The 57,671-nt window shown below is 56.2% G+C and carries 48 protein-coding genes and 1 pseudogene (1 of these 49 running past the window's edge); 22 read left to right on the forward strand and 27 right to left on the reverse strand.

Features of this window, described 5'->3' with window-relative positions; translation table 11 throughout:
* Positions 1-280 precede the first annotated feature (280 nt).
* The 6 genes from ABD890_RS00735 to ABD890_RS00760 all read right to left on the reverse strand — a co-directional run bounded on the left by ABD890_RS00735 (position 281) and on the right by ABD890_RS00760 (position 5,792).
* Positions 281-640 (reverse strand): TubC N-terminal docking domain-related protein, encoded by a 360-nt coding sequence (locus ABD890_RS00735; protein ID WP_345084468.1) that lies wholly within the window; start codon positions 638-640, stop codon positions 281-283.
* Entirely contained in the window at positions 637-2,970 is a 2,334-nt protein-coding gene (locus tag ABD890_RS00740; RefSeq protein ID WP_345084471.1) for a DUF3987 domain-containing protein, read from the reverse strand. Before ABD890_RS00740 ends, ABD890_RS00735 begins: the two co-directional genes overlap by 4 nt.
* Positions 2,967-3,179, reverse strand: a complete 213-nt coding sequence (locus ABD890_RS00745; protein ID WP_345084474.1) for a helix-turn-helix domain-containing protein — start codon at positions 3,177-3,179, stop codon at positions 2,967-2,969. The genes ABD890_RS00740 and ABD890_RS00745 overlap by 4 nt, the downstream gene beginning before the upstream one ends.
* A gap of 490 nt (positions 3,180-3,669) precedes the next feature.
* Positions 3,670-4,008, reverse strand: a complete 339-nt coding sequence (locus tag ABD890_RS00750) for a hypothetical protein (RefSeq protein ID WP_345084477.1) — start codon at positions 4,006-4,008, stop codon at positions 3,670-3,672.
* Between the two features lie 286 nt (positions 4,009-4,294).
* A complete protein-coding gene (locus tag ABD890_RS00755; RefSeq protein WP_345084480.1) occupies positions 4,295-4,909 on the reverse strand; it encodes a hypothetical protein in 615 nt (204 codons plus the stop codon).
* 19 nt (positions 4,910-4,928) lie between these two features.
* Complete coding sequence (locus tag ABD890_RS00760) at positions 4,929-5,792, reverse strand: GIY-YIG nuclease family protein (RefSeq protein WP_345084484.1); 864 nt, start codon at positions 5,790-5,792, stop codon at positions 4,929-4,931.
* A 176-nt stretch (positions 5,793-5,968) separates the two neighbouring features.
* Here ABD890_RS00760 and ABD890_RS25480 point away from each other — a divergent pair.
* Together ABD890_RS25480 and ABD890_RS00765 are read left to right on the forward strand one after the other, a co-directional pair.
* A pseudogene (locus ABD890_RS25480) lies at positions 5,969-6,235 on the forward strand (hypothetical protein); the annotation flags it as partial.
* A gap of 142 nt (positions 6,236-6,377) precedes the next feature.
* The gene (locus tag ABD890_RS00765; RefSeq protein ID WP_345084487.1) at positions 6,378-7,025 is read left to right on the forward strand and encodes a GIY-YIG nuclease family protein; all 648 of its coding nucleotides are present in this window, start codon (positions 6,378-6,380) and stop codon (positions 7,023-7,025) included.
* A gap of 50 nt (positions 7,026-7,075) precedes the next feature.
* On the opposite strand, the gene ABD890_RS00770 is transcribed toward ABD890_RS00765, so the two are convergent.
* The 4 genes from ABD890_RS00770 to ABD890_RS00785 form a co-directional block, all read right to left on the reverse strand.
* A complete protein-coding gene (locus ABD890_RS00770; RefSeq protein ID WP_345084490.1) occupies positions 7,076-8,128 on the reverse strand; it encodes a 30S ribosomal protein S1 in 1,053 nt (350 codons plus the stop codon).
* A 192-nt stretch (positions 8,129-8,320) separates the two neighbouring features.
* On the reverse strand, positions 8,321-10,135 hold the full coding sequence (locus ABD890_RS00775) for a ComEC/Rec2 family competence protein (RefSeq protein WP_345084495.1): 1,815 nt from the start codon (positions 10,133-10,135) through the stop codon (positions 8,321-8,323).
* Positions 10,135-12,456, reverse strand: coding sequence for a gluzincin family metallopeptidase (locus tag ABD890_RS00780; protein ID WP_345084498.1), 2,322 nt, complete (start codon positions 12,454-12,456; stop codon positions 10,135-10,137). The genes ABD890_RS00775 and ABD890_RS00780 overlap by 1 nt, the downstream gene beginning before the upstream one ends.
* Before the next feature lie 57 nt (positions 12,457-12,513).
* Entirely contained in the window at positions 12,514-13,719 is a 1,206-nt protein-coding gene (locus ABD890_RS00785; RefSeq protein ID WP_345084501.1) for a patatin-like phospholipase family protein, read from the reverse strand.
* A 277-nt stretch (positions 13,720-13,996) separates the two neighbouring features.
* On the opposite strand from ABD890_RS00785, the gene ABD890_RS00790 reads away from it, so the two are divergent.
* Positions 13,997-17,443 carry a hypothetical protein gene (locus ABD890_RS00790; protein ID WP_345084504.1) on the forward strand — a complete coding sequence of 1,149 codons (3,447 nt, stop codon included), beginning with the start codon at positions 13,997-13,999 and terminating at the stop codon, positions 17,441-17,443.
* Between the two features lie 78 nt (positions 17,444-17,521).
* On the opposite strand, the gene ABD890_RS00795 is transcribed toward ABD890_RS00790, so the two are convergent.
* Positions 17,522-20,209: an MBL fold metallo-hydrolase gene (locus ABD890_RS00795; protein ID WP_345084507.1), complete on the reverse strand. Its 2,688-nt coding sequence runs from the start codon at positions 20,207-20,209 to the stop codon at positions 17,522-17,524.
* 796 nt (positions 20,210-21,005) lie between these two features.
* On the opposite strand from ABD890_RS00795, the gene ABD890_RS00800 reads away from it, so the two are divergent.
* On the forward strand, positions 21,006-21,923 hold the full coding sequence (locus ABD890_RS00800) for an exonuclease/endonuclease/phosphatase family protein (protein ID WP_345084510.1): 918 nt from the start codon (positions 21,006-21,008) through the stop codon (positions 21,921-21,923).
* Positions 21,924-22,030: 107 nt separating this feature from the next.
* Here ABD890_RS00800 and ABD890_RS00805 read toward each other — a convergent pair whose 3' ends face one another.
* The 3 genes from ABD890_RS00805 to ABD890_RS00815 all read right to left on the reverse strand — a co-directional run bounded on the left by ABD890_RS00805 (position 22,031) and on the right by ABD890_RS00815 (position 25,521).
* Positions 22,031-22,444 carry a hypothetical protein gene (locus ABD890_RS00805; RefSeq protein WP_345084513.1) on the reverse strand — a complete coding sequence of 138 codons (414 nt, stop codon included), beginning with the start codon at positions 22,442-22,444 and terminating at the stop codon, positions 22,031-22,033.
* 96 nt (positions 22,445-22,540) lie between these two features.
* Positions 22,541-23,500 (reverse strand): DUF1559 domain-containing protein, encoded by a 960-nt coding sequence (locus tag ABD890_RS00810; protein ID WP_345084516.1) that lies wholly within the window; start codon positions 23,498-23,500, stop codon positions 22,541-22,543.
* A 728-nt stretch (positions 23,501-24,228) separates the two neighbouring features.
* Positions 24,229-25,521 carry an aminopeptidase P family protein gene (locus ABD890_RS00815; protein WP_345084520.1) on the reverse strand — a complete coding sequence of 431 codons (1,293 nt, stop codon included), beginning with the start codon at positions 25,519-25,521 and terminating at the stop codon, positions 24,229-24,231.
* A 319-nt stretch (positions 25,522-25,840) separates the two neighbouring features.
* Between ABD890_RS00815 and ABD890_RS00820 the strand changes: the two genes are divergently transcribed.
* From ABD890_RS00820 to ABD890_RS00860, 9 genes are all read left to right on the forward strand, one after another.
* Entirely contained in the window at positions 25,841-26,803 is a 963-nt protein-coding gene (locus ABD890_RS00820) for an AraC family transcriptional regulator (protein WP_345084523.1), read from the forward strand.
* 467 nt (positions 26,804-27,270) lie between these two features.
* Complete coding sequence (locus ABD890_RS00825; protein WP_345084526.1) at positions 27,271-28,212, forward strand: DUF1559 family PulG-like putative transporter; 942 nt, start codon at positions 27,271-27,273, stop codon at positions 28,210-28,212.
* Positions 28,212-28,694: a hypothetical protein gene (locus ABD890_RS00830; protein WP_345084528.1), complete on the forward strand. Its 483-nt coding sequence runs from the start codon at positions 28,212-28,214 to the stop codon at positions 28,692-28,694. The genes ABD890_RS00825 and ABD890_RS00830 overlap by 1 nt, the downstream gene beginning before the upstream one ends.
* Positions 28,695-28,760: 66 nt before the next feature.
* Positions 28,761-29,864: a thioredoxin fold domain-containing protein gene (locus tag ABD890_RS00835; protein ID WP_345084531.1), complete on the forward strand. Its 1,104-nt coding sequence runs from the start codon at positions 28,761-28,763 to the stop codon at positions 29,862-29,864.
* 854 nt (positions 29,865-30,718) lie between these two features.
* A complete protein-coding gene (locus tag ABD890_RS00840; protein WP_345084533.1) occupies positions 30,719-31,687 on the forward strand; it encodes a DUF1559 family PulG-like putative transporter in 969 nt (322 codons plus the stop codon).
* 39 nt (positions 31,688-31,726) lie between these two features.
* Positions 31,727-32,674, forward strand: a complete 948-nt coding sequence (locus ABD890_RS00845; protein WP_345084536.1) for a DUF1559 family PulG-like putative transporter — start codon at positions 31,727-31,729, stop codon at positions 32,672-32,674.
* Between the two features lie 30 nt (positions 32,675-32,704).
* Positions 32,705-34,228, forward strand: coding sequence for a DUF1549 domain-containing protein (locus ABD890_RS00850; protein WP_345084538.1), 1,524 nt, complete (start codon positions 32,705-32,707; stop codon positions 34,226-34,228).
* Positions 34,229-34,238: 10 nt separating this feature from the next.
* Complete coding sequence (locus ABD890_RS00855) at positions 34,239-35,525, forward strand: DUF1501 domain-containing protein (RefSeq protein ID WP_345084540.1); 1,287 nt, start codon at positions 34,239-34,241, stop codon at positions 35,523-35,525.
* Entirely contained in the window at positions 35,525-36,937 is a 1,413-nt protein-coding gene (locus ABD890_RS00860) for a hypothetical protein (RefSeq protein WP_345084543.1), read from the forward strand. Before ABD890_RS00855 ends, ABD890_RS00860 begins: the two co-directional genes overlap by 1 nt.
* An 83-nt stretch (positions 36,938-37,020) precedes the next feature.
* On the opposite strand, the gene ABD890_RS00865 is transcribed toward ABD890_RS00860, so the two are convergent.
* Complete coding sequence (locus ABD890_RS00865) at positions 37,021-37,491, reverse strand: bacterioferritin (protein ID WP_345084546.1); 471 nt, start codon at positions 37,489-37,491, stop codon at positions 37,021-37,023.
* A 277-nt stretch (positions 37,492-37,768) separates the two neighbouring features.
* Positions 37,769-38,134, reverse strand: coding sequence for a sulfotransferase domain-containing protein (locus ABD890_RS00870; protein WP_345084549.1), 366 nt, complete (start codon positions 38,132-38,134; stop codon positions 37,769-37,771).
* A 142-nt stretch (positions 38,135-38,276) separates the two neighbouring features.
* On the opposite strand from ABD890_RS00870, the gene ABD890_RS00875 reads away from it, so the two are divergent.
* Positions 38,277-38,459, forward strand: coding sequence for a hypothetical protein (locus tag ABD890_RS00875; RefSeq protein ID WP_345084552.1), 183 nt, complete (start codon positions 38,277-38,279; stop codon positions 38,457-38,459).
* A 71-nt stretch (positions 38,460-38,530) separates the two neighbouring features.
* Positions 38,531-38,656, forward strand: a complete 126-nt coding sequence (locus ABD890_RS00880) for an AraC family transcriptional regulator (RefSeq protein ID WP_345084555.1) — start codon at positions 38,531-38,533, stop codon at positions 38,654-38,656.
* Here ABD890_RS00880 and ABD890_RS00885 read toward each other — a convergent pair.
* The 3 genes from ABD890_RS00885 to ABD890_RS00895 all read right to left on the reverse strand — a co-directional run bounded on the left by ABD890_RS00885 (position 38,653) and on the right by ABD890_RS00895 (position 41,765).
* Entirely contained in the window at positions 38,653-40,002 is a 1,350-nt protein-coding gene (locus ABD890_RS00885) for a Gfo/Idh/MocA family protein (protein ID WP_345084559.1), read from the reverse strand. The genes ABD890_RS00880 and ABD890_RS00885 overlap by 4 nt on opposite strands.
* 344 nt (positions 40,003-40,346) lie before the next feature.
* On the reverse strand, positions 40,347-40,643 hold the full coding sequence (locus ABD890_RS00890; protein WP_345084562.1) for a hypothetical protein: 297 nt from the start codon (positions 40,641-40,643) through the stop codon (positions 40,347-40,349).
* A 186-nt stretch (positions 40,644-40,829) separates the two neighbouring features.
* Entirely contained in the window at positions 40,830-41,765 is a 936-nt protein-coding gene (locus ABD890_RS00895; RefSeq protein WP_345084565.1) for a malate dehydrogenase, read from the reverse strand.
* 260 nt (positions 41,766-42,025) lie between these two features.
* On the opposite strand from ABD890_RS00895, the gene ABD890_RS00900 reads away from it, so the two are divergent.
* A complete protein-coding gene (locus ABD890_RS00900) occupies positions 42,026-42,475 on the forward strand; it encodes a Fur family transcriptional regulator (protein WP_345084568.1) in 450 nt (149 codons plus the stop codon).
* Here the strand turns inward: ABD890_RS00900 and ABD890_RS00905 are convergent.
* Together ABD890_RS00905 and ABD890_RS00910 are read right to left on the reverse strand one after the other, a co-directional pair.
* Entirely contained in the window at positions 42,472-42,906 is a 435-nt protein-coding gene (locus ABD890_RS00905; RefSeq protein ID WP_345084571.1) for a hypothetical protein, read from the reverse strand. The two genes, ABD890_RS00900 and ABD890_RS00905, sit on opposite strands and share 4 nt — an antisense overlap.
* 67 nt (positions 42,907-42,973) lie before the next feature.
* A complete protein-coding gene (locus ABD890_RS00910; protein ID WP_345084574.1) occupies positions 42,974-44,089 on the reverse strand; it encodes a DUF1559 family PulG-like putative transporter in 1,116 nt (371 codons plus the stop codon).
* 400 nt (positions 44,090-44,489) lie between these two features.
* Here ABD890_RS00910 and ABD890_RS00915 point away from each other — a divergent pair, with 400 nt between their 5' ends.
* The 4 genes from ABD890_RS00915 (at position 44,490) to ABD890_RS00930 (ending at position 48,912) form a co-directional block, all read left to right on the forward strand.
* On the forward strand, positions 44,490-45,644 hold the full coding sequence (locus tag ABD890_RS00915) for an AraC family transcriptional regulator (RefSeq protein WP_345084577.1): 1,155 nt from the start codon (positions 44,490-44,492) through the stop codon (positions 45,642-45,644).
* Positions 45,641-47,053 carry a DUF5690 family protein gene (locus ABD890_RS00920; RefSeq protein ID WP_345084580.1) on the forward strand — a complete coding sequence of 471 codons (1,413 nt, stop codon included), beginning with the start codon at positions 45,641-45,643 and terminating at the stop codon, positions 47,051-47,053. Before ABD890_RS00915 ends, ABD890_RS00920 begins: the two co-directional genes overlap by 4 nt.
* Positions 47,054-47,092: 39 nt before the next feature.
* The gene (locus ABD890_RS00925) at positions 47,093-47,938 is read left to right on the forward strand and encodes a polyphosphate kinase 2 family protein (protein ID WP_345084583.1); all 846 of its coding nucleotides are present in this window, start codon (positions 47,093-47,095) and stop codon (positions 47,936-47,938) included.
* A 110-nt stretch (positions 47,939-48,048) separates the two neighbouring features.
* Positions 48,049-48,912, forward strand: a complete 864-nt coding sequence (locus ABD890_RS00930) for a sugar phosphate isomerase/epimerase family protein (RefSeq protein WP_345084586.1) — start codon at positions 48,049-48,051, stop codon at positions 48,910-48,912.
* Between the two features lie 17 nt (positions 48,913-48,929).
* Here the strand turns inward: ABD890_RS00930 and ABD890_RS00935 are convergent, their stop codons facing one another.
* The 6 genes from ABD890_RS00935 to ABD890_RS00960 all read right to left on the reverse strand — a co-directional run bounded on the left by ABD890_RS00935 (position 48,930) and on the right by ABD890_RS00960 (position 54,892).
* Positions 48,930-50,015, reverse strand: coding sequence for a Gfo/Idh/MocA family protein (locus ABD890_RS00935; RefSeq protein WP_345084589.1), 1,086 nt, complete (start codon positions 50,013-50,015; stop codon positions 48,930-48,932).
* 113 nt (positions 50,016-50,128) lie between these two features.
* Positions 50,129-51,187, reverse strand: a complete 1,059-nt coding sequence (locus tag ABD890_RS00940; protein WP_345084592.1) for a CPBP family intramembrane glutamic endopeptidase — start codon at positions 51,185-51,187, stop codon at positions 50,129-50,131.
* A gap of 13 nt (positions 51,188-51,200) precedes the next feature.
* A complete protein-coding gene (gene pgsA / locus ABD890_RS00945; protein ID WP_345084594.1) occupies positions 51,201-51,860 on the reverse strand; it encodes a CDP-diacylglycerol--glycerol-3-phosphate 3-phosphatidyltransferase in 660 nt (219 codons plus the stop codon).
* 39 nt (positions 51,861-51,899) lie between these two features.
* Positions 51,900-53,318 carry a 30S ribosomal protein S12 methylthiotransferase RimO gene (gene rimO, locus ABD890_RS00950; protein WP_345084597.1) on the reverse strand — a complete coding sequence of 473 codons (1,419 nt, stop codon included), beginning with the start codon at positions 53,316-53,318 and terminating at the stop codon, positions 51,900-51,902.
* 74 nt (positions 53,319-53,392) lie between these two features.
* Positions 53,393-54,190: a hypothetical protein gene (locus ABD890_RS00955; RefSeq protein ID WP_345084600.1), complete on the reverse strand. Its 798-nt coding sequence runs from the start codon at positions 54,188-54,190 to the stop codon at positions 53,393-53,395.
* Positions 54,191-54,892, reverse strand: a complete 702-nt coding sequence (locus ABD890_RS00960) for a PTS sugar transporter subunit IIA (protein ID WP_345084603.1) — start codon at positions 54,890-54,892, stop codon at positions 54,191-54,193.
* Positions 54,893-55,183: 291 nt separating this feature from the next.
* On the opposite strand from ABD890_RS00960, the gene ABD890_RS00965 reads away from it, so the two are divergent.
* Entirely contained in the window at positions 55,184-56,704 is a 1,521-nt protein-coding gene (locus tag ABD890_RS00965; protein WP_345084606.1) for a Mur ligase family protein, read from the forward strand.
* Positions 56,705-56,892: 188 nt separating this feature from the next.
* A protein-coding gene (locus ABD890_RS00970) for a GNAT family N-acetyltransferase (RefSeq protein WP_345084609.1) crosses the window boundary here: on the forward strand, positions 56,893-57,671 show its 5' portion. 175 nt of this gene lie beyond the right edge of the window; only the first 779 of its 954 coding nucleotides appear in the window; the start codon lies at positions 56,893-56,895; the stop codon falls past the right edge of the window.

The raw sequence follows: 57,671 nt of genomic DNA on the forward strand, positions 1-57,671 counted from the left end.
GGCGAATGGTCTTCCGCTTGCCATCGGGGGCGATGAATAGAATGCGTCGTCGTCCGTTGGGCTCTTTTGAAATCGATGCCATGGTCTTGGAACTCCGTTGTTTGCTGGTAGATGCGATTGTATGCCGCTTCGTGCGGGCTAGCTAGTGAAAATTTGGATATGAAAGTTGGAATCAAAAGCGGACATGGAAATGGAAGTAGCCGGTCAGGTGTGACCGAAAGTTGCCATAGCTAAGCCGCAATCGCCCCTCGGGGCCAGGGAAGGACCCAAGGTAAAACCGTCAGGTGGGACGCTGCCGGCAGTGCTTCGCCGCGAACTTTCGCCAGCGGGTTGGAGGATCACAGCGTAGACAACGCCAATTGCCGACCAGGGTTTCCCATAGTTCGAGGGTTCCGCACTTGGGGCATGGTTCCAGGGCGTGGCCATCGATGGTTTCGGGCCAAGCTTCCTGATCGGGAATGTCTTGCCGTACAGTCTTTAAAATTTGCAGCAAGCTTGCCTTCTGAGTTTTAAGCCGCTCGATCAATTCCGGCGTGAGGGCTGCTTGTGGGGCATCGATCTTCAATTGATCTGGTCCCGTAGGAATCAGACGGACGCCGGCTGTATCGCAATCGGCCAGTAGCTGGGCCAGTTGGTTCATAGGGTTACCTGAATCCTTTCTGGCGTTTGTGGCTGTTGAAATCGGTACTCAGAATCCTCAAATTGCGGTGGTGGTGCCGGTGGGATGATGTTCTGAGGATTCTGAGGACGGTCTAATGGTGGTTCGCTTTTCCAGAGGGCCGGGTTCACTTCGTACCTTGGTGAAGGCTTTCGGCCTGGTGTGGTTTCCGCTTCGGTCACCTTCAAGCGGACATAACCCCGGCGGATCAGTTCACCGATTGGGGCGTCGATGTCTTCCACCTTTTTGAACTTCCGTCGGCCATGTTGGTGGGCATCGCGGCGGCTAAATTCTTCCAGACAGGTTTCATCCAGCCAGCGAACCAGATACCGTGCGCCATCGGTCGTAGGGTCTTCCAGAGCGGTCATCACGTCGAAGACAGCTTCGGCGTGGGGGATGAGGTATCGCGAAACTGCGATGGCAGCTTCTACGCTCGAACGTTCGACCGGTTGGTCAAGGGAGCCGGCTACGCAATGCAGGATGCCAGCCAGGCGAAGTGTCGCCCCATGCAGTTTCGCCCCCCAGTCTCGCATGGCCTCCAGTTCGCCCCCTTCGGCCAGCATCGATTCCGCTTCGACTTCCCAGCTTTGGAATGCCTGGGCGGCTTCGCTGGTCAGTTGAAGTACATGGAGACCCTCCGTCGAAAAAAGCCGGCGGACTAAATGGTCGTAGGCGGCCTTAACCATCTCGGGGACCGGTGGGCAAGCTACCAGCCGGCGACCGATCCAACTTTGCGGCATGGCATACAGAAATCGTCCCAACAATCCCCGACCGCGAAAAGCTTTGGTTTCGTTCAGGGATTCAATCACGCTCTTTTGAACCGTGTAGCCGCAGGTTAGCGCGGGGCTGGCCACTTGAACCGTTTCGCGTCCTACTCGGTCGGTCGTCAAGTCGTCGCCATTGTGCCCCTTCAGATAGACATCCATCTGAGGCAAACCGCTTTTTGAATACTGCCCTGCCATCAGGTCGAAGACGGTTCCTTCGGGCGAAAAACTAGCAAGCCGGCCTCCCTGGTCGGAAAGCATCATGCCTAGTTTTTCCCCAGTGGCATCGTCGACAATCAAGCGAGGTAAAACGGCAGGCGGTTGCAAGTCAAGTTCAGCAGCCAGGTCGATGGCAGCCTGTCTGGCGTCGGGATCGTCGCCCCCTTTCTTTTCCAAGTTTGCCAACCGTTTTTCGTCTTGCCGGCGTTGAGAAGCCATCCTGGCAACCGTTGGTCGGGCCTCTTCAATCGGTTCCCGCTCGATGTCTTTCAAAGGGCGGGTTACATCGCCGAAGACAGCTGATTTGCGGTTGCCTGGGTCGAGGATGGCACAAACAAAAAGGTTGGTCGGTTCGCTGAAGCCTGGTCGGGCTTCGATTCGAACCCGCTTGGCTAGTGCTGCACCACAAACCGCCAGGCATAGCATTGCCGTCATGTCAGGCGGGGTTTGCGTGAAATGGGATTCCGCTTCGACGAAAGTCTGCAAGATCGGGGGTAAGACTTCCGTGGGGAAAGCGGGCAGGTCGCGACTATCGATTGAATCAATTTCTGGCCAAGGCTCTTGCCCTGGCTCCCACAGCGCCGTTTCGAGAGCGAGTTGTTTTAGCTGTTCTTTGGTCCCGCCGGTTGCCAGCCAATCGCTAACGTCGCCTTTCTCTGGCAGACCGGGAAGCGTAACCACCTTCACCGCAAGGGCGATACCTTGCAGCGACATGGCGACCGATTGGGCATGTTGCCGGCCTGGCTCGTCGTTGTCAGGCAGAATCACGACCGTGCGGTCTTTCAGAAAAGCAGAATGGTCGGCAGTCCACTTCAGCGCCCCGCCGGCATTGCAGGTTGCCAGGCAGCCGATACGTTCCAAGGCTTCGACATCCTTCTCACCTTCCACAATGAAGACTACCCGGCCAGAATCTGCCAGCAGGCGCGGAAGTCGAAAGGGTACGACGCGAATCCCCTTCACATTGAAATGCCAACCACCTTTTTCATCGGGCCGACGTTGGCGAAATGTCTTGGGCTGCATTCGCACGACCTGAAACTGCAAGTTGCCGGTTTCGTCCTGGTAGTCGTACCTAGCAACAACCTTTGGTGTGGGGCTTGGTGCTGGCAATGGAGGACCAGCCATCAAGTCGGCCAGTGTTAGCCCCGCAGCGGTGCAAACCGCTTCGACCTGGCAGCCGGCAAAGCACTTTAGCAGCACGTTGCCGTTATCGGCTCGGGAAATGCTTAGGCTTGGGTTCTGGTCGTCGTGGGCCGGGCAGCAGGCCATCCAGCCTGCCCCCTGCTTACGAACGTTAGAGAGCCGCGAGAGTACATTCTCAACGGGATTCATCGCTGGCCCCCTTTCAGCATCGCTTCGATATGAGCCTGCAGGCCGGCGACCGGGTAACGAACCAGCCGGCCCATTTTCACGTGGGGCAGCGCGGGATCGTCTTCAAAGGTCATCGCCCACAGCTTACGGGGCGAGACGGAAAGAAGCTTGGCGGCCTCTTTCGGGCCGACCAGGATGGGGGCGGGATCGTCTTGGTTTCGTTCGTGCATTTCGGCACCTCAACTTGAGTTAGCATCCAAGCCACGGCATGTGGCCTGCGATGGAAATCAAGTTAAGGGCAGTTCGGACAGAATGAATTTGTCCGAACTATTTGTCCGAGCGATTCGCAGTCAGCGGTCCCTTGTTGCCTGGGAATGCAAGAGCAAGAAAATTTGCTCGGACGAAAGAAATCATTGTCCGAAAGACTCTTCCGAACGCGATTTTCGCTTGGAAACTCGCTCAATCAGACGGTTGAGTTCTGCTTCCGGCATACCCTGATCGCTCGCAAACTGAGCCTTGGAAGCGCCACTATCGCGCGCACGCTTCCAGGCATCAAAAATTCGGTTCTCTTTTTCCTGGGTTGCGTAGTCCGCCTTCTTGCGGCCTCTTGGCCTTCCGGGCTTCTACGCCTTGCCGAAGGGGAAGACTTACCTTCAATTTTACCGATTTGGCGATACGACTGCGAATACGTTCGCGATCAACACATGCAAACGCTCTTTCCTAGATTTCATTCGGGAATATTCTCTCGATTTCTGATTCGGGAATTTCCACAATTCTTGCGAGGTGAATCCAGTCTGTTACGTTTCGAATACGTGGAAGGTCCTTTGCGTCCATTTCTGCGTCAAACTTTCGTTGAGCGGCCTCGATTTCTGCTGCCAGTGCTTCCCGCGTGAACCGTTGCCAGAAGGTAGAAGATATCTGCCCGAGAATCTGGGCGATTCTAGAGTCTTGGGTGATTATTGAAATTGAGTCACCAACAGACGTAAGAAGACGACTGTCAGCAGATTTCTCAAACTCGTCAATAAGACGAATCTTGGCCGCGGAAACCGGTTCCTTCATCGCTTTTCGTACCCTCCATGTGAGTCTCTAGCAGGCGTCAGCTAGGTTTCGTGTCTCTTCGCATCGAGCAGCATAGGAAAGCAAATAGCCGAGTTTCAAGATCACCCCCAAGTTCCCAGGGCGAAGAGCTCTGCAGAATAGAGGGCTCGTAAAATAAACTCTCCCACAAGACGCGACCTTTCCCACTGCAGTCGCATGAATGGTTGAGAAAGTAGTACCTACGCGTGTTCGCAGGAGGCCGGCGGGCAACTACTGCTGAAAAGGAAGCTGGCACTGCTTGTCGTTCTCACTTCTTATTCGGAATCGCCTGCAGGTCGTGCTTGTAGATGCAAAGGCAATCCTCCATTTGCTGGGCGGTCAACTGTTGGAAAGGCTTCGGCAGTTCTGCTGGCTCCAGCCACTTTCGCGACTTTTCGAATCCCAATGCAGCCGCGCCTACCCGTACGCCGGCATGCAGATAGACTTTCTCCGGAGGACGCTTTAAATAAGCTCCGAGCCGATGGGCCGTGTCGTAAACCATCAACTCGCCAATGCCGTTGATGTCGCCGATTGCTTCTTCGGCCATCTCAAACAACTCGTGAAATGTCGCACAGTCCGCCAGGTTGCGGCGTTTCAGTCGGTCGTGAACTTTCTTGAGGTTTGATTTCTTCAAGCGATACTGATGTGGGTTCCGTTTGCCGTTGGCCGTTTCGGCATAGGCGGCCCGTCTCAACGCTTCGTCCAGGGTTGGCAGTTGGGTATAGAACTGCAGGTTCGAGTCAGCACTCGGCTGGTAGTGCTTGCGGTAATGCCGCACGATCGCCCCATACGTTTTCAGTTGGCGATCTTCGCCCGAGCAGAACTTGCCAGTGCCCTTGCCACCGCAGCCGATTGTGGAAGGATTGGTCTTACGGCGTGACATGGCACTTCCTCAGCTCGTTTTAGGAATCCTCATTCGTGTCGCGATGAATCTCGCTCAGCGTGCTTCCCTTCTTATCCTTCCACTCGACCCAGCCGTTGGCACTGGCGCCCAGCACTACCTGGGCAGCAGCGCTGGGGGAAGGAAAGAGGTAATCTTGCAGAAAGATGTACATGCCAACTCGTTCTTCGATCACGCTAGAATCGAGCAGACGCTGGCGGTTCGATGTGACAGACTCCGGCGCCGACGGCGTGAGTTCGATGCGGCACTTGCTCCCGTCGCGGACGACAAACCCGTCTTCCACCAACTCGCCGGTCGCGTCGCAACCTCGGGTATTGATGTAGAATAGCGAACGCTTGTCGTTGCTTCGCGAGACAGGTTCAAACACCGGATACCCCAGTGTCGAAACCAACGTGCTGATCGTCTCGAAGACGTCCAGCAGTTCCGCTTCCATTGGCTCTGGCACGTAGGTCGAGTTCTCTGGTACCTGGCCGTTGTCCAGGGCGTAACGGTTCACCGTTTTGACCTGATGCATGCAGAACCATTCCAGGTATCGTATGTGGGCCTGGGTGAAGTTCTGGGTCTTCGAGATGCAAAAGACGGCCGTCTTCCAAAACGTCTTTTTGCGGTTGTGATCGTCGAAGCGTTTCGGCGCGTCTTCGGTCTGGCCGACGTAAACAATCGGCTTGGCCCCTTCCTCGTCTTCGCCAAACAGGAAATAGATGCCTGGGAAAGCCAATTCTCTTCGCAGCTTGCCGAGTGTCAGGTCGCTACGCGGAATGAGTACGGCCTGGACAATTCGTGTGGTGATCTCGGCAATGCGGATGCCTCGTGGTTCGCCGGTCGGCAGGTAGATCTGAATGGTCTTGGCGGTGGGGCTGGTCATCGGGTGTTTCATCATCTGCGCCGGTAGCAATGGCCGGCATTCTCGACTTAGTCCATCAACTTCATCGATCATTGCGGATCAATGTTAAGGCTCGCTAAAATAGCACGGTTTCCCCACTCTCGCTACCGTCTGCAGGGTCCCGCCACAGGATGGTTTCCTGAACCGTTAAATCGCAAGCCGACAAGATGCGGAACTCCATTTGGTCAGGCGGAATCTCCAATGGGCTGACCGTCATTGAGCAGGTCACCTACCTGCTTTTTGCTCGGCGATTGAACGAGATGCACACCGCCAAGGAAGCCCAGGGCAATCTGCTGGGGCAGCCGATCGAGGATCCGATCTTCTCTCCACGGAAGAGCGATTGCGAAGTCTTGCATGAGAGACGTGGGATTGAAGAAATCAGGGGACTCGAAAGGCGATTTAACACGTCACTGTCTGACACTTGAGTTTCAGGCTTAAGCACGGCCAGAATCTGGATACAACATGAACCGTCTCATTGAAATTGGTTTTCAACCTACCGGGCACTGGCGAACCGAAGGAGATCTTCTCAGGTTCGAACTACTTCAGAATGCCCAACAGAAGAACGTTTTGTATGCCTTCGTTTGCGATGGCGAAATCATGTACATCGGGAAGACCGTTCAGAAGTTAAAGACGCGAATGGCCGGCTATGCCAAGCCGGGTGCAGGGCAATCGACCAACATTCGTAACCATCACCTGATCCGAGAGCTTTTGAGTGAGGATAAGGCAGTTGAGATTTTGGTGCTGCCTGATTCGGGCCTGATGCACTACGGGCAGTTTCACCTTAATCTTGCAGCTGGCCTCGAGGATTCGCTAATCGAGGTAATCGGCCCTCTGTGGAATGGTGGAAGGATTCGAGACCTGAAAGTCGAGCAAGAATTAGAGTACGTCGTCGAAGAGCCGGAAAAGCTGATCGGGCGATTCCCAATCACTCTACATCCCACCTACATGCGGTCTGGCTTCTTCAACGTTGGCGTCGACCATCAAATGCTGTTGGGCCAAGACGGCGAGACGATTGAGTTTTTCCTGGGAGATGCTGAGGCCCCAATCATGGGAACGATCAACCGCTCGGCAAACTCGAACCACACCCCAAGGCTTATGGGCGGTGCCGGTTTGCGGGATTGGTTCCAGGCGGAGTTCGCCGTGGGTGAGGAGATGGTGGTTGAAGCCTTATCTCCAAGGTCGGTTAGACTTAGGAAGCTCCTATCGGCCAGATGATGGTGAAGATCGCGAAACCGGGAAGGCTCGATCTTGAGTCTAGAGCTTCTTCACTCCCCTGCCTTTCCCGACACCAGCTTCAACAACATCTTCCGCCCGGTTTTATCGATGCTGATGACCTCTACTGTCACCTGGGTGTTGAGATCGAGATCGGCGATGGGCAGTGCTTCGTTGCTGGGGCCCTCGTTGGGGACCAGGCCGATGATGGACGGGGCAAGCTCGATGAATGTTCCGTACGTCATTTGTTGATAGACCGTTCCTGTAGCCGTTGAGCCGATGGGGAAACGGTCTTCAATGTTCTCCCACGGATCCGGTGAAAGTTGCTTGAGGCCGACCGAGATTTGGTTGGTCGCCTGATCGATTCGAAGGATGACGACCTCAACTTCATCGCCGATTGAAACGAGGTCGCTCGGGTGCCGAATCCGGTCCCAACTCATATTGGTGATTAACAGCAGGCCGTTGAGCCCGCCCAGGTCGACGAACGCTCCGTAATTGGTGATCCGGCGAATGATGCCGCGGCGGACCTGGCCCTCGGCAAGCTCTTGCAGCAAAGACTCGTTGGGGGCTGCCGGCTGTTGCTGAAGTAGCTGGCGGCGGCTGAGCACGAGGATACGGCGATCGTGATCGATCTGCAGGATCTCACATTCCAGATCGCGGCCGATGAAATTATCGAGCTCAGGCGATGGCTCTGTGTCGAGTTCCGTTTCCGGCAGAAACGCGTTCGCACCAATATCGACGATCAGGCCACCTTGGATTCGACGCACGACGGTTCCCTGAACGATCTGCCCGATCGAGAATGTCTCGACAACTTCTTCCCAGGTAACCGTCTTGGGGGTCGACCGTTTCGACAAAAGCAACGGCTCTAAACGAACCTGGTCGCCATCGACCTGTTCCACCACCACGATCACGGTCTGCCCGACCTGCGGCGCGTCGTCCTCCCAAGCCGCACGCGGAAGAGACCCTTCAGACTTGGCCCCGACGTCGACAAACACCACCTCACCCTCAACTCGAACGACCTGCCCTTCGACAATCTGATTCACGTCGACCGAGTTGGCCGCGCCGAGCAGGTCTCGTTGCCAGTTATTGTCGGGATGATTCGGCATGGATCCGAGGGTTTACGTCCTTTGCGAGCCGAGGAGAAGTGGGGAAGGCAGGAAGCGTCCGAAGGATTGCTGAGGTCACATTACCCGATGACACCTGAACCGAGTTGACGTGCGTTATCTAACTCCCATTCTATTCGGGGAAATTGGAAGCAAGCAAAGGCAAGCGGGGGAATGTTCAGTTGGTAGCCGTTCTCAGCGTGGCGGAATGATAACCTCGTAGTAAAGTGGGTCGCTCGTTTCGCCTGTTTGCATTGGATTGAAATCCGATTTTGAACGTTTCCAGGTCCATCCTTCGAATACCCTGTGGGGAGAGGTGTCGGGGATCCGGCTGGCTCTTGATGAATTGGGTCGGCAATCGTCGAGTTCGTTGTTGCTAAGCGGGGTAATTTGACAATCCGAACGCAAAATGCGTAGTCGTGATTTCTCACGCAGACGCTCGTAAAGCGGACGATGCGGCATTTTCCATTCGACAGGCCATTCTTTAACAACGGCATAGTAGCTGACAGGAATCATGGCAATGATGTCATCCATCAACTCCAAGCCATAAGGCGCATCATTGTCGCGGGTCTCATCCTTATGATAGTACCGCTTGGCGGTCGCATTGTGGCTGCCGTGATGTCCGACTTTGTAGAGGCGTGTCCGCTTAAAAAGATCTTGGGTGGTGACCGTCGTGCCCTCGACATCAAATTCCAGACCGTACCACGACATCCAGTTGCCTACCTGGGCGTCCCCGACAAAGAATAGCACATCTCCTTTTCCTGGTGGCCCAATTTCCAGGGCGAACGCGAGCGATGTATTGTTTGTGTCGCTGTCGAGGTTCAAGGCAACACTGCTTGCCGCACCCAACCAATCACCATCGATTCTTCGCCAAGATTCTTTAAGGTAGGCATTCTCGAGAAAGGTCTGGTCTCGTTCCGGGAGGGGTGCATCTGGACAGACCGAAGGTTCGGAGTCGGCGGGCTGTGAAGGATAATAGCTATCTTTGATCGTTCGAATATCGTAACCCTTCTCCCCGAACGGAAGACGCACCGATTGGGGAAGTTCTGTCTCGTCGTTATGAAGAGCCGGGCTAAACCCGAAACCATTGAGATTCGAGGCGGGCGTCAGATAAGTCTCGTGATAAATCGCGTGGCCATGTTCGTCTTTTTCGCCGCGAACCTTGGAAGGAAGATCTTTCTTCAAGAGATACTCGTCGCGCGGCGGACCGAGGATATACGCCCTCACTTCCGGTTCGTCCGATATGGGGATTACCTGACCCGGTTCGCAGTACGATGTATCACTCGCCAGCAGACGAAGAAGGTTAATTGCTTGCTCGCAGGTTGATGGCTTGGTACGGTCGGCCGCCGCCAGCTCACCAGAGAAGCCAGTCGTGCCTTGTCGAATGACACGATCTCTTTCGAGTTCCCGGATAACATCCGGCTTCGCCTTGCTCAATTCTTTAATCACTTTATCAAAGTTTAAATCACGGTCGATTTCATCAAATGTTGAAAACTCCATCGCTGCTTTCAAATGAAGTTTGCCGTTGTTGAGGGTGTCTTTCAGGCCCCGGTCATGGAGGTAGTCGTAGTGTTCGAGAGCCTTTTGGATGATCCGCTGGGCAGTGCCATGCTTTTGACGCAGCGTATCAGCTTGCTGATTACCGATTTTTTCGGTCCAACCTAGCCAGAGTTGTTGAATCGCGAACCGATTGGCCTGTTTGGCATTTAGGAAGGGAGTTCCGGACAAGACGAATCCTGACAGGTGGTCCACATGTTCGTGCGTCGCGGCCACGATGTCGAGTTCTCCTGCCGTCGATCGATGAAGATCATTCATCACCTCTCGGAGTCGATCGTTACCGTTATCTTGTCGCCGATGGACACCGCAGTCGATCAACATATAAAACGGCTTGCTGTTGCGTTTCTTGCCGATCGCAATCAGGAAACAATCCCCGAGACCTTGGCGATACATTCGAACGACGATCTGCCCAGGCCTAGGCTTCAGCACGGAAGCGGTCGATGTCTTAGCCATTAGTATCCCCTCGAGTGATCTTCAACACAGTGGACGCCCACCAACGATTCATGTTTCCGACGACGCTTTTGTGCCTGAGCTGTTAAGCCGTAATGTTCGACTGCCTTAGGGCCTGCCATCGCCACCGCTTGCCGGAAGAAGTTCATGGCTCTTTCCAACCGACGTTTACTTAGGATGTTTTTAGTAATGCTGTATTTAATCTTGGCAGATTCCGGATCGACGATCAGTGTGCATCCTCCACGATGATAAAATGAAAGTGTTCGATCCTGGGACTTGGGGTTGGGCTCGTCGCAGTCGTTTCGTATCGGTTCGCCGTGTTCGTCGGTTAGCGTAACTTTCACTCGCTGCGTGATCGTGATTAGTAGCTCGGTTTTTGTTCTCCCATCTTCTCGCAAACGAACGGTAGGCTTGATTGCGAACACTTCAATTGGTGGGAATTGCGAACTCGTAGTGATTGGTGCGTTGACTGCCGTGACATCGTAACGTGATTTTAAATAACTGCGGACATCGATCCCGAAGGTACTCGCGATCCAGTGGACAGCTTCTGCCACGGAAGCGGGATCTTCTGGCAATTGCCAGGTGCGGAACCGCTCTTGGATCCAGTTATGGAGAAAGCGTTTGAATAGCCGTTCCGAGATATAGGTAGCGCGACGAATATCCCGAATAGAAGACGAAGACGCGGTGAAATCGGACAGTGCGGTGGTCGTTGTTGTCGACATGTTGTCTGGTTGTCCAATCCAGATGGTTTCTAATAACTTGTTGACGGCGGCATCGGCGTTACCAATCCTGAAATTGTTGAGGATTTCATCGGCGACCGACTGCATTTCCTTATGTCTACTCGTCATTGCGAGAGTTCGGGGTGTTTCTGCTTTATCGTCTTCCTCATCGGTATCCGGGACAAGAAGGTCAGCTAACTCGCCTAAGCCCGAGTCCGTCTGGAAGATATCCGCCATCGATCGCAACAGTTTCGAAGGAGGTGTGAAATAGGTGAGTGGTGAGCTATCGGAAATTGGCCGCTTGAAGTTCGACCAGCAAAGGGAGTCCTCAGAGAGTGAGTAGACATCCAGTGGATAGATTCCGCGGGAGCGAAACGCTTCGATAAAGGCGACGCGATAACCGCCTGAGTCGTTGGGATAGAGGTCTTTATCGGCTGTGACCAGGGCCCGGAAGTAGTCGCCGAAAGTCAAATCGACGGGGGGAACATAGTCGATCGCTCGAACACATATGCTAAGGACTCGCTGTGCAGATCGGGTGGCCTCATCAGCAAATCGTTTCGCGAGATCGGGATGGATATCACCATCGGGAAGGATCCCGGTTCCTTTTGTCGCGATGCGACGTAGATCCGCGACGCGTCGTTCATAAATGCGAATAAAGGCGTCGAAGACCGCGGCCACCAGAATGGCACCGCGCGCATGTGGTTCGTAGGTCCTCGCAAGTTCTGACGGATCAGGCGGCAAGCGATGCCCTTGGTCATCGAAGACTCCCAAAGCGTTTCGCAGCGCCTCGCCTTGACCCGTTGAACGAGCAAATTGGACCGCTAATTGCGCCAACAATCCATCTTGCTGCAGATCACCACGATTGGCTTGGATCTGTGAATGCAGCAGATCAGGCAAAGTGAAGTGTTGGAAAATTGCCACGATATCGGCGAATGCCTCATGAAAGGCGAGCATATCGATGTTAGAAACGGAATCGAGCAGACGGCGATTCATACCATCAAGAATGGCGTGTGTCGTTTCGTGCGCGATGATATCGTGCGATAAGCAAGTAAATACTAATCCACCCGGTAATTCCGCCAAAGTATCATTGGTCGATGCGTTGAAGTAGCCGAATAATAACGCAAGTTTCGACGGAGAATAGTAAGCATTTTGCTGCCGTAACGCATGCGGATAAATGCTTAGGCGGGGAACGAACCGATCGTCTGTATTTTCTATCCGCCAACCGTTTTCGTCCCGATAGCGTTCTCGCCAGAGCATTCGACGCCCCAAAATGCGTTCGAAATTCTCGATCGTTTTCATCGTCACCGCATAGACCATTTGCTGATGAAACTGCGGGTTGCCCAATGAAGGGGAAAGACCGTTTTCGGCGAGAATCGTGGAATGATTCAGATCGACCGGTGCATAGAACCGTTGACTGGCAGGGTCGATGTCGACGACCTGAACGTATTCGCCAACGGGACCTGCCGTCAGCAGTTCTTCCCATCGCACGCGAAGTTCGGCGACGCTGACATCCATGTGCGTGAGCTGCGTCGCTAACGATGGATCAAGAGTGAAAACGCGAAGTCGCCGCGTTGCGGGTGCTGCAAGATCGTTGCTGTTCGCCATGGAGCCAGTTTCCAAAAACGACGTGGATTAAACGAAACCAATTCTTCCGATGCCCCTTTAGATTCCGACTTCCTGGTAAGGCAGCGTTTCTGCTCTGGGCAAATCGGAGCGGTAGTATTTGCGGATCGATGCATCGCCGATCGCGAATGCCAAGTTGATCAATCGCTGCTGAGTCAGGCTATCGATTTCTGCCAGGCGGGTATCGATGCCGGAAAGCTTGTCTTGTGCGTCGTCGTCAATTGAGAATGCAGAATCAATCTGGAAGTCGCGAATTCTTGTTTCGACACCCCAATAGGCGCCAGATCGAAGTTGTTGGCGGAACGCGCCAATCAACTGCCGACGGCGAATACTGGAGTTTTGTTGCTGCAGAATCTGAATCACCCGGTACGAATGGCGAGGCCAATCATCCTTGGGGTCGGCCTCCGGCGGAGTTCTCCTTCCGCCGTCACTGACCAGCAATGTCTTGTATCGTTTGTAGGCGGTCTCGAGGCCCAGGTTGTCGTACACACCACCATCGGTCAGCAGCGCGTCACGGCGATGGGAGTCATCAATTAGTCCGACCTTCCCACGTGAATTGAAATCATCCGGATCGACCGGCAGCAGAAAGGGCGACAGGTAAGGTGGGAATGCGGTCGATGCTGCAACAGCATCGGCTAGAGCGACCTTCGGATTGTCAACCAGACCGACAAGGTAGTCGCCCATGTATGGCTTCGAGAATCGCCAGAGTACGCCTGTCTTGACGTTCGTTGCATTGAATACCCAGCGAGGTTCATCGGGGAGATCTTGAAGGGTCTTGCCCTGAAAAACCGCGTCGTAATGGCTTGCCACAATGTCGCTGATTCGTCGAAACGGATTTAGGCTACCCCAACCCACGGCGGGCACATCGATTGTGGTCGAGCATAGCCCGCGGATTGGATTGACCACGTTTTCAATGAAAGCTTCTTCGGAAAATTCGTGTTCCACAAGGCGATGCCAATTCATGCCCAGCACGGCTGAGGTAATTGAGCCGCCGGAGACGCTTGAGAACCTTTTCACTTCGCGGAGTAGTCCCGCCTGGTTCAGTCGCCATAGCCCACCCAGGTGGAAGATCGACGCTCGAAACCCTCCGCCGGAGAGACAGCAGGCAATGCCCTCCTCCAGCTGACTGCCATCACTCGATGCGTCTGGCTCCTCTAAGCGATCCTCCGTCGGGCGAACTGGGTCGTGATCGTCGGGTGTAGGTGTGGGCTGCACAAAGATCTCCAAACTGTTGGAACGTCTCATGTTGAATGCCATTAACAATCGCTACAGCGAATGCTTGTAGCTTAAACTAGGGGGTCCTGATCGCTCCTGTCAACCATTTTGGGGGTTAATTCACAGGATGATATCAATTGAGCCAGGAAGAATGGGTGGTTTAGGGGGAAACGTCATGTACCCCCTTAAAGTGGAAAGTTATCCCCGCTGATTGGCGATGATCATTCTGAGTAATCGCTAAATACCTCATAGGAGGTGAGTTCGCGAATGTTTCCTCGACCAGCTTTGAGAAATGAGGACGCCCCCAATGTCTCGTTTGCTTATCGCATCAGTTCTGTCAGTGCTGATGACTGTTTTGCTGAACGGAGCGCCGGCTTATAGCGGCGACCTGTTCTTTATGCATCTGTTTCAACAGCAGAAGCCCAAGACGGGTGAAGATGGATGTGTTGAGAAGGTTGCCAAGGAAATCGACTATCTCGAGGCAATGATCGACACCTACGGAACCATTGTTCCAAAGCATCCTGATGTCTGGGGCGAGGCACGCCTGACCAAGCATCGACAAGAGGTCGAACGAGAGTTGGAGAAGGATCTGGGACTGTTTCAGGAAACACTCAACGGCGCTCTGCGGCGAAGTGATCAATCGTACTTGAGCGCCGCCATGACCATTAGTTCGGCTTCCGGCGGGGGAACATCGCCGAGTTTAACAAATAAGATCGAAGTGATGGAGGTACCTGAAGGCGCCATCAGCCGTACGGCACCAGGTCGAGTCATCAATAGCTTTGGTTCGAGTCTCGCGAATGGGAAAATAGAGTCGATATCGCTGGAACCAACGGTAGTTCTGGAACAAAAGTTCCGTTACCTGAACTTGCTGAATGAGCTTCGGCGGATCAATGAAGGAGATGATACAGCCGACTCGCCAGGCTACTCGCTTAACCTGGTTCGCATTCCTATTTCGGTACTGCCAGGTAAGAAGACGCAAAAAGGATTTGGGGCCGAGATCACGCTGACGGCAGAAGCTCACCTAACCGATCAACTTATGCCATCTACCTTCCGCAATCTTGTCATTAATGATGTTGTCGATATTCTGGCGCTGCCAGGTCGAAAGATTCTGGATGATAAAGATCTGCTGGACAAGGCACGCTTGTACCTGCAGTACAAACGCGGCGAGGTGTCGATCGAAGCAATATTCAACTCATTAACGTCAGATATTGCCGGATATAACCATCTGGCGAAGAGCCCACCGATAAATAATAAGGCAGAGCTCGAAGTGTGGGAAGAAGAAGCGGCGCATGCGGTTAATCAATTGGCTGTAAGTTCGCTCAACGAGTCTATTCCCGAAACATATACGGGCACTTTAGTAGCAGGGAGGACTTCTCAGCCGCGTGCGGCAATCACTCCTATGGAGGTCGTTGATGTATACGGCGTGACCCCAATGTATGTCGTCGCTGTTGCCGGCAGCGATGTCTTCAAAGGCGACCCAGTAAGCCAACATGCTCCGCACTTAGCTGATATCGAGTCATATTTGACCTGGGAGCTTAACTGTGCCTATGATTTTCTTTCGCGACCAGACACGCAGTTCCTGTGGGACAAGTATTGCACTGAAGAGTTAGTTGAAGCTGTTCGTCAGCGACGCCGATATCTTTCCAGGCCTCATTTTGACCAATATAGTGATCGTATTCGATACCTCAAGGACGTAGAATGCCAACGGTCGATTGATAACATTCGCGATAAGTACTTTGATGATATCGAAACGCAATTCCCTCGTGCAACGTTCACCACAACAACTTCTTTGGCCTGGTGCATTCTGGTCAATTCGGCGCTGCTGAATGATCGGCTGCTTGAGGACATGCGAAAGGTGTCGGCCGAGACTGGTGCATTTCCTGCTCCGGAACGTTGGCTGGAATGCTTCCATCCAATTCCACGAGACTCGGAAGCGATGATGCTGTTCAATCAATATGTTCAGGCCCGCTGGCCGGTACACGTGTTTGCGTTAGACCCCGTCAATGACGAACAAAACATTGCCGAAGTGTTCAGCCAGCGACGTGAAATGCAATTGGCCATGGCGGCTGGCGTTGCTTCTGGGAATGTTTCCGCTCGAACTGCGATGAACTTTGCACGACGCATGGAGCTCGATCTCGAGACCATCGATCTCAACCGCAAGACGGTCGCATTTGCGCATGGGCAAAATGTTTTCGGTTGGAGATTCTATCCGCGATTCCAATCGCCACGTGTGCCGAGCACGGTCGGAGCGATGGCACAAACCGCTCTGGGGTTGGGGCAAAGCGACCATGCGTTGCTCAATGATCGGCGTCTGGAGCCTGGCATCCGTGAAGTTACGGCCGTGGTTCTGATGCCCTCGTTCGTGTCGCATGTCACTTTCGACAGTCGTGCCAACTGGTTTAAGCTGACGAATCCTCGCCACAAAGAACTAACGATGCACGATTCGATGCAGATCAGCAAAGTCTGGCAGTCGATTGCTACCTGCATGCCGAACCTGAAGTCACCCCAATATTATCGTGCAGAAGATGTAGCCTGGCTGTTGAAGTCGGTCGACCAGATCGAATCGCGTTTGCCGCTACAATCGATGATGGTAAGCATTCCTTACGAGAACACGTTGGGTGGATTCGAGATGTTTAACAGTGGTGTGACCGATCTGGCACCCTCGCTGAACGGTTGGTACGGCGCCCCTGGGATCAATGTCACGACGAGCGCGGTAGGCTGCTTGTGCGGCGAAGACAAGTGTCCGAAAGAGGGTGGGTTACCAATGGAGGGTGTTCCGAACTATGGCACTCCGAATGCTGCGGGAACCTGCTTTGGAACGACCGTGTTCCTGGTCGGTACGAATTTCAGCGTGCATGACACCCGTGTCATTGCCGGTGGGCGTTCGGTTCCGTTTCAATTGCTAAGTCGGCGGATCATGCAGGTCACCGTTCCACCGAATGCGAATCAGCTGATCGAATCACTGCCTGGTGGTGGCAAGCGAGCGGTCGTGGATCTGCACGTCGCAACGCCGTATGGCGTCTCGAATCACCTCCTGATTCCCGCAGTGGCGCCGGCGAAGAAAGATACTCCGAAAGAGGCCAATGCAGAGGGCTTCGCATGGAAAAAGACGGATTTCAAGGCGGTTGCCGTTCCGCAGTACGATCCTGTGGCTGGCAAGCTCGCCTATGCCATCGTGATGACGGAAGGATCACAAAAGGAAATGGTTATCCAGAACAAGAGCAGTCTTCCACTGCCGGAACGTGGCAAGATCGTTGCAGTTCTGAAACAAGACGGTAAGCCGTTTGCCCAGACCAGCCAGTTTGATTTCTCGATGAACGAAAAGAAGGAGTTGATTCTTCACGCGAACGTTGTCGATGGGCCACCACCAACGTTGCGACTCATGCTGGAAGAGGTCACCGCAGCGATGATGAAAGTGATAAAGCCAGATTCTCATCCTAAGAAAGTGACGATCGAAGGCTTTCTCCTGATTGCCGATTGGCCCCCAGTGCCGCTGCTCAAGCCGATCGAGATCCAGTTGACGGTCTTGCCAGTCCCGTTGGAAGTGGAAATGCAGCTGACGCCGGACGCAAAGCAACCGGCGGAAGCAGTTGAAAAACCGATTCCAGCCGAAGCGAGGTTCGATAGTGGCAGATCGATGTTGCGAGTCCACCCACCACAGCGTTTGGAGCAAATTCCGATCCGCCCTGCCTCGCATGAATCGGTAACTATACGACGCCTTCCAATTCCTCAGGAGACTATCGGGGGTCGTTAGGATTCAAGAAGGAAGCCCCTCCCGACGCGGTTATTTGCCGGGAGGGGCTTTAGCATTTCCATGCGATCCGATTTCGTCTTACGGGACATCGGTGATCGAACGAACACCGCGGATGCCGGGCAGGCCGGTATATTTACCGCGTGTTCCGGTGATGACGACACTCTTGCCAATCGCTCCCGGATTTAACTTTGGAGCGTAGACCGCACGCTGCGATTGAGGAAGTTGGACATACAACACGATGCTCGGGTTTTGGGGATCTGCCAATTGCAGGCCGTACTGATCATTGTGTTCCGCAACAATCTTGCCTTGAACTGAAATTAAGGTTCCTTCGGCGATTCCTAATGCGTCAGAGACGCCGACTGTGGTCGTCGGAGAACTACCGCCGCCATGGTGTCCTGCTCCTGAATCGCTGGGGAATGGTGCTCCGTACGATCCTGGGGCAAATGTGTCGGAATCCCACGGATCGTAGTTGCCCGAGGGCTGCGACCAAGGACGCCCATCGGCTGGATCGTCTTGCTCGATCGGTGCCATCGCGTTGGGAGTCTTAATACCAGGAGCATGACCATTTGCCCCGTCGAAGTGCGTGTAGGACTCCGGTGTCGCCAGCCAATCGACGATATTCAACATGATGACTTTAGCGGAGCCACCATTGTTCCAACCGTTGTGTAACGGCTTGTTGGTGCCGCCACGCTCGTCGCGGTACTTGGGCGTGATGTCTTCGATAGGCGACGAATCTCCAAAGAAGGCAGCTTTGCCGGCACCAGACTTCGATATCGCGACGAGTGGTCCCTCGTCGCGGCCACCAAAGTAAAGCCCGTTATTTGCTCCTTCGATGGCCTTTCCCCAACTCTTCGCCGGATCGGAATCCGCTAAATAGATTAAGCCTTTTGCGCGATCAGGTTCGACAACGGCAAGCGTAGCGCTGGCTGCCATCAGTATCGGCGTGGCACCCACTGTCAGGTTTTCTGCATCATTTGGGGCAACAATGTCAGAGGCCCCCGCCAGGCAATTAATGGCATTGAAGCGAAAACGAATTCCAAACTGCTCTACCAGCCATCCTGCATCGGCACTTCCAGGATTTCTTAAATCGCCGTAGGGGCTTCCCATATCGAAATCAGGTTCGGTCGACCGATTATAGCCGTTGAAAACCTCAGTCGCGTCCCACGAGTTCAAGTTGCGGTCGGCGTTGTAGTGATCGCCAATAAACAGCAAGCCTTTACCAGCGGCCACGTACCTTTCCAAGGCGGCACGCTCGTCCTCGCGGAAAGGCCGATTCGATTCAGCCAAGACAAAGACATCGCTGTCTTTAATGGCGTCGAAATCAATGATGGCTTCATTTTCCGGAGTATTGCTTGTTCGATCATCGAAGAAGCGAATGATTCCATCCTGGTCCTTGTCGACGCCACGGTATTCTTTCACTTCGTATCCCTGGGCTGCCAACGCATCCGCGAAGTCTGAGAATCCGCCATCGATTACCCAGTCCGCATTGCCCTGGGTACCACCATGCGATACATCGAACAGGATTGACTTTCCGTTGGCAGTCGTTGTCGGCGTCTTCACCGGTGGAGGTTGGTTCCAGTGATAAGGGGTGCTTGCCGGTGCTGCGGTTGGCGACGCCATAGGTGCCATTCCAACTGGAATGGCGGCCAGCATTGCAGTCGGTTGGGAAGACGCTGGCGACACCGCAGGGGTAATCTCGTCGGTCTTGCGCGTCGTGACATGAATACTTCCATTCTGCCTGCACGATAGCGTGATCTGACCATCCCAGCCCGTGGCATAGATATGCTTCGTTACCTGAAATAACGAAAACCGCTGCCCCCCTTCCCCGACGCGAACATCCATCGGTCGCTCGCGCTCGCCACTGATGGCGTTGCTGAGCATCTCGATTACATCGCGATTGGGATGGCCATACGAAAACGTATTGAATCCACGTTGCCGACCCTGACCGAACTGGGGGATCCCGACCGAGATGACTGCCACTTCAGGCGACATCGCATCGACAAGCGACTGGATCGTTCCATTCTTGGAGCCATGGTGGCCGACCAAGTAGGCATCGACATCCAAAAGGTCGGTGTCCTTATAGAAGGCGACTAGCGTCTCTAAAGCTGGCTCTTCCAAGTCGCCGGTAAACAGAAGCGATGACTTACCAAAGTCGACACGAACCACCAGGCTGTGATTGTTCAGATTGTCGAAGTCGCGGTCTTGCCAGCCTGGGTTCTGCTGCAGGCCACCCGACAAAATGCGTATCTCGGGATCGCAATCAGTGCACTGGATTGGATCGATGTCTCCATTGGTCAAGCCATAGCCGGCAGCCGTCACGTCTGTATCGGCGACGCTAATCACGTTCAGGTTGTGGGTCGCTGCGTTGTCAATGGCATATTGAATACCTTCCTTGCCCGAGCCCCGAACAAATCCGTTATAGATGAAGTTATTAACACGACAGGTTTGCAGCACTCGCTGAATACCCCGCGTATGATCGATATGGGGATGGGTGATTACCACGGCGTTGAGCGTGTGATTCAGGTCCGTTCGCCGCGCAAAAAAGTCGCGCAGCGAATCGGCAAGCTCATCGGGACTTTCGTCATCCTGGCCACCGGTATCGATTAGAATTGCACCGCAAGGAAATTCTAGTAAAGCACTTGATGCTTGCCCTTGGTCGAGGAAGTGGACGTGCATCTCTGGCTCGGCGGCCTGAGCAGCAATCGTCCAGCAGAAGCAACAGATAAGAAGGGTGACTTGCAAACCGTACCGGAGTCCGCGAAACATGGAATAAGTTCCCTCTGAAATGAGTAGATGGCTGGCCACATTGCGAGGGATTCTCTCACAGTACAAATGCAACGGCAACGATATCGTGCCCTGATGATAGTGATGAAATGGTGAATATATGTTAGCGCGAATATGCAATGTGGAAGGTGGCGTATAGTGCTGGCATGGAGGGATCGGAAGGATAGGGTAATTGCGTGGTGGTAGCCGGGTACAATAAACCGGGATGCCCGAGTCCGGGGTTTCAGTCTCCTGGATAATCAGAACGAGCGGTGACTCCTTCTTTTTCCGATTGAAAACTTCGCACCGATTTCTCAAAGCTGGGATCTCGAAGCGGTTACCGAGTACCTATCCTGAGGCCGTAATTTTTCAGTGCTTTTCAGAAGCACCTGATTCGATCCGATGGCCTGCTTTCAGCGAGGGCAAACTTACCTGGCTATCTTCAGCAGGAGCCTGCTGGCTTGGTGCTATGGCGAACGGGTGGCTCAGGTCACGATGCGAATCGGTTAGAAGACAGACGCTTCCGAGTCGGCAATTGAATAGCCCGGATCGATGTGCAAGGATGTCGCCTGTTCTCGATGAGATCGAAAGACCGGTCGCTCGAATGGCATCAGCACGTTCGGGGCTTGTGTTGGGGAAGTGGATCGCTGGTCGCATCCGTTGTCAGACGTCGAATATGCGATCACAGGGATCTATTATTCATCAAACATTCAACTAGATTCGTTGCGACCAGGCGGGCGACGCGATTTAATGTGCCGGAGGTTTCGTTCGAGACATTACTCTGGTGGAGACAATCGCGATGGGACGACGAACATTCTTGAGCATTTTGCTAACTTGGGCGCTGGCCTGTCCGGCACTGGGGGCTGACTTTGTGACGGTGGGCTTCTGGAACATCGAGCACCTGGGCGCGACAAACTCGGCTCAGCGACCAATTGCCCTGGCCGAGTACATCGCTGCTTCCGGCGTCGACGTGTTGGGATTGTGCGAAATCTACGATACCGATGATGGCCCAGAGCGGCGGAACGAACAACTTGATACGGCGTTCGCGATTCTGAACGAAGAAGATGACGTCGAATGGAAGTACGAGTTGTTTCCCAATCGCATCGACAACGATAAGTCGCAGTTGTGTGCGATTGCCTGGAACGCGAAGCAGGTCACACGCGATGGGGACGCGTTTCCGATCGACGTCGACGACGACCCGAACGATGAGTTCTTCCTGTGGGATCGGAAGCCACATGCCGTGAAGTTCTCGACCGGTAACGGGCGGACTGATTTCGTGGTGATTCCGGTGCACATGAAATCGAACGTCAAACCGCGCGACCAGGCCCGGGCACGCGGGCGGACCGGCGAAGAGTTCGGTGCGGGCCAACGAGAACTCGAGGCAGCGGCATTGGTCGCGAAGCTGAACGACGTGCGGACACACTTTGGCGGCGAACAAGACCTGATCATTCTGGGCGATACCAATATCAAGCGTCATACCGAGAAGGCGGTCGAGCTAATCACCGACGCCGGCTTCGTCGATCTCAACATCGAAGACTTCGACACGTACCTGGGGGATGGGGCTCCCTTCGACCGGATCTTCGTCTCGATCTCGAAAGAATTTGTCTTCACGCGACAGCGCGTGCTGGTCGACAGTGCCCCGAAAGAACATCGCGAATACCTGTCGGACCATTACGCGATTTCCACCACGTTCCGCACCAAAGCGGACGACGACTAAGCGATTGAACGTAAGTCGGATTACAGAAGCGCAAAAAAAGGACAGGCTCGCCTGGCGGTGACCTGTCCCGAGGTGGTTCGTTCTTTGTCAGTTCGAGCTTTGCCGGGCTATTTCATTTCGAAGGCGAAGTGGTTTGGCCCTTCTTTGACTTCGGCCAATAAGTCGCTCCGGGCGTCGTTGGTATACTTCGCAGGCACGGCGGCCGTAGCTGTCGTCGGCGTAGGAGCGCCGTCCATGCTAAGGTTCAAGTCGACGGCCGGCTGAACATAGGCGACGTAGTTCCCTACACGAACTGGTTCGTTGACTTCAAATCCGCCATCTTCGGTTACCAACGCTTTGTAAGCGAAGCCAGTTTTGTGGTCCATCAGGAACAACTCGACGTCACCCTTGATCGGGTTACCTTTGAGGGTCAGCTTTCCAGAGACATCTCCGACGGGGTAGTCAGGACCATTGTTGCAACCCAGGCTGGTGGCCAGCAGCGCGACAACCAGGCAAACGGTCCCATGGATAGGTTTCATCACGGTCAAACACTCTTTCGAAAAGTGAAAAACCCTTCCCCCGAAGCTCTCGGTACTTGCCCCGAAATATCCGAGCACGAGGGAAGGATGGAAGTCGAACTAGTTCAGATTCACGGTCTGGGCATCGTGACGAACGGCCAAACGCTTCAGCATGTCAAAATCGATCGTTTCAGGAATGAAATGAACGCTTCCGTCCAGGCACATCGCATTGATGCCGCCGGGATGGAACGAGTTGAGGATCGTGTTGTTGCGATAGGTCGTGTCGGTCGCACCCACCTGTAGAATGTCGGAGTTGATCGCGAAACGAACGCACGTGGTTCCAGACTGCCAGAGGTCGCTACAGCCTTCGGCTGTGTTGCCGACGTAGCCGTAGTTACGGGCTCCGTGCCAGCCGCCATAGTAATTCGAGGTTCGATTGAGGTCGCTAGTCAGGCCAGACTGCTCGGCGATCAGGATCGTGTTCGACGTTCCATCGGTGCAATCGCGGAAGCTGCGATACTCATTGGGCGAGAGCATGCCGTTGTTGCACGACCAGCCATGGTTGCAGTCCTGGTAACCAGCGACATTGCCGGGCACGGTCGGCGAGGCGCCTTGCAGACCAACGTAGTGATGGCACATGCCCCAGGTGTTGTTCCCCACCGATTGATCGATTGCCGGCAGCGTGCTCGATGGGCAAAGGAAGCCGTCCACTACCAGGTCCATCAGCACTTCGTTGCCGACATAGCTGTCACCGGCGAAACTGCCGCTAAAGTCGAGCTGATCGTAAACGTTGCCTTGTTCGATCATCGGCAGGACGGCGGTTCGCCAGTTCGAACCATTCTTCAGCGACCAGTCATCCATCCCCCGGGCCCCGCAGGTAAAGCGCAGGAAAATGTCGTGGTAGTTATGAAAGGCAATCCCCAACTGCTTGAGGTTGTTGGTGCACTGCATCCGGCGAGCAGCTTCCCGGGCCTGCTGGACGGCGGGTAACAAGAGAGCGATCAACACACCAATAATGGCAATCACCACTAGCAGCTCCACAAGCGTGAATGCAGAGCGTCGAAGTCGAAACACGGTCATCAAATTCTCCCAACGAAACGATGAATGGAGATAAAAACGATGCACCTCGAACCGGGCGACAAGACTTGCTTCGTCGTCCGGAATGAAATCAGCGAGGGGAAGAAACAGCCCCTTTGGCGAATTTGCCTAGGGACGCTATTCCAAGACTCCTCACTGACTCAGCGAGCCAGCATGGCAGATCGAAATGAAATGAGTAGAGTAGGAAGCCGCTTAAATGCTAGTTGTGAACAGGCACTTCTATGGCCACGTTGCATGAGGGTCATCTTCCGCAGGGTTAAGTGGAAGAACACCATGGTGTTTCGCGAGATATAACACCGTCAGAGACTAAAGGTTCCGTGGGTGACTTTCAATCAATTTTGTAGAGTTTTCTATGGAATCACTACTTATGTGGGGCATATTGCCGTAAATAGATACCGTCGCAAGCTGTCAGTTCCTACCAATCTGAGGGTAAAGACGTGCGCAATATCTCCAAAAAATCACCAAACCGCGCATGAAATGCCCACAGATGCCGATTCTGTTTGCGAAGAAGAATTTCACATTACGGGCAAATACGTATTCGAGTTTCATGATCCGTTAGGGCGGATCGGACCGGTTGGGCGAGTAAGGTAGCCTCTGCTGTTGCGTTCTTGGGGAACCTTATGGGGGCCGCGACCAGTGCGCATGAAAAAAGCTGCTGCGGATCAAAGTCGGCAGCAGCTTTCAGTTTTGAGTTGTTCGATCGGGAAAGACTATTTGCCTTCGGCCATTAAGGCTTCGATCTCGTCTGCTTCGACCGGAATGTCGCCCATCAGGTCGACTGGACCGTTTTCGGTGACGACGATGTCGTTCTCGATTCGGACGGCAAAGCCTTCGTCCGGCAGGTAGATCCCAGGTTCGACCGTCAGTACCCAGCCTGGGGCAAATGGGACGTTCGGCAACGCGACATCGTGAACGTCGATCCCGATCGAGTGTCCCAGGCCATGCATGAAGTACTTCTTACATGCTGGCGTTTCACGGGTATGTTTGGCGACTTCTTCCTTGGTCAGCAGACCGAGGCCGAGCAACTCTTCGTTGATCATCTCTTGGGCTTCGTACTGCCAGTCGCGGTGCGACTTGCCCACCACGGCGCCGGCGATCGACTGCTTCATCACGCGCAAGACGGCGTTGTAAACGTCGCGCTGGCGAGGCGTGAACTTGCCGTTGACCGGAATGGTACGAGTCAGGTCCGAGTTGTAGTTCGCGTAGTTCGAGGCAACGTCCAGCAGCAGCAGGTCGCCATCGTTACAGACCTGATCGTTGTCGATGTAATGCAGACCGCACGCATTCTTGCCGGAAGCAATGATTGGCGTATAAGCGAACGCACCACGATTGCGGATGAATTCATGCGCCAATTCTGCTTCGACTTCAAACTCGGTAACGCCTGGTTTGACGAACTTCAGCAGACGCTCGAAGCCCTTCTTGGTGATCCCGCAGGCATGGCGGATCAGCTCGACTTCCAGTTCCGATTTCTCGGCACGCAGGGCATGCAGCATCGGGGCGAGTCGTCGATAGGTATGCAGCGGGAACTCTTCCTTGCACTGCTTCACAAAGCGATCGTCGCGGGTTTCCACCAGGTTCGAGGCTCGACGATGCTCGTTCTGATTGAGGAAGACCTGTTCGGCGCTGATCATCAGATCGCGAAGCACGGCCGGGAACTCCGACAGCCAGCGAATCGAGCTGACCCCCGAGACTTCCGTGGCTTCTTCCTTGGTCAGCTTCTGACCTTCCCAGATCTGCATCAGCTCGGTCGGCTCGCGCAGGAACAGGATCTCGCGATTCTTCTCCTCATAGGCATCGGGGAAGAGTAGAAGGATCGATTCTTCCTGTTCGATACCGGTCAGATAGAACAGGTCGGCATTCGGAACGACTTTGAACGTGCCATCCGCGTTGGTAGGCAATACGTCGTTGGAATGCAGGATGGCGAGCGAGTTCTCCGGCAGAAGCTGCTTCAGTTTGGCCCGGTTCTCGACGAACAATTCGGACTTGATGGGAAGATGACGCATCGAGTGATATTCCTTCGAACAAGTTAGAGGATCGACGAAGCTGCAGGGGATGCTCTGGGTCTATTGTAGCAATATGCGCACGATCCAGAACTGCCCGGATGGCCACATTCTGTTCAATTCTCCCCCGAATGAGAGAGGCGCCAGAAAACGTTTTTCCGTTGCTGGCAAACTTGCAAGGTACTTCCCTTTGCCCAGTCTCCCTTCGCATGGGTGGATGTGACGGTATCTCGTGAAAAAGTCGCTTTTCGATCGAGGCAACTCGCTGTATCCTCGCTGGTAGCAAGTCAGTGTTCTTGCCAACCGGGGAGCCAAAGTTTCAATGCACGATCTGGTCAAGTTCTTGAAGTTGCGACGTTCGCTGAACTCGCACATCGATTCGTGCAAGATCTTTCGGGCGTCTCCGGGATGGTTTCGTGACCGTGTGTTGGGAATCGACTACCGTGTCGACCCCGACACCCCGTGGGAATACTCCGAGATCCTGCTGTCCGAGGCCTTTCACGATGGAGGCCGTCGCGACTACTTCTTTGTCTCGCTTTTGGAAGACTCAGACGGCTCAGGCCATATGGAAGCCGATTTCGGGGCCGGAAAGTTCCTTCGCGAAGCTCGCCCTGGGAACATGATTTTTGGCGACGAAGAGTCGGTCCAGCGGCTGCAAGGCAAAGGGCCGTTCCACTCGAGCATGATCTATATCAAGAAAGATGTGGTGCACGAGTACTTCCAGGAAGCGTCTCAGGGAGCCGATCTTTCACCCGAACGGATGCTCAGCCAGTCGTTCCGCGACAATGCCTTACGCGTCTTGATGAAGCAGTTGATCTATCACTTTCGACAGCCTGCCGAGACCGGGCAGCGTATGGTGAAAGAGCATCTACAGGACCTGATTCTGCAGCGGCTAACACAGTTGGCAGGTCGCCCGGCCGATATTGTCAGCGATACCGATCGGCTTCGCGATCAGGCGATTCGTGCAGTAATCGACTATATGCACACACACTTTATCGAAGACCTGAGTCTCGACCAGTTGGCGATCCTGGCCGGGGTTAGTCGAAGCCAGTTCGTGCGTCTCTTTCGGCAAACAACCGGACAGTCGCCCAAGCAGTACCTGATGGGGCTCCGTGTCGAACAAGCGCGACAGCTTCTCAGCGTGGCCAATGGTAGGCAATCGGTGCTGGACATTGCTCAAAGCTGTGGCTTCTGCGATCAGTCGCACCTCGCTCGCGAGTTTCGCCAGGTATACGGAACCACCCCTGCGGTGTATCGCCGCGACCAAGGTAAGTGGTTTTCTTGATCAGGGGGCGTTCGATGGTGACGCTTCTCTCGCGATTGGCTGCCTACGATTTAGTCATCAATACGTCGTCTGCCCGCGATTGCTGCCTCTTTTTTGGTCGAAGCATGTCATCGAAAAGTTGGGGCATGCGCCGTTTATTCTCTATTGATCAGCACCCACATCCGCCACGTCCTGTCGCAGCAGCTGGAGCTTGCCTGGACCAGCGACTCTAAAACGTTGACTGAACTTGGCTTATAGGCCTTTCAAGTTGTCGATTGCGGTAAGCAGCAGCTTACCTGGGAAGTGAGGCGGCACCGACTTTGCAAATTCTTTGGCATCCGCCGGCCCGCGTGGCACGGCGAATCGAAGACCCAATTGTTCAACTTCCCAGATTTCTTCCTTGAGCCCATCTCGGAATTCGATCGCCACAAGCGGGAGGCGGTTTTCCGAGTCGCGGTCGATTTCGATACCCTGGATTCGGAGGTCTCATGAAACGAAACGCTTTTACGCTTGTCGAGCTTCTGGTGGTGATTGCCATTATTGGCGTATTGATCGCATTGCTTTTGCCGGCCGTGCAGCAGGCCCGTGAAGCGGCCCGGCGGATGGCATGCACTAACAACCTGAAGCAAATCGCGCTGGCGAGTCATAATTATCACGATACCTTCGGCCGTTTGCCGCGGACCGGGACTTACGCCAACATTCAGTCGACCCACAATGCCGGACCGAACGTCGCGCTGCTGCCGTTTCTGGAAGCGAAGAACACCTACGAGTTGTACGACCAGAATCAGCTTTGGTCGCATGCGAACAACCAGGTGATGAAAGACCTGATGCCAGGCATGTTCACCTGTCCTTCCACGCCGGAAGGTGGTGCCCCGATGAACAGCGGAAATCCCATGTTCCAGGGCTGCCAAACGTCCGACTACTTCTATCCGCTGGGAGCTGCTTCGGATGCCATTCCACCGGTGATTGCCAATGCGATCTTCTCGAACATCGGGACAGGCGAATGGCGCAAGTTTGCTGGAATCACCGATGGTCTCTCGAACACAATGCTCATTTACGAAAGTGCCGGTCGGAAAGACTGGTGGGTCAACAACAGCAAGATGAACGAGAGCATTCGCTCATCAAGCTGGGGCCAGATGGAGGCCTGGTATACGGTTGCTCCGTTCGGCGGTTTGGCTTCCAGCTTCATGCGACAAAGCTTCACCTTGAACAGCAGCGATCCGACAGGAACGGCACCGATGATGGTCCCCTTCACCGGTGGCATTGTGAACGTGACCAACCAATTCGGTGCTCCGTACGGATTCCACCCAGGCGGCATCGAATTCGCCCTGGCCGACGGCTCGGTGCGGTTCATGCCCGAGAGCACCAGTCCAGCGATCATCGCGGGCGTGGTCTCGTGTGACAACGGAGACGTGACAGGAGAATTCTAATGCGTTGCGATCGAAAGAAAGCGGCTCTTTCTGTCGCGTTGACTTGGATGATGGTGGCGTTGCTACAAGCAGGCTGCGGACAGCATGACTGGCAGGCACGCACGTTTCCGACCCGTGGCACGATCACCATCAATGGTGAGCCACCCGAACAAGCCTTTATCAAGTTAATCAAGCTGGGCGAACCGATCGACGAGCGCGAGTCTGACTGCTGGGCGCTGGTTCAAGCAGACGGAACGTATGAGTTCTCGACGTATGAGAACGGCGACGGTTGCCCGCCGGGCGAATATGCCTGGATCCTGCGTTGGCCGGCGAATTTGATGACGATGATGCCGGATCGACTCGGAGAAAAGTATTGGAATCAGGACGACCCCTACATGACCGTCACGATCGTGCGTGGGCAGAACGAATTGCCGGTGGTCGATTTGACCGGTGTCGCCGTGAAACCCTTGTCGAAGCCGGCCTCGAAGGTCGAGCATCGATAGCCCTTTCCCCTCCCTCGTTCCTTCCGCCTTGGAAGGTGAATCCACTAGCAACAGAGAAAGTTCGTAATGACCAAGTTCTTCCATCTTCCTCTCTTCAGCCTGTCGAGTCGGACATGTTCGACCGGCATGCTACTGCTGACGATGACGATTGCTTCGACTGCCTGTGTCACCGAATCGATCGCCGCCGACGCACCCGCGGCAGAAACGACCAGTGAAGAAGCCCCTGCCGAGAAGACGCCGAAGCATGTCGATTGGACCAGCGACCTGGCCGCTGCCCAAAAGCAGGCCCAGCAGGAAGACAAAGACCTGCTGCTCTTCTTCACTGGTTCGGACTGGTGCGGCTACTGCATCAAGCTGGAAGAAGCCGTGTTGACCAAACCAGAAACGGCCGAACGCATCGGCAAGCACTACATCCCGGTCGTGCTCGATTTCCCCAACAAGAAAGAACTGCCAGAGGACGTAAAAACCCGCAATGCGGAACTGAAGACCAAGCTCGGTGTTCGTGGCTTTCCCACGCTGGTGGCCGTCGATGGCGACATGCTGCCTTATAGCACCATTGTTGGCTATCGCGAGCCCGATGCCTTCTGGGAATCGTTCGGCGGCATGACCGAAGTTGCCGACAAGCTGACCGCCGCCAAAGATGGCACCTCGGTCTCCCAGATCGAAGACGTTGCCCAGCTCGACGCGGTGCTCAAGAGCCTACCGGACGAAGTGCTGAAGAACGGCTGGAATGCTGAAATCGAACGCGCTGTCGCGATGAGCGAAGGCAAAGACGAAACGATCCACGAGACGTGGAGCGATAAGCTGGCCGAGATCAAGAAAGAACAGGACGACGCTCGTTTCATGTCCGAGACGGTCGCCGGTTACTCACAAGCTCGCCGCGAAGCCGACTCGCCTGAGGTGGTGTTAGCGTTTCTCAACAAGGCTCGCGAAGAATCGAAGGATCGTCCGGATCGTGTGACCATCATCGATACGCTGAAAGTTCGTTATTTCTTCGACCAAAAGATGTTCGACGAGGCGACCGCCTTGGCCGACGAAGTGATTGCCTCGGAAGTCGCTCCGGCAAACATGAAGGCAACTGTCGAGGCGTTAAAGCGGCAAATCAAGTTTATGAAAGCTCGCGAAGCAGATGGCAAGCCGGCTGGCGTGCCGCTGCGGACGATCAACTAAGTTAATGGCTCGCTGAGAGCCTTAGCAAACGTGATGGGGTCCGTACGGGAAGATGCTCGTACCTCCCTGTCAGCGTGCGACAAGTTCGTCTCCTAACGATCCCGGTACGTTTGGTAGCAAAATTGCCAGACTTATCGGGATTTTTACTTGGCTGGTTGATATCACGTGGCATAGAATTCAAGAAAGACTTCATCAGATCTTCATTGAAAGGCTGATTCAGTCGTCCATGGTTTGTGACCCACGATGGGGTGCGCGTGGTCGAGGCTTCTCAAGAATTCAAGGGATCGAAGCTGTTGTTCGACTGCCGTGAGCCGCAGATCCCACCGGTATCACCACCTCTCGCAAAGCCAACTTTGCTGCCGCTGCCCGGGGAACGTTCGACCGGGGGCAGGTACGGTACGCCGTACGAGTCCGTAGAGCCAACCCGGGCAGCAGCGGCACCTTCTATCAGGTGGAATTTCGACACGCGCGATCCCCCAACGATCGCCGTTCTTTGAGTTATTTTCCGCGTACCGTTCATCGCTCGGCTTAGCGATCGGCAGCGACATCGTCTGCGAATTGCTTCCCCTCAGATGTCGTACGAAGCGACACGGCGTGAGCGAGAATCGACAACGTATCGTATTGTGAAACCATGGTTTAGAAAAATGTCGGTAATCCGGGAAGAAAACGCCCGTCTCGATGCGTTTACGGTTGATGAGGGGCAGCTTCTGCCTCAAAATATGGCCTTTTCGAGCTAGCAATAGGCACCCAGATCGGTTCATCCAGATCAAGGCACCAAAAGTCGCGACGCTTGGCAACTCTCTTACACGTAGCCAGCCCGTACAGACCCTGCCTTCCATTTGGAGTACCTTACCGTGCCACGCCCACGCCATTTTGGGTTTACGCTTGTCGAACTTCTGGTGGTGATCGCCATTATTGGCGTCTTGATTGCCCTGCTGCTGCCTGCCGTCCAACAGGCCCGCGAAGCTGCCCGACGGATGTCTTGTTCGAATAACATGCGCCAAGTCGGTTTGGCATGTCACAACTATCACGATACGTTCCGCACGCTGCCGCCGGGGCGCCTGCTTTGGAACGGCGTCGATTCGAGTGGCAACAGCAAGAAGGTCGTCACTGGCTTCCTGGCGATGATCATGCCGTTCGTCGAGCAAGGCAACTTATCCGATCAGTACAAGCAGCACTTCGGTTTCGACGACATCGTCAATCGCCAGGCCGTGAAGACCCAGATTCAGTCATACCTTTGCCCAAGTGCGCCTGGCAGCGATCGTCAAACGCCACTGTATGCTGGTTGGAACGTCAGTTGGACGACCGATGTCTCGTCGCTCGATCCCGACGTCGTCGGGGCGCCGACGGACTATCAAGGTGTTCGCGGTATCCACATGCTTGATTCGAGCGGAGCCCATACCGACGTGCCAGGTCGCGACGTGGGGATCTTGCGTGAAACGGGGGCGACGAAGTTCGCCGAAATTACCGATGGCACCAGCAACACGCTTCTGTTGTTTGAAATGGCCGGCAAGCCAACCAATTGGCACAATGGTCAGCAGCAAGAGACCACCAACGCGCAAAACTACGGCCATGGTCCTTGGTCGGGCAACAACGGCGTGATGATCTACAACTGGGCTGCCGATGGTAGTGCCAAGGGATGCGACGATTGTCGAGCCTACGTGAACATTGACAACACCGCCTCGCCTTACAGCTTTCATCCCGGCGTGATGACCATTATGCTGGCCGACGGTTCGACGCGTAACCTCGCGGAAACGGTCGAATACGCGACGTTCGTCAACTTGTGCAATCGAGCCGACGGCAACGTCCTGGGCGATTTCTAAGCCGACGGGCAACTTTCAATCTGAGGAGCTTTTTCCCTTATGGATCGTCATCGATCGTTCGGTTTGTCGGACCTGCTGGTGATCGCCACCGCTCTGCTGCTGCTGGCGGCGATTGCCGCGCCGTGGGTCGCGATGGCGCGGGACGAAGCTCGGGCCACGGGTTGTCAGGATCATATGCGAACCATCGCCAAAGCGTGCCGTGGTTTCGCCGAGGTGCATCAAGATTCGCTTCCCAGCAATCGTCGTCAGCCCCACACCGGCTGGAACACGTTGGTCCTGCCGTTCATGGATCAGGCCAAACTCTACGACAAGTACGACCTTAGTCTCGAGTGGTACGAAGGGGGCAATCGCGACGTCGGCATGAATGCCCTTTCGACGCTCGTTTGTCCCGCCGCTCCGCATGCCGATCGTGTGATTCGTTTGCTCGATCCCGACGGCAAAGAGTTCTCGGCGAAAGCGACCGATTACGTCGCTTCGTCCGGGGCCTATCTGCATACGAATCAGCCGGAACGACTCTATCGCGGTGCGATGGCTTCGCCCGGTCGACACTACGGTGCCTCGAACGTGACCGCCGGCCATGCGGTTCGCCTGAACGAAATCACCGATGGGCTGGCCAATACCTTCCTGGTGGTCGAGATGGCCGACAAGCCGAACGGTTGGCGAGCCGGTAAACTGCACGACGACAAATCGGCTGACAAAACGCATCGGCCGCTGGTAGACGGGTTCAGCTTTGGCCAGTGGATCGCGCCGAATTGGAATCATTTGCGTTCGTACGATAACGACGGCCAGAATCAGTTTGGCGACTGCGCGGTGAACTGTTCCAATGAAGGCTCGCTCTATTCGTTCCATCCTGGCAAGGCCTACGCTGCCATGGCGGATGGCAGCGCCATGCCGATCCGGGCCGGTTTAGAGCAGGAAGTCTTGATTGCCCTGGTCAGCATCGCCGATGGCGAACTGATCGCGACCGAAGACTTTCAGGCCGAATAACTTTTTCACCGCGAAACGCAAAGCGACTGGATGAAGCACACCTGGACGTTGGCGATCTTGCTTCTGCTGCTGGCGGCACTCCCCTGCTCTGCCAACGAGATCGCTGCGCAAATCGACAAGCAACTCAACTCGCTTCTGCCGGCTGGCACCGCTGCCGCCGTACCCTGCGATGAAGCGACCTTTCTGCGGCGTGTCTCGCTCGATTTGATCGGACGCATTCCTACCGCGGCCGAAGCCCAGGCGTTTGCTTCGCGAAAGAACCCGAACGCTCGGGCCGAAGTGATCGCTGAACTTGCCAACAGCCCTGCGGCCGCCCAGCGTCTGGCGACGTTTGTGCGAAGCTTATGGTTTCCACAAACGTCGGTCGCTCCTTACGAATACCTGGCTCCCGATACCGAGGCCTGGGTCGCTCAACAGCTGCGGCGTGGCGAACCGCTGAACGAGATCGCCCGGCAGTTGATTTCTGTTTCGTACGCACCCCAAACCGGAGCAGGCAAGAACGAAGCATTGCTTTCGGTTCCCAAGACGATCATCGAAGCCAACGACCATCGACCGGAGCGAATGGCAGCGAATGCGACCGGTGAATTTCTAGGGGTCGACTTGAGTTGTGCCCAGTGCCACGATCACCCGTTCCATGCGTGGTCGCAAGATCAGTTCTGGCAAACGGCCGCCTACTTCGAGCCCCTCAAGTCAGGCGAGACCGCCCACGATGCCTGGCAGAAGCAAACCATCGCGATTCCTGATACCGAACGAACCGTCTCGCCGGCGCTGTTCACCGGCGAAAGCTGGTCTCCCGACGTCGCGCTGGCAACCGCGATCTCAGGCCGAGAGGTCTTCGCCCAGTGGGTCAGCCAGCAGTCGAACCGCTACTTCGCCCGCTGGACGGTCAATCAATTGTGGGCCGAACTGCTTGGCGAGCCGTTGGTCACGCTGCACCCCGAACAATTCTCGCCAGCCGCACGCGAGCAAACGCTCGAGCTTCTGTCGCACGAGTTTGTAAAACGCCGGTTTGATTTGCGATGGCTCGCTTCCACGATCGTCGCCACGCAGGCGTATCAAGCGAAGTCCACGGCAAACAGCGGGATCGAAAGCGAATACCCTTTCATACAAGTCCGGGGTCTGACAGGGCCGCAGCTCTTCGATAGTCTCAGCGTGGCGGCGGGCCGTCCGCCCATTCGGACCGATCTGGACTCGGCCGAAACGATCGTTCGGCGAAGTGACTTTGTCGCGGCGTTCCCTGCGTATCGAACCGTCGACGCACAGCGATCCGCGACGCAAGCCTTGGCCTTGATGAATGGCCCGATTGTCGAGCAGTTTTGCGTGCCCCAGTCGAATCCGCTAGTACAAGGCCTGGCGGCCGCGCCGTTTCTTTCCGAAGAGGAATGCGTGACCAGCTTGTTTTGGTCGACGCTCGGCCGAGCTCCGCATGACGAGGAATGGAAGCGACTTTCGCAGCGTGGTTTTCTGCAGGAAGATGCCGACACGCGGGCCCGTCGTCTGAGCGAACTGTTTTGGGTGCTGATCAACACCGTCGAGTTCAACACGAATCATTGAAGGAGTGGCTGTGCTGCAAGGAATTAGTCGACGCCTGTTCTGCTCTTCGCTGATGGCCGCTTCGACAGCGGCTGTCCCAGGCGGAAGCTGGCTCCACAACCTTGCCGCGGCCGGCAAGAGCGACACCGCCAAGGTGCAGCGAGTGATCTTGTTGTGGCTGCATGGTGGCCCGGCCACGATCGACCTGTGGGATGTGAAGACCGATCATGAGAACGGCGGCCCTTCGCGCGAGATCGCGACGAAGACACCAGGCTTGAAATTCTCCGATCACTTCAGCCGCCTGGCGAACTGGTCGGAGAACTGCGCGGTGATTCGTTCGATGACGACCCGCGAGGGGGACCATGGCCGGGCAGTCCATCTGGCCCGAACCGGTTACGTTCCGCAAGCAGGGATCGACTTCCCAGACCTTGGGGCCTTGGTTGCCCACGAACGCTTCGTCCCCGATGCGGCCCTGCCTGGTTTCGTCAGCATCGCTCCTCCGCAGCGACCGGCGATTGCCAACAGTGGCTTCCTGGGGAATGCCGCCGCGCCGCTGGTTGTCGGCGAGATGGCCAAGAGCATCGACGATTTGACCGTCCGCGATCTGGAGCCATTCGCTGCGTGGCGAACGGACGATCAACGTCGCCGTGTCGATCTGCTGCAGGAAATGAATCAGGAGTTCCTTGGCGGGAAGCCGGCGACGAAAGCGACAGAAATCGGATCGGCGACGCAGCGAGCCTTACGGATGATGCACCCCGACGTGCTGGCCGCGTTCGACTTGAATCAGGAAACAGGCTCGACCCGCGATCGCTATGGCCGCACCGTCTTCGGCCAAGGGTGCCTGCTCGCTCGGCGGCTCGCGGAACGAGACGTCCCCTTCATCGAGGTTTCGCTCGGTGGCTGGGATACGCATAGCGACAATTTCAATCGCGTCGGCAGCCTCGCTCGCCAGGTCGACGACGGATTCGCATCGCTGATGCAAGATCTGCATGACCGGGGAATGCTCGACTCGACACTCATTCTCTGCCAGGGGGAGTTCGGGAGAACGCCGAAGATCAACGCCAACACCGGCCGCGATCATTGGCCTCGGGCTTGGGCGGTGATGATGGCAGGTGGGCCGAATTGCCGCGGGCAGATTGTTGGTAGTACCAGCCGCGACGGAACCACCGTCGAAACGCAACCTCACTCCGTGCCAAACTTGATCGCGACCGTCTGTGCGAACCTTGGCATCGATCCGATGAAACAAAACGCCTCGAACGTCAACCGGCCGATTCGCGTTGCCGACCCAGACGCCCAGGTCATCGAGGAACTTGTGTGATGCGGCGTCTTGGTTTCTACGGCGTTGGTTTGCTGGGATTGATCGCGGCGACGAATGCTTTCGCGGACGAACGCCCGTCGGAAGTAACCATCACCTGGGGCAACGGCAGTCAGCAAGCCTCGTGGAAGTTGGCGGTCGAAGCGAAAGGAAGCTCCGTCGCCACCCTGCAGCGAGAGGCAATTGCAAAGCTGTTCGCATTCTACGACCGGGACGGCAATGGACTTCTGGAAGGGAACGAAGCGGAGTCGATCGTTTCGCCGTTCGGACTCCGGCAAATGCCGCTGGGAAGGATGTTGCCTTCCGCCATCCAGCCACCAGCCCGCGTCGATGCGGACGGCGATGGCAAGCTGAGCCAGGCGGAGTTTGCCGCTTACTATGCGACGTCTGCCCATGCCGGGCTATGGCTGGCCTGCGATCAGGTGCCTCGGACCGACGCGCTCAACGAATCCCTCTGCCGAGCCTTGCGGCTTTCGCCGGGGGAAGTTGTCGACGAGGTGAAGATGTCCAACGCTGCAAACGCTTTGGCGAAGCTTGATGCGAATGGTGACGAGTTGATCAGCCCAGGCGAGATCTTAACGGGGCACATCTACCCAGGGATCACGCCGACGCGATTGATTCCGTCGACAGAGGCGGAAGCCAAACCGCTGGCCGACCTGACCGTTAGTTCGGCCGCGACCACCGATGCAACGCCTCAGGTTGATTGGCTCGTGCAGTTCACGCCGGACGGCGCGTCACTAAGTGACCGTTCGCCCGCGGATGAAGCCTCCGGCACAAAGTCGCTTGCCAGTCGATCGCCTCAGGTCTGGGTTCGGTTACACGCCGCGCCGCTCGATGGAACAAAGGCGGAGAACGCCCTGGCAGCGCTGGCCTCGCAGTTCACAAGCACCGCTGGTGCCGACGATCAGCTACCGGCGAAGGAAGTAGCCGGGATTCAAAATCAAATCAACATGCAGAACCTGGTGCGGCTGGCCGATGTCAACCGTGACGAGGTGCTGACCCGAGCCGAGTTCGAAGCGTGGCAGGAAGTGGCGCGAGCCTATGCCCGGAGCGTGTTCGTGGTGACGATTCTCGATTTCGAGCAGAACTTGTTCACCGCGCTCGATGAGAACTTCGATGGCTCGCTCTCGACCAGCGAGCTTGCCGCTGCGTGGCCATGCTTCCAGGCAGCGGGAATCGTTGTCGAAGGTCGGCTGGCGATTGATCGGTTACCGAAGCAGCTTCGCATCGTCGTTAGCCAGGGACCATGTCAGCAACTGACCGACCCTGGGCAAACGCAGGGGCCGACCTGGTTTCAGGCACTCGATCGGAATGGCGATGGCCAGATTTCCGCAGCCGAGTTCCCGGGAACCGCCGACAAGTTCGATCGGCTCGACCGCAATGGTGACGGCGTTATCTCGCTCGACGATCTATAACCGCCGCGAAGCGCATAAAAAGACCCCGCCTGGAACGAGCCAGACGGGGCGTGCAATCGGCTGCGTGCGCGGCGCGACCGCAATTATGGGGACGACATGTGCTTGGCGATGTAGGCCGCCTCGCCCATGCGTTCGATCAGGTCGAGTTGCAGTTCCAGCCAGCTCATGTGCCCTTCTTCGTCGATGACGATGGCTTCGAAGATCTGACGGGTACCAATGTCGGAATCGGAAGCGGCTTGCTGCGAAGCTTTCGTGTAAAACTCGATCGCTTCCTGTTCGTCGGCCAGGTCGGTCTTGAACATGTCTTGCAGCGTGTTCGCGCGAACGGGAGGCTTTTGCAGCGTCAGGTTTGGGTCCCCTTTGAGGAACAAGATGCGGTTGAGGTATTGATCGGAATGCCCCAATTCTTCTTGCATCTCTTCCCGCATTCGCTTCGCCAGCAGGTCGAGACCCCAGTCTTCGAGCACGGCGGCATGCAGTTGATATTGATGGCAGGCGGTCAGTTCCATCGACAACGCCTTCTGCAGATTTTCGATCGATTTCGCCTTGGACATGGGATGTTCTCCTTGCAATCGAGTTCACGTGGCCTCATCCCAGCGAGACAAAAGCCCCGTCGTGGTTGTTGATCCTTTCATCATACCTTGTTCCAGCCCCCCCTGCTGCCAGGGATCGATGGCGAAATTGTCGCACGGCAAAATTGGGGGTTCGCAAAGCTTGGGGCGAGATGAATGGCCCGCGAAGCCAAGAAAAAAATGGTAGCCCAGGCTGCGTTATGCCTGGGCTACCCTGACTGGACGCGGGACAGAGCGTCCAGGAAGCGAGATGCTTCGTCTAGTTGTTGGCGGCAGCGCTGCGGTTGCGACAAAGCTGCGGATCGATCGATGCGACCATCGTCTCGGTGTCGAGATGCCCGCCCAGAAACAAGTTCAGCCGGGCGATTTCGTCGCGGGGATTGGTCAACAGTTCGATGTAGCTCAGCTCCATTAGGTTCAAATGTTTCTGATTGGGCAGCCATTCCATCAGACGTTTCAAATGCACCTCGAACGCCGTGCGAATTGCCGACCGATCAGCCACTGGCTTGCCAAGCCGCTGCAGGATCTTTTCCTGCGAATCGAGAATTTCTTCGATGTCGCGCCGCATGAAGACCACGCGATAGGTTTCGCTGGTGGGCAGATCGTACAGCAGCGAAGAGACCATCTTCACCACCTTGCCGCAGGCATCACTTCGACAAGCAGCTTGCCCGGCTTCAGGTCTTTCCCCTCAAATGCGGCGTTCTTCGTGTCGTAGCGATAGGCACGGAAGACACCACCGGGGCCCCCAGGATCGCCACCGCAGGAAGTTGCAGCATGCGATCCTGGGCGGTCGTCCTGGTCCGATGAATCCGTTCCGCGACGACGGTCCCAATAGTGGCCCCGGCGGAGGACCTCCTGGCAAGCATGGCATCATGGAAGCGGCCGAGTTTTACGCGGCTGGCGTAGCGAACTATCGCGCTGGCGCCACCCAGCGGGCGATCAGCGAATAGCCTTCGCGTCGCCTGCTTTTCGCCGCGAACACTGCGCATTTCTGACCTTACGCGAAGGATTCTGAAAAAGGGTGGCACCCTATTCCCGGCAATCAGGCTACGGATCGATCTCGGCGTTTACGTCTGCTTTTCGTAAACGCTATGGGATGACACCGGCTCAGTTTCGGACCGACCCGGCCAATGGCATGCCGCGTTAGACGCTCACCCAAGAAGGCTCCCAGCCTTTGGCGTAGCTCTTGGTGAGATATGCATTCGCTTCCGGAAGATTGGTGATCTTCATCATCGGAGCATCCCAAATCAAGATTTGCCCTGGGAAGCGAATTCCGACGGTGCCCAGTAAAACGGTCTCGGTCAGCGGGCCGGAGTAGTCGAACGAAGAGGTCGCGGTCGCTTCGCCCCGTGCCGCATCGGCCCATTGCACATAATGATCGACGGCACCGACTTCGTCGATCTTGGTCGGCTCGGTATCGCCATTCATGAACAGCACCGGCGCGGCAACATGCGGGATGATTAGCGTCCCTTTCTCGCCGACCAGCACCGAGCCTGCATTGGGCAACTTATAACTGGAAGGAAGGTGCGCGGTTGCTTCGGCAGGTGGTCGCACGCCAGCGCCGTCGTACCAGGTGACCGGCAGCAACTTGCCTGCCGTGCGGCTGGTGCCTGGGAAGGCGTAACTGACCGTGGCACTTTCGGTCCAGGTCTCGGGCTTCAATTCAGGCGCTTCTGCCGACAGCTTCATCGGCGCGGTCAGTTCCAGCGACTTGAAGACCGGGTCGAGAATATGGCAACCGAAGTCGCCCAATTGACCGGTGCCATAATCTTGCCAGCCGCGCCAATTGAATGGATGGTACATCCCTTCTTTGTAAGGCCGCCGCGGCGCGACCCCTTGCCACAGATCCCAGGCCACGTGGTTCGGAACCGGATCGGCGCCGGAAGGACGATCGATGTTGCGCGGCCAGCTTGGCGTGCCTGCTTGCCACGAGTGAACTTCCTTTACCTTCCCAAGCTTGCCGGAGTGAACCAGCGCGACGGCCGTGCGATAGAACGCATGCGACTGGATCTGATTGCCCATCTGCGTCGCGACATTGTACTTCTCCGCGGCCAACTGCATTTGACGCGATTCGAATACGGTATGGGTCAGCGGTTTCTGACAGAAGACATGTTTGCCAAGCTGCATCGCGGCCAGCGAAACCGGCGCATGCATGAAGTCCGGCGTCGAGACGATCAGACCATCGATGGTGTCGGCCTGGTCGAGCAGCTTCCGCCAGTCGGTATAGGTTTTCGCGGAAGCGTACTTCTCGGCAGCGCGACCGAGGAAGTTCTTCGAGCTATCGATATCGCACAGCGCGGTGACTTCGACCGCCGGACTGGCAGCGACGCCGTTCAAGTCGCTCCAGCCTTTGCCACCGGTGCCGACACTGCCGACACGCAAGCGTTCGTTCGCACCCAGGACGCGTGAGTATTGTGCCGCCGGCAAAGCCAGTGCGGTACCAGCGACGGCGAATTGTTTTAGAACCTGACGACGATTGAGCGCGACAGACATCGGAGAGCCTCGTGTGTGGGTGTTGAGGATGGACGAAGGGAGGGATCAGGCAGGAGCTTGAGGTTATGCCAAACAGGGAAGGCAGAGTCAACATAATTTCTGCGCGACCGAGAATCGATCGAAGCGTGACGATCGATGGTCAAGAAACGCCAACGGGGCGACATGGTAGTTCCACGTCGCCCCGTTGGGGCTCTAACGGTTTCTCGAAGCGTACGAGTCAGGCGGCGCTTCGAGCTGGATTCCTCGTCCCTTGGTGGTGGCGAGCCGAGCGATCGTCTCTGGATTGGTGTTGGTGCTTTGTGTGGCAAGCTTGTAGAGAAGATCGTCGAAGGCTGGCTGAGGGATTAGTAATCTTCGGGAACCAGTGCTGGATCGATCGTCAGTTGTTGGCCATCGGGAAGACAGATGATTCGTTCTTCTTGCCATTCTGGGAGATTGTCTTCCACGTAACGCATAGCGGCGACGAGAGCCTTTTGGTCTCGGTTGCTGAAAGAGTCGTCGCCACCGTTGAGAAGCGTCAATACTTGAACGCTGCCGGTGTCGGCTCCATACGCGCGGACCGCGCTTACCATCACTTGTACGCAGAGGATGCCCATCCGATCGTACAGATAATTGAATGCTTCTTCATTGGTCGAGTACACGATGAATTCTCCGTCGGAAGAGGAACAAGGGGGGAGCGTTGGCTTGAACGAAGAGACACGATTCAAGCCGTGCGACATCAATTCAAGGTTAAACCTATCTCGAAAATGGATAAGAAGCGTCGAGATTCCATTTTTCAAGAGAAGTTCGTCCTGGCGAATCTGTTCCGACGGTAACGCTTGTAACGATTACCCGGCAGGTTTGTTCCACACGTCAGACAGCTTCTGATTGACGTCTAACAAATGGTTCGCGGAACGGTGAAGCTGCTGTTGCTCTTCGGCGCTCAAGGCGATGCTGAGCACCTGGGCGACCCCTTCGCGGCCAATAACTGCCGGTAGAGAGAGACAAACGTCTTCGATTCCATAGTAACCATCGACCAGTGTCGACACTGGCATCGTGCGATGCGAGTCGTCGCGAATCGCCTGCAAAATCATCGACGCCGCACTGGCCACAGCGAAGTTCGTGTATCCCTTGGAAATAAATACTTCCGGGGCGGCGGTCAGGGTTTGCTCGAATGCGTGTTTCACGATCGGATCTTTCCCCATGTGCCATCCGCCTGCGTAAACAGCGCTAAGGACCGGGAACTGCGATTCGCCATGCTCGCCTAAGACATAAGCCCGGATGTCGTCCGAGTTGATCTCGTAATGGGCGGAAAGCAGCGAACGGAAACGAGCGCTATCGATCAGGGTACCAGTCCCCAGAACCCGTTTCGGATCGAAGCCAGAGAGTTTCAGCGTGGCGTAGGTCAACACGTCGACTGGGTTGGTCATCACCAGCAAGATGGCGTCGGGGCTAAGACGTGCCAGTTGGGGCACCACCTCTTTGAACAGCCGAGCATTGGGGGCGGCCGACGCGATCCGGTCCATCGCATGTCCCCCTTTATCGGCCGATTCGGCCAACGAGAGGACAATCACCGCCGAGTTGCGGGTCGCTTCCAGGTCGCCGCCTCGCACGCTGATGCGTCCCGGGTGAAGCGCCGCCGCATGCTGCAGATCGAGGGCTTCGCCTCGCAGACGCTGCTGATTGCGACCGACCAGGACCAACTCGCTGGCCAGACCATGTGAAACAATCGAATAGCCAACAGTAACGCCGACCTTCCCTACCCCAACGATCGAAACCTTCATACGTGTCTCTCTGGCGGTCTCTGCGCGAAAAAGTTCAATCTCGCGAACCGAGCCCGATCGCTCAAGTGCCCTCCCCCTGGTTCCCGCCACTCAGCCCCGCAAACGGAGCGATTATTCTCGGAAGATTCCCACAACCATCCCTGGCGCCCAGAAAAAACGCCGCCCTAGGGGCCGAATTCGTCTGTGTCGTTTGCAAGTGCATTGCAAGTACGATAGAATCGAAGGTCCCCATCTTTCCCCAGTTCCGATTGGTACGACGCATGCCCAGTAAACGCAAATCAGGATTCTCGATGGATGCCGCCAAGGCTCTGCTGCGGTCGGTTAGCCTGCGCTGCACAGCAGCTCGCATCGCCGTAGTGCAAACGCTGGCCAATCATCAAACACCGCTGAGTCCGACCGAAGTGGCTGACGAACTGGCCGAGTTCGGTTTCGACAAGTCGACCATTTATCGGTCGCTGACCGAACTGGGAGAAGCAGGCATCGTGGCACGGCTTGATCTGGGAGATGCCGTGCGCCGCTTTGAACTGTTGCCGCAAGGTGCCGAAGGGAAGTCAGAGCATCCACACTTCATGTGCATCGATTGCGGCAAGGTGATCTGCCTATCTGGTTTTCAGATCGACCTGGTGCCGAAGGACAAGTCGCAGAAGCCCCCCGGCCAATTGGATGAAGTCCTGGTCAAGGGGCACTGCAACGCTTGCCTGAAAGCCTAGCCACCCATTTCGTTGGTGCTGGCTTGCTGAAGCTGCTTGACGAATTCGGTCCGGATCGATTCCGAAACGTCTTTCGCATCTTCGACCGCTTTAACGACCTTCGAAGTGACGTCTTCGCCATGGCCGAGTGATTCCATGTGCTGAATCTTGGCGACGCAGTCGGCGGCAATTGAATCGACCACCATCGGATCGGGGCGATCGCCATCCCCGCCACGCCCAGGGTCCGCTTCAATGACCGGCCCACGCGGCTTCGCTGGTGTCAAACGAGCATGTTGGAGCCGGCCGATCATCTCGTTGGCTAACATCTCTGGCGTATAGCGAAACTCGTTCATGCGGTCCTGGATGGCCGAGCTTTGATACTCGCAGCCAACTACCAGGGGCATGCCAACCAACAACAGCAACAGCAGACGACTGGTGGTTGAAACAAACATGTATGCGATTCCTGCAAGGTTGAAATAGAAAATCGGCAGGGAAGCAATCACCCCCCTGCCCTGACGACTAGAACTCGCCGCTGACATCGCCACTGCTGGAAGAGCCCAAGGCCCACCATGTCTCGATGTTGATCGTATCGGGAATGAATCGCACCGAACCGTCTGCGAGCGCGACTTGAACTCCGCCAGGATGGTTCGACGAAGGGGTGATCGCTCCATCCGCTTCGCTGCACTGGAACCAGGCCGTGTTGTACGAAGGAATCGAGATCGTATTGGGTGGGAACACATGGTTGTACAAATGCTTTTCCCACGAACTGCTATAGATCCAGGTCAGCCCTTTGTACTGACTCCAGGTTTGCCAGTTGCTTGCGTTTGCCAGGCCGTTGGTGACAACGTCAGCAATGTTCGAGCCAGGCGACTGAATGATGCCCGAGCCGGTGTAATAAAGATTGCGACGTTTATCTTGATGGTTGCCGCTGCCATCGTTCACCAGCGATTCGCTGAACGCCGCCGTGTTCGACAGACCATCGGTCAGGTCTTTGAACGAAACGATGTGGTTCGATCCGTTTAACCAGGTTCCCTGGCAGTTACCAGCACCGGGAGTTCCATCGGTCATCCGCGAATGCGAAATGTAACCCCGCGACGAACTGCTGGTGCCGGCACGCGGCAGGCTCAATTGACGTGGCGGACCCGCATTGGCGACGTAGCTGAAGTTTCCGAGTTGTCCCTGAACTTCAGACACTGCGTTGACGACACTTTCGCTCGGACAAAGAAACGTATCGACGCGGATGCGGGCGATTTGCCCGAGGGGCGTGCTGCCATCGACGACTCCATCCCACGAGAAGCCAGCCCCGCTCGTTTCCGAAGGAATGCGATCTTGGGCGGCCGATTGTTCGACGCTCGGCAGAATACCGTAGTACCAAGACAAGTTACCACTGTTCCCCTTCGAGCCCGAGAAGTCGTGCGCGGCGCGATGCATATGGAGCGGCGTGGTCTGGTGCACATCGTGATAGATGTGGCTGGCCAGCGTGATCTGTTTCAGGTTGTTGGTGCACTGCATGCGACGGGCCGCTTCGCGAGCTTGCTGCACGGCTGGCAGCAGCAGCGCGATCAGCACCCCAATGATGGCGATCACCACCAACAACTCCACTAACGTGAATCCGCGACGTGTCGGACGGGTCATCTGAAGGTCTCCCAAGAGCCTTGAAGAAAGAAGATCGATTGAATGAATTCGTTAGCGCGCAAGTCACTACAACAGTAAGGAACTCGTGCGGAAGTGTTTAAAAACTCTCTGTTCCTTGAAACGTCCATCGCTGGACGTGACGGGGCTAATTTTGCGCGCCGGGGGTTGCCTTCACCACGGATGATTGCGCAAGATCGTTGATGAATCGCGCATCTATTCAAAAACGCCCAGAATCTTCCTTGAATTGTTAAATTCGTGTTAAAAGGCGATTCATCCGGTCGATAAACTTCAAGATCTCCGTCATGATTGCGGGTTCTGTGACCAAGGAGTGCTTAAAGAGATGACGAATTGCGCATCCCACAATCTGTTGGAAACAGACCCAGGCAGTGTGGGGCGGACCATGAAAAACGTGATTGTCTTGATCGAAACTTCGACCGGCTGGGGCTCTGGCATGGTGCGGGGCATCGGCACGTATCTCGATGAATGCGGCGAGCCCTGGAATGTCTTTCTAGAACCACGTGGCAAGTTCGAGCCGCTCCGAATTCCGAAGGGATGGAACGGAGACGGGGTGATTGCCCGTGTTAATAACGAGGAGCTCGCCCAAGACATCCTCGATGCTGGCATCCCTTGTGTGAACGTCTCGTGGTACGACTTCGGTCCTGGAGTGATCGCGCGCTGCACGCTCGATGAAGAAGAGAGCGGTCGACTGGCAGCGAGGTATTACCTCGAGAAGAAGTACACGAATTTCGCTTACTGCGGATCGCACTGGCGACCGACCTTCTACGACGATCTCTTCGGTCGAGCCTATGCTCAGTATCTTCAGTCGGCAGGCTTTGAATGCCATATCCATACGGCAAGCGGCATGAGTCCCGAGCAACCCTGGATCGAACAGATTCGTCTGCTGGGGGAGTGGCTGCTCACTCTTCCGAAGCCCTGTGCGATTCTGGCGATCGATACGCAGACATCGCGGCAGTTGATTGAAGCGGCCAAGTATGTCGGGCTGGGAGTGCCCGATGCCGTGGCCGTGCTGGCGGGGGAGTACGATGAGCTCGCGAGTGGGATTACCCGTCCGAAGCTTTCAATGCTGGATAATGCCGCTCAGAGTGTTGGGTATCAAGCCGCTCACCTGCTCGATCGCATTTTGCACGGCGAAGCGGACGGCAGTGAAGTCGTCACGATCTCGCCGACGCGGGTCATTTCCGAACAATCGACCGACTGGACTGTGTTGCCAGACGAGCGCCTGGTGGCGGCCCTGCGATTTCTCCGCGACAACTTTCACCGGCCGATCCAGGTGACCGACCTGGCCGAGCACGCTGGCACTTCGCGAAGACTACTCGAACAATTGTTCGATCGGTTTCTGGACGTTTCGCCGAGCAAGCAGATCATGATGGTTCGGCTCGACATGGCGAAGCAGTTGCTCGATCGTTCGGTGTTGCCAATCGCCGACATCGCGGCCCGCTGCGGATTCGACTCGCCGGAAGTGATGTGCCGGGCCTTTCGACGCGAGATCACGATGTCGCCATCCGAATATCGCCGCAGCAGGCGAGCTCAATGAGTTGGACGCACGGCAATCGAGGCCTGCACGATCGCTTGGAACGAGCCGGAACGGTCAGCACGATCGCGTTCGCGGCGGTGACTTCGTTCACGGTCTACTTCTGCATGTATGGATTCCGCAAACCTCTGGCGGTGGCCACCTATGCCGGGCACGACTTCGCCGGAACGGGCGTCCAACTAAAGACCGCGCTAGTTCTGAGCCAGTTGGTTGGTTACGTCGCGTCGAAGTACATCGGCATCAAGTTCTGTTCGCAATTGAAACGCGAGCAACTCTTCGTGGCGACGGTCGCGCTGATTGGCCTGGCCGAGTTGTCGCTACTGGGTTTCGCCCTGCTGCCGACCGACTGGAAAGTGGTGGCGATCTTTTTCAATGGCTTGCCGCTGGGGATGGTCTGGGGGCTGGCGATGCGTTACCTGGAAGGTCGCCGAGCCACCGAACTCTTAGTCGCGACGCTTAGCTGCTCGTATATCTTCGCCACCGGCGTGGTGAAAGACGCCGGTAAGTGGCTGCTGCAAACGTGCGAGATCGATCCGTTTTGGATGCCGTTCTGGGTGGGGCTGATCTTTCTGCCTCCACTGGTGATCTCGGCCTGGCTGTTGGATGCGTTGCCGCGACCTGACGAGAAAGACCGGATCGAGCGATCGGAACGCACCGCCATGACCGCCGGTGATCAGTGGACCTTTCTCGCGCATTTCTCGATCGGGTTGATCCTGCTCAGTTTCATCTATGTGATGCTGACGGCATTTCGTGACTTCCGCGATAACTACGCGATCGAAATTTTAAAGGAGCTGAACCTGGCGGAAGTGCCAGGCATCTTCACGCAGATTGAGGTGGTCAGTGCGATCGTGATCACCGTGACTCTTGGCGGGCTGAGTCTCTTTCGGCACAACCGCCACGCATTGGTTGCAACGTTTGGAATCATGATTTGCGGCACGCTGCTGATCGGAAGCAGCACCATGCTATGGCATGCGGGGGTTATCAACGGCTTGAGCTGGATGATCCTCGTGGGGCTCGGGGCCTACCTGGCTTACGTGCCGTATACCGTGCTGTTCGATCGGATCTTCGCCGCCACGCGGGCCACCGGGACTTCGGTGTTCGCGATCTACCTAATCGATTCGCTCGGCTACACCGGTTCGTTCGGGGTGCAGCTTTACAAAGATCTTTGGAAAGGTGACATCTCGCGGCTGGTGTTCTTCTCTGGCTTCGCGTTGACGTTGTCGGTGGTGGGGCTGGTGTCGCTGCTGTTCAGTGGCTGGTACTTTATCCGGGAAGAACGCCTCGCCCGGCTGCGGTTGCAGCAAGAATCGGATGCTTCTCGCAGCGTCGATTATGCCGTCGATGCTTCACCGGCTGATGACGTCATCGCAGCAAACGGATTGGGAAATTGCTCGCCAGCGGATACAACTTAAGTTCAGGCTCCGAGTTTCTGAACGTCCGCAGGGAGAGAAATGGATTACTACAAGCAGTTTCTGGTCAAGCCAGGCAGCAAAGTCGATCTCAGTAAGTTCGACGCGACGGCGAAAGATCTTTGCGACGACCGCAAAAAGGCGGAGAAGCAAACCGACGCCCTGCGCGAAGAGATTCAAGAGCTGCAATATCAGCTTTACGCCGAGCGAAAACGTTCGTTACTCGTCTGTTTGCAGGGACGCGATGCCGCTGGTAAGGATGGCACGATCCGTCACGTCTTCCAGGCGATGAATCCGCAAGGCTGCACCGTGACCAGCTTCAAGGTTCCGTCGACCGTCGAGGCCGAGCACGACTTTCTGTGGCGTGTGCATAAAGTGACGCCGCGAAAAGGGCATGTCGCGGTCTTCAATCGTTCGCACTACGAAGAAGTCCTGGTCCAACGTGTCCACAACATGGTGCCAGAAGATGTCTGGTCGAAACGGTACGATCAGATCAACAACTTCGAGCAGCTGCTGGTCGCCAATCAGACGCACATTCTGAAGTTCTATCTGCACATCGATCCGGAAGAACAGCTCGACCGTTTCAAGAAGCGGCTCGAGAGTCCCGCGAAGAACTGGAAGATCAGCCACGCCGACTATTCCGAGCGGCCTTACTGGGACGAGTATACCAAGGCCTTTGAAGATGCTCTCAGTAAGTGCAGCACCGAGAACGCTCCGTGGTTCATCATTCCAGGCAACCGGAAGTGGTTCCGAGATTTCGTCGTGGCCAGCATCCTGGTGCAAGCGCTGAAGTCGTTCGACATGAAGTTCCCAGAGCCGACCGTCGATATGGACGAGATCCGCAAGCTGTATCACGCCGAGGTGAAGAAGGAAAAGAATGGCAAGTAGGCGATGCCAACCGTCACCCGAGGGGACGAAGTTTCTACTTGATTTGTCGTGCTGCAGAGCCGATGCTGGAGGACTCGCCCCCTTACTCTTGCTCGCGGAAAGCACCCACCATGACGCGTTCGATCGTCGCAGCATTGCTGCTTACGCTGATTACCTTCTCGACAGCCATGGTTCCCACCAGCCGCGCCGCGGAGCCAGATCCGCTGGAGCCATCGAACCTGGTGGCTTGGTGTATCGTGCCGTTCGACGCCTCGAAGCGTTCGCCGGAAGAACGTGCTCAGATGCTGAAAGAACTTGGCGTCACGCGGTGTGCTTATGACTGGCGAGCCGAACATGTGCCGACCTTCGAGGCCGAACTGCAAGCGTACAAGAAAGAAGGCATCGATATGTTCGCCTTCTGGGGAACGCATGACGAGGCGTTCCGTTTGTTCGAGAAGTATGGCGTACGCCCGCAGATCTGGCAGATGATTCCGCAGCCGAAGGCGGAGTCGCAAGAGGCCAAGGTCGAGGAAGCCGCGAACTGGCTCAAGCCGCTCGCCGAACGAACCGCGAAGGAAGGTTTATCGCTGGGGATTTATAACCATGGCGGCTGGACCGGCGAGCCTGCGAATATGGTCGCCGTTTGCCAGAAGCTTCGCGAAATGGGATATCCGCAAGTCGGGATCGTCTACAACTTCCATCACGGGCACGAGCACATCGCCGATTGGCCCCAAGCGTTTCAGCAGATGCAGCCTTACTTGCTTTGCTTGAACCTGAACGGGATGAACGATCAGGCTCAACCCAAGATTCTGGGGATTGGCAAAGGGAAGCATGAAAAGCAGATGATTCAAACCGTGCTCGATGCCGGCTATCAAGGACCGATTGGGATCCTTGATCACCGGAACGAACTCGATGCGAAAGAGTCGCTGCAAGAGAATCTCGATGGCCTGCAGCAACTGCGTGCTGACCTGGCCACCGAGTCTGTGAAGAAGTAACTTCTTCCTGCGGTCGACTATTTGCCAGGCGACCAATCACCGAGGTCTGGGTCTTTTTCCAAGGGGAAATCGACCCGCTTGCCGGTGGCGGCTGCCTGGTAGATCGCCAGAATCACTTCGACCGAACGGCGACCTTCGGGGCCGTTGATCGCTGGTTCGCGATCTTCCTTCACGGCGGCCAGCAGGTCTTCAAACTGGGCCCGGTGACCATGATGACCGATAGCCTTCGGGTCGGCGGCACCGCCACCCGTTTCGGTCTTGCCGGCGAGACGGGCCTTGATCGCTTCGTCTTCCGCGGTCGGTTCGGCGAAGTCCCAGGTCTTGATGTCTTCTTCTTCCATCACGGCGGTGCCCTGGGTGCCGTGGATCTCGATGCGTTTCAGGTAGCCTGGGTAGACGGCCGTACTGGCTTCGATCGTACCGAGGGCACCATTCTTAAACTTGAGCGAAGCAACGGCGACGTCTTCGACTTCGATGCGTTCGTGACCGATCAGGCTGCAATTGGCGGTGATCGATTCGACATCGCCCATCAACCAGCACAGCAAATCGACGCTGTGGATTGCCTGATTCATCAGGGCACCACCACCGTCGAGCTGCCACGTACCACGCCAGGCACCGCTGTCGTAATAGGCCTGGGTACGGAACCACTTCACGTAGGCATCCCCCAGCGAAAGCGTGCCGAAGCGGCCTTCTTCAATCGCCTTCTTCATTTCGGTCGCCGGGCCATGGAAGCGGCTGGGGAAGATGGTGGCCAGCTTGACGTTGTTTTCCTGGCAGGCCTGGATGATGGCATCGCAGCGAGCAAGCGTGACATCGAGTGGCTTCTCGATGATGACGTGCTTGCCGGCCTTGGCGGCGGCGACGGCTGGTTCCATGTGGGCACCGCTGGCGGTACCGATGGTCACGACATGGATGTCGGGGTTCGCCAGCATGGCGTCCAGATCTTCGTACGCGGTGATGCCGTGCTTCTCGGCGAAGGCCTGAGCCTTTTCAGCGGTACGATTGAAGCAGCCCACGAGTTTGGCGTCGGGAATGTCTGCGATTGCCTTCGCATGGAATTCCGCGATCATGCCGGTGCCGATAATGCCAAAACCGAACGCCATTCGTCTCTACTCCGCTACTTGGATGGATGGGGATTCGACCAGGGAACGGAACCAATGACAGACGTTCTGATTCCCTTTGTCAGGCAGGCATTATAGAGGGATTGGTCGGGCAGTTAAACCGGCGGCTCGGTCAGCTCATCGCCAAAGATCAGTTGCAGCAACAGCAGCAGCATCGACTGCCCGTTGAGCAGCATATGCACCACCAGGCTTGGGGTCAGCGTGCGTGTCTTTTGATAGACGTAGCCAAGTCCCAACGCCAGCACGAACAGCGGAATCGGCGCGGCCCCTTGCCCCAAGTGGAGTCCGGCAAATAGCAGCGAGCTGACCAGGATCGGCACGACCATCAACTGCGGACGGGCCTCGTTTCCGGTTGCGGGAACTTCTGCGGCGACGGTTTCTGGCAGCGGAGATTGATACGGGTTGGCGCTCTCTTCCCCTTCGGAAGTCGGCAGCGACTCGACGAGAGGCTCGCTGGCCACCTCGAAGGTCTCGGAACGTTTGAGGTCCAGCCCCACGATTCGTCCCAGCAAGATCTCGACCCCGTTATGCAGTCGACCGGAGAGGACATCTTCCAGCCAGCCTTGCAGGACCAGACGAAACGCGAACTCTTCCGTCAGCGGGGCGATGATCACCGCCGAGAAGACTACCGGAATAATAATGTTCGACGTCGGGTTGGTCAGCATCATATCGATCAACTGGTGCTCGTACGGGACGAGCAGCGCCAAGATCATCTGCAAAACGAGCACCGGTACGCACAACGCAGCAAACGCGGCGACACCGATCTTCACGTCGTTCAAAAAGGTGCTTTGCGAATCACCGAAGATCTGATTCCTGCCACCTCGCAAGAAGATCAGCCCCAGGATGATCAAGCAGACCAGCGACTGGGCGAACATCTGCGCCCACATCATTCCGCTTTGCTGCGCGATGGTGAGTTCCGAAGAGGAAGATCGTGGTCCGACGGCAATCGACGAGAAGACGATGATGAAGAAGATCACGCCGGTGGCGCCACCCAGCACATCGACCAGGCCCCAATTGGCTGGCGGAGCTGGACGTGCCTCGAGGACCGGCGTCCCTTCGCGGAATCGCTTGAAGATGAAGATCCACAAACCGACGCACGCGGCAATCAAGGTCGCGGCGTACAGCAGTATGGCGAGTCCAACAAGCGATTGCATGGCAGTGGCGAGCTTATTTCGAGGTGAGCTGTCCGGAACGGATCATCCGCATGGCATCGACGACATAGATCCAGCCGGATGCCAAGGTAAGTCCCACCATGCCCCACAAGTTCAGATTGAACAAGTAGGCGACAAACGCATCGCTGCCAATCGCGTTGACCAGCGTTGGCGAGTGGAAGTTCGACAGACCATACCACGTGGTGACCGCGGTGCCGTCGCTAAGTTCGAGGGCCAGCATCGAAAGGATCGCGGCGGCGCACTGCAACACCATCTTCCATTTGCCAGGCCAGTTGGCCGAAAAGTCGCCGCCATGTTGTTCGACAAAGCTGCGAATCACGGTGACCAGCATCTCGCGGCCCATCACCACCACGGCTACCCAGGCCGCAATCCCGGATCCCGGCAGAGCGACCAGGAAGACAAACGTGCCGCAGATGATGATCTTGTCGACGAACGGATCGAAGATGCGCCCGAACTGAGTTACCTGGTTGTATTTGCGAGCCCAGTAACCGTCGATCCAGTCGGTTGAGACCGCGATGATAAAGATCGCCAGGGCGCCCCATATCAGGTGCAGCGGTAACAGCACGAATCCCACGATGGAAAGCACAAAACGGATCGCTGTCAGCGTATTAGGAACGTTGACAATCACGTTGGACGGGATCGGCTTGTCAGACATGAAGACTCCGCTAGGGTGTGCAGCCGCAGGTGGTTCTCGCTATTTGGCGGCGCCTTTCGCCACGCCGACCAGATCGTAATCTTTGTACATCACAATCTCGGTCGGAACGATATCCCCTGGCTTCAATCCCTGGCCGGTGACGTAGGTCACGCAGTCGACGTCAGGAGCGTCGGCCTTGGTGCGGCCGATCCAGGCAGTCTTTTCGCCGGGGACCGGTTGGTCGATGATGACATCCAGCGTCTGGCCAACCTTCGCTTCGTTATGGTCGAAGACTACTTCCTGCTGGATGGCCATCAGGTGTTCGCGACGCTGTTCCATCAGCTCTTCCGGAATGTGATCGCTCAGCTTAACCGCTGGGGTATCTTCTTCCTTCGAGTAGGTAAACACACCGACACGCTCGAAACGCTGGACTTCGATGAAGTCGGCCAGTTCCAGGAACTGTTCGTCGGTTTCGCCCGGGAAGCCGGTGATGAATGTCGTACGGATGTTCAAATCCGGAATAATGTCGCGCATCTGGCCGACCATGTCTTCGGTCTGGCTCTTGGTCACACGACGCGCCATGCGGCGAAGCATGGTGTCGTTGATGTGCTGCAGTGGGATGTCGACGTAAGGGACGATCTTTTCGCTATCGGCGATGGTCTGCAGCAGTGGCTTGGTAATGTACATCGGATAGAAGTACATCAGGCGAATCCAGTCGATGCCGTCGACCTGGTTCAATTGTGTCAGCAGCTCGGCCAGTCGCGTCTCGCCATACAGGTCCATGCCGTAATAGGTGGTATCCTGGGCGACAATGATCAGTTCGCGGACGCCGTCGGCGGAAAGTTCGTGCGCCTCGGCGATTACTTCTTCCATTGGCTTGGTGGCGTGCTTGCCGCGCATCTTCGGGATCGCACAGAAGGTACACAGGCGATCGCAACCTTCCGAGATCTTCAGGTACGAGAAGTGACGCGGCGTGATACGCAGACGTTCGCGGTCGTTCAGTGCTCGGACCGGAGCCGGCTTGAAGACGGTGCGTTGTTCTTCCAGCTTACCCAGCAGACGATCGGCTACTCGGGTGATCTCTTCCCGCCCGAACACGCCGACCACCTGGTCGATTTCAGGGCAGGTTTCCAGCAAGGCTTCTTTCTGACGCTCGGCCAGACAGCCGGAGACGATCACCCCTTTGATCTTGCCCTGGCGCTTCAGCTCAAGCATCTCGTGGATCGCGGCGAACGACTCGTCACGTGCCCTTTCAATGAAGCCGCAGGTATTGATCACCACGAAGTCCGAGCCTTCGGTCTCCTGGGTCAGTTGATAGCCATCTTTGTCCAATAGTCCCAGCATCCGTTCGCTGTCGACCAGGTTCTTGGGACAGCCGAGACTGATGAACGAATACTTTCCACGGGCTTCGCCGCTGCCACTAGTTTCGGCGACGGAAGGAGCAGGCGTATTCGGATCGATAATGGGAAGACTGGTCATGAAGCTAAGAATCGGGGTTAACGGAAAGCGGATCCCCATAAGAAGGGCCAAAGCCGCTGGTCGAACTCCTCATCCTACCGGCTGCCCTGGGGATTGACGAGGGGCAAAATGCCGCAATCTGAGCGGGTTTCAAGTAGGTTTGCCAGGTCCGCCAGGCGGAAAGGTTGCCCTAAAACGGCTGAAACGCCTGTCGAACGTAGCTTCTGGTAGTCTTCCCAGGTCGGCGTGGCCAGGCAGACCAATGCCAACTGCTCGGCATGGGCGGCCAAACGGGCCTGCAGATCGGCGAACTCGGCTCCATCGGTACCCGGGATCAAGCCAAGCAAGATATCGCACGGGCTCTGCGGATCAGACTGCAGCCAAATCGAAGCATAACCAAGCGACTGGCAAGCGGAACGCAGGTAGTCGAAGTCGTCCCAGGTATTCGCCCAGATGCCGACCTGGCGGCTGTGCTGGGTACCGAAACGATCTGCCAGCGCGCCCAATAGTTGCTCTTGAGGCGTCGCCGTGGCCGGAACCAGCGGGCCGACTTCCAGCAGCGAAGGCAAACGGTAAGACCACTCGAACCACGCGACCCGAACCACGCCATCCGGCACCGGACCAGTGCGTCCTTCGCCATGGCACCAAGGACCATATAGCAGCACGACGGTCGCCAGCGGATAGCGATGCCGCAGCAATTCGATCTCGCGCGGAGTGAATTGCCCAGGGCGCTCGCTGCAGAGGATCAGCAGATCAAACGGCTCGTTGCCGCCGATTTGCTCGTCACTCACCAGCTGAACGCCAGGAACCCAGCGCAACCAGGCAACCATCTCTTTGAAGGGACGTGCATCGAGTTTGCCCAAGGCCAGAACGGTACGCGTTGGCATGTCCACTTACAGCTGGTCCTCGCGTTCTTCGATCAGCTCGAGCACGTCTTCGGCATGGTTGGCGGCCCGGATGCCCTGGATCACGGTGCTGTCGTTGATGATCCGGCTGAGGCGAGCCAGCGTCCGCAGGTGGGATGGGTCGTCGACCGAAGCGATGAGAAAGAAGACGTCGGTCAGCACGCCGCGGCTGCCACCAAAGGGAATGCCCTGGTAGGTCCGCCCCATCGCCAGAAAGCTTTCCGACAGAATCATCGGCAAAGGACGTCGCGGGTGAAGCAGGGCCACGCCGTTGTCGAGCGCGGTCGAGTGCATGCTTTCACGCTGCAGGATGGCGTCCATCATCTTGGGGGCGTCCCACAGGTAGCCTGCTTCCATGGAGACTTCGCAGATTTCCGTGATCACTTTCCGCGGCGAACGCGACGTGATGGGGATCTTGATGGTGCTGGCATGCAACATGTCGGAGATCCGGACCGGCTCGTCATGCTTGCCATGTCGGTCCAGCACCCCTTCGACCCGTTCCAGTTGTTGGTCGTCGTAAACACCAATGCGATGTTCGAGCCAGTGATGGATGTCCGCTTTAGAGAACTTCCACTTGCCAGCAACCTTCCTCCCAGGGATGTCGTCGCGGTTGGCGAGCTTCTCGACCTGAGGCGGGGTGAGGTGGAGGTAAGCGGCCAGTTCGTCTAGATCGAAGTCTTGCGAGGGCATGTGTATGAAATAAGAAAAAAAGTGCTAGCTGGCATGTGGATCGGAACATTCCCGACGCTTAGCCGAATTGGTGAGGCTTTCCAGACCGAAGAAGTCGACCCTGTCGGCAAAGATGGGTTGACTCTTTAGCGGAAATGGAAAACATTAGCTCCAGCGTCGAGCGACCACCTTATTTTAGGCATCTCCCCGGTGAGGAAGAACCAGGAGACTTCGCTTGCGTAAAAACTTCGGACGGATTCGGGGTTTTTCTCAGTCTTAGATCGCGCCCAACCATTGGCAAGGAGGCCAAAGATGTCGCAGACACTCACTTCCCGCGTGGGAGTATCGCTCCGCAATCTGCTGCCAGGAGCCAAATTCTTCGGTGCGAACGACATTCTAGCCAAAGGTTGCTGTGCTCGACCCGAGCATGTTCTGCCGGGCGAAATATTCATGGCCATTTGCGACGACGATCAAGATGGCCACGACCATGTCGAAGATGCCATCCGTCGCGGTGCCGCGGCGGTTGTCTCCGAGAAGCCACTCCCCGTTAGCGTGCCGGTGTGTGTGGTCTCGGACAGCCGCGAGGCGTATGGCCAACTGTGCCATGCGTTGGCCGATCAACCAAGCGACCGGATCAAGGTGATTGGTGTCACCGGAACCAACGGCAAAACGACGACTTGCCTGCTCATTAAAGCCATTTTGCAGAAGGCTGGCGCCAAGGTTGGCAGCTTGACCAGTCTCGGTTTCGATAACGGCTACGACGAACAATCGTGGAGCCATCCAACGCCGAATCCGGCGATCATGGCGGACCTTCTTTCACGGATGCAATACAACGGCTGCACTCACGCCGTGATCGAGGCGTCGAGCGAAGGTTTGGTCAAACAACACCTCGCCGGCATCCAGTTGGACGTGGCAGCCTTTACCAATATTCGCCAGAATCACATCGAATTGCACGGTTCGGCTCGCAACTACTACCGTGCCAAGAAGAAGCTTCTAAAATACCTCCGCGACACAGGCGTTGCCATTTTCAACGGCGACGACTCGAACTGTACGCGGCTGATGAATCAGTCGGAAGTTCCTTCGCTGTCGATCGCCGTCCACGGAGTGGGCGAGATCACCGCGACCGTCGTCGAACGCCATAAGAGCGAACAAACTTTCCTGCTGACCGCCGGCAGCCAGACGATGCCGGTTTGCACCCGCATGATTGGTGACCACCACGTATACAACTGCCTGGTCGCCGCCGCGGTGTGCCTTGTTTATGGAGTGGATATGAAAACGGTCGTTCGCGGCTTGGAATCGGTGGAAACGCTTCCAGGTCGAATGCAGCGAATCGAATGCGGACAATCGTTCGGCGTCTTTGTGGATCAGGCGCACACCCACGATGGGTTGGCGGTTGCCTTGAAGACCCTTCGCCGCGTGACCCACGGCCGCCTGATCTGTGTCCTGGGGGCCCACGAATCGAGTGACAAGATCAATCGTCCGCTGTTGGGCCGAGTGGCTGAACGAGGAAGCGATGTGTCGTTGATCACCCTCAGTGGCAGCTATGGGCAGATGCAGAACGAAGTCGTTCACGACATCGTCGATGGCTTCGCCCGACCCGCCAAGGCCCACGTGGTTGCCAACCGCAAAGAAGCGATCCGCTACGCTTTGAGCCAGGCCGAAATTGGCGACACCGTGCTGATCACTGGGCAAACCACCGAACGACTGGTGAGCGACCGCGTCGAGCAAAGCGATCCCCGCGACTGTGACGTGGCCCGCGAACTGCTCTACGAAATGGTCCAGGACGAAGATCACGTCATGCCAGAAGCCAAGGTCATCGCGTTTCCGCGGTAGTTAATCGGCTGAAAACAAGCAAATGCTTTGCGGCAAGCGCGGTCGAATGACGACCGTGCTCTCGAAGGATCCGGCATTCTTGCCAGGCCGCAACCGATCAAAGTCTGCCTACCTTTCCGTTGGTGGTTATTTGGGCTACGCTTAGGTAATCGATTCTCCACATCCCACACCCAGCCAACGTTGTTCTCTTGATCGTCGTTCGACCGTTTATCAACAGCGATCCTCCGAAACTGGTGGAACTTTGGAACCACCAGCCTGTCAGCCGAGGGCTCGCGCAACCGATGACCATCGCGCTGCTGGAAGCCCAGGTCTTTGCCAAACCTTATTTCCTGCCAGCCAATCTGCTGGTGGCGGAAGTCGATGGCAAGATCGCTGGTATGGCGCACCTGGTGCCGGATGGTCCGTTGGTCGAAGAAGGCACGCGGCTCGAGACCTCCAATATTCCGATCTTGTTGTCGGCAAACATCCCGGAGTCGGCCGCGGTAGAAGATGCCTTGCTGACGGCGTGTGAAGCCCGCATGGCTGAGTTCACCGGTCGTGCCATGCTACTGGGTGGGACTGCCGAACCAGGACCGTTCTATTTCGGACTGGCGAAAGGAAGTTGCAACCGCGGAACCCTGGTAACCGATACGCGGATGAACGAACTCGCCGCGCGGCACGGTTACGTCGCCTCGACGCGATGGGCGATTTGCCATCGTACCCTGCGTGGCTTTCGCCCCCCCGTCGATCGCAACCAGATCGCGGCACGTCGGGCGCTGAATGTCGTGCGGGAAGATGATCCGCCGTTTCGTTCCTATCACGAAGCATGCATTTACATGCATCATCACCAAACACGCTTCTCGCTGGTGAAAAAGCTCGGCTGCGAAGTCCTCGCGCAGCTCACCATTGTGCAGATGGAAGCGTTCAGTCATCTGCGCGGGGTCCGCACCAGTGGCATCGTCGATATGAATGCCCTGGAAGGTTGCGA

The organism is Bremerella cremea (assembly GCF_039541315.1).
GTDB lineage: Bacteria > Planctomycetota > Planctomycetia > Pirellulales > Pirellulaceae > Bremerella > Bremerella cremea.

Coding starts and splice junctions, on each gene's coding strand:
- ABD890_RS00835 (WP_345084531.1), top strand. CDS start 28,761: ATGACCAAGTTCTTCCATCTTCCTCTCTTCAGCCTGTCGAGTCGGACA.
- ABD890_RS00925 (WP_345084583.1), top strand. CDS start 47,093: ATGGATTACTACAAGCAGTTTCTGGTCAAGCCAGGCAGCAAAGTCGAT.
- ABD890_RS00935 (WP_345084589.1), bottom strand. CDS start 50,015: ATGGCGTTCGGTTTTGGCATTATCGGCACCGGCATGATCGCGGAATTC.
- ABD890_RS00770 (WP_345084490.1), bottom strand. CDS start 8,128: ATGCCGAATCATCCCGACAATAACTGGCAACGAGACCTGCTCGGCGCG.
- ABD890_RS00905 (WP_345084571.1), bottom strand. CDS start 42,906: ATGTTTGTTTCAACCACCAGTCGTCTGCTGTTGCTGTTGTTGGTTGGC.
- ABD890_RS00790 (WP_345084504.1), top strand. CDS start 13,997: ATGTCTCGTTTGCTTATCGCATCAGTTCTGTCAGTGCTGATGACTGTT.
- ABD890_RS00795 (WP_345084507.1), bottom strand. CDS start 20,209: ATGTTTCGCGGACTCCGGTACGGTTTGCAAGTCACCCTTCTTATCTGT.
- ABD890_RS00940 (WP_345084592.1), bottom strand. CDS start 51,187: ATGCAATCGCTTGTTGGACTCGCCATACTGCTGTACGCCGCGACCTTG.
- ABD890_RS00735 (WP_345084468.1), bottom strand. CDS start 640: ATGAACCAACTGGCCCAGCTACTGGCCGATTGCGATACAGCCGGCGTC.
- ABD890_RS00865 (WP_345084546.1), bottom strand. CDS start 37,491: ATGTCCAAGGCGAAATCGATCGAAAATCTGCAGAAGGCGTTGTCGATG.
- ABD890_RS00895 (WP_345084565.1), bottom strand. CDS start 41,765: ATGAAGGTTTCGATCGTTGGGGTAGGGAAGGTCGGCGTTACTGTTGGC.
- ABD890_RS00920 (WP_345084580.1), top strand. CDS start 45,641: ATGAGTTGGACGCACGGCAATCGAGGCCTGCACGATCGCTTGGAACGA.
- ABD890_RS00850 (WP_345084538.1), top strand. CDS start 32,705: ATGAAGCACACCTGGACGTTGGCGATCTTGCTTCTGCTGCTGGCGGCA.
- ABD890_RS00830 (WP_345084528.1), top strand. CDS start 28,212: ATGCGTTGCGATCGAAAGAAAGCGGCTCTTTCTGTCGCGTTGACTTGG.
- ABD890_RS00800 (WP_345084510.1), top strand. CDS start 21,006: ATGGGACGACGAACATTCTTGAGCATTTTGCTAACTTGGGCGCTGGCC.
- ABD890_RS00760 (WP_345084484.1), bottom strand. CDS start 5,792: ATGACCAGCCCCACCGCCAAGACCATTCAGATCTACCTGCCGACCGGC.
- ABD890_RS00845 (WP_345084536.1), top strand. CDS start 31,727: ATGGATCGTCATCGATCGTTCGGTTTGTCGGACCTGCTGGTGATCGCC.
- ABD890_RS00860 (WP_345084543.1), top strand. CDS start 35,525: ATGCGGCGTCTTGGTTTCTACGGCGTTGGTTTGCTGGGATTGATCGCG.
- ABD890_RS00750 (WP_345084477.1), bottom strand. CDS start 4,008: ATGAAGGAACCGGTTTCCGCGGCCAAGATTCGTCTTATTGACGAGTTT.
- ABD890_RS00785 (WP_345084501.1), bottom strand. CDS start 13,719: ATGAGACGTTCCAACAGTTTGGAGATCTTTGTGCAGCCCACACCTACA.
- ABD890_RS00870 (WP_345084549.1), bottom strand. CDS start 38,134: ATGGTCTCTTCGCTGCTGTACGATCTGCCCACCAGCGAAACCTATCGC.
- rimO (WP_345084597.1), bottom strand. CDS start 53,318: ATGACCAGTCTTCCCATTATCGATCCGAATACGCCTGCTCCTTCCGTC.
- ABD890_RS00820 (WP_345084523.1), top strand. CDS start 25,841: ATGCACGATCTGGTCAAGTTCTTGAAGTTGCGACGTTCGCTGAACTCG.
- ABD890_RS00780 (WP_345084498.1), bottom strand. CDS start 12,456: ATGGCGAACAGCAACGATCTTGCAGCACCCGCAACGCGGCGACTTCGC.
- ABD890_RS00965 (WP_345084606.1), top strand. CDS start 55,184: ATGTCGCAGACACTCACTTCCCGCGTGGGAGTATCGCTCCGCAATCTG.
- ABD890_RS00745 (WP_345084474.1), bottom strand. CDS start 3,179: ATGCACGAACGAAACCAAGACGATCCCGCCCCCATCCTGGTCGGCCCG.
- ABD890_RS00825 (WP_345084526.1), top strand. CDS start 27,271: ATGAAACGAAACGCTTTTACGCTTGTCGAGCTTCTGGTGGTGATTGCC.
- ABD890_RS00775 (WP_345084495.1), bottom strand. CDS start 10,135: ATGGCTAAGACATCGACCGCTTCCGTGCTGAAGCCTAGGCCTGGGCAG.
- ABD890_RS00900 (WP_345084568.1), top strand. CDS start 42,026: ATGCCCAGTAAACGCAAATCAGGATTCTCGATGGATGCCGCCAAGGCT.
- ABD890_RS00960 (WP_345084603.1), bottom strand. CDS start 54,892: ATGCCCTCGCAAGACTTCGATCTAGACGAACTGGCCGCTTACCTCCAC.
- ABD890_RS00755 (WP_345084480.1), bottom strand. CDS start 4,909: ATGTCACGCCGTAAGACCAATCCTTCCACAATCGGCTGCGGTGGCAAG.
- ABD890_RS00740 (WP_345084471.1), bottom strand. CDS start 2,970: ATGAATCCCGTTGAGAATGTACTCTCGCGGCTCTCTAACGTTCGTAAG.
- ABD890_RS00930 (WP_345084586.1), top strand. CDS start 48,049: ATGACGCGTTCGATCGTCGCAGCATTGCTGCTTACGCTGATTACCTTC.
- ABD890_RS00915 (WP_345084577.1), top strand. CDS start 44,490: ATGAAAAACGTGATTGTCTTGATCGAAACTTCGACCGGCTGGGGCTCT.
- pgsA (WP_345084594.1), bottom strand. CDS start 51,860: ATGTCTGACAAGCCGATCCCGTCCAACGTGATTGTCAACGTTCCTAAT.
- ABD890_RS00815 (WP_345084520.1), bottom strand. CDS start 25,521: ATGCGTCATCTTCCCATCAAGTCCGAATTGTTCGTCGAGAACCGGGCC.
- ABD890_RS00810 (WP_345084516.1), bottom strand. CDS start 23,500: ATGACCGTGTTTCGACTTCGACGCTCTGCATTCACGCTTGTGGAGCTG.
- ABD890_RS00910 (WP_345084574.1), bottom strand. CDS start 44,089: ATGACCCGTCCGACACGTCGCGGATTCACGTTAGTGGAGTTGTTGGTG.
- ABD890_RS00885 (WP_345084559.1), bottom strand. CDS start 40,002: ATGTCTGTCGCGCTCAATCGTCGTCAGGTTCTAAAACAATTCGCCGTC.